Annotated in this window: 44 protein-coding genes (1 of these 44 running past the window's edge); 21 read left to right on the top strand and 23 right to left on the bottom strand. The window is 34.7% G+C overall.

Annotation, left to right across the window (positions count from 1 at the left end; translation table 11 throughout):
* The 5 genes from fahA to VB796_RS00200 form a co-directional block, all read right to left on the bottom strand.
* Positions 1-616, bottom strand: partial view of a fumarylacetoacetase gene (gene fahA / locus VB796_RS00220; protein ID WP_323344493.1) — the beginning only. The gene continues 641 nt to the left of window position 1, outside the view; the window shows 616 of its 1,257 coding nt (coding positions 1-616); it begins with the start codon at positions 614-616; its stop codon lies off the left edge, out of view.
* A gap of 44 nt (positions 617-660) precedes the next feature.
* Positions 661-1,107 (bottom strand): MarR family winged helix-turn-helix transcriptional regulator, encoded by a 447-nt coding sequence (locus VB796_RS00215; protein WP_323344492.1) that lies wholly within the window; start codon positions 1,105-1,107, stop codon positions 661-663.
* Between the two features lie 116 nt (positions 1,108-1,223).
* The gene (hppD, locus tag VB796_RS00210) at positions 1,224-2,363 is read right to left on the bottom strand and encodes a 4-hydroxyphenylpyruvate dioxygenase (protein WP_323344491.1); all 1,140 of its coding nucleotides are present in this window, start codon (positions 2,361-2,363) and stop codon (positions 1,224-1,226) included.
* On the bottom strand, positions 2,350-3,144 hold the full coding sequence (gene phhA / locus VB796_RS00205) for a phenylalanine 4-monooxygenase (RefSeq protein ID WP_323344786.1): 795 nt from the start codon (positions 3,142-3,144) through the stop codon (positions 2,350-2,352). Before phhA ends, hppD begins: the two co-directional genes overlap by 14 nt.
* A 29-nt stretch (positions 3,145-3,173) precedes the next feature.
* Positions 3,174-4,328, bottom strand: coding sequence for a homogentisate 1,2-dioxygenase (locus VB796_RS00200; protein WP_323344490.1), 1,155 nt, complete (start codon positions 4,326-4,328; stop codon positions 3,174-3,176).
* A 200-nt stretch (positions 4,329-4,528) separates the two neighbouring features.
* Here VB796_RS00200 and VB796_RS00195 point away from each other — a divergent pair, with 200 nt between their 5' ends.
* A complete protein-coding gene (locus VB796_RS00195) occupies positions 4,529-5,044 on the top strand; it encodes a hypothetical protein (RefSeq protein WP_323344489.1) in 516 nt (171 codons plus the stop codon).
* A gap of 42 nt (positions 5,045-5,086) precedes the next feature.
* On the opposite strand, the gene VB796_RS00190 is transcribed toward VB796_RS00195, so the two are convergent.
* Positions 5,087-5,935, bottom strand: coding sequence for an alpha/beta hydrolase (locus VB796_RS00190; protein WP_323344488.1), 849 nt, complete (start codon positions 5,933-5,935; stop codon positions 5,087-5,089).
* Positions 5,936-6,157: 222 nt separating this feature from the next.
* Between VB796_RS00190 and VB796_RS00185 the strand changes: the two genes are divergently transcribed.
* The 10 genes from VB796_RS00185 (at position 6,158) to VB796_RS00140 (ending at position 21,924) form a co-directional block, all read left to right on the top strand.
* Positions 6,158-9,304: a TonB-dependent receptor gene (locus VB796_RS00185; protein WP_323344487.1), complete on the top strand. Its 3,147-nt coding sequence runs from the start codon at positions 6,158-6,160 to the stop codon at positions 9,302-9,304.
* A 103-nt stretch (positions 9,305-9,407) separates the two neighbouring features.
* Positions 9,408-10,970: a RagB/SusD family nutrient uptake outer membrane protein gene (locus tag VB796_RS00180; protein ID WP_323344486.1), complete on the top strand. Its 1,563-nt coding sequence runs from the start codon at positions 9,408-9,410 to the stop codon at positions 10,968-10,970.
* 147 nt (positions 10,971-11,117) lie between these two features.
* Positions 11,118-11,708, top strand: a complete 591-nt coding sequence (locus tag VB796_RS00175; RefSeq protein WP_323344485.1) for a TetR/AcrR family transcriptional regulator — start codon at positions 11,118-11,120, stop codon at positions 11,706-11,708.
* 99 nt (positions 11,709-11,807) lie between these two features.
* Entirely contained in the window at positions 11,808-13,157 is a 1,350-nt protein-coding gene (locus VB796_RS00170; protein WP_323344484.1) for an alpha-amylase family glycosyl hydrolase, read from the top strand.
* A 293-nt stretch (positions 13,158-13,450) separates the two neighbouring features.
* Positions 13,451-14,137, top strand: coding sequence for a response regulator transcription factor (locus VB796_RS00165; RefSeq protein WP_323344483.1), 687 nt, complete (start codon positions 13,451-13,453; stop codon positions 14,135-14,137).
* Between the two features lie 102 nt (positions 14,138-14,239).
* Positions 14,240-15,076, top strand: a complete 837-nt coding sequence (locus VB796_RS00160) for a UDP-2,3-diacylglucosamine diphosphatase (protein WP_323344482.1) — start codon at positions 14,240-14,242, stop codon at positions 15,074-15,076.
* 144 nt (positions 15,077-15,220) lie between these two features.
* Positions 15,221-16,387, top strand: coding sequence for a glycosyltransferase family protein (locus tag VB796_RS00155; protein ID WP_323344481.1), 1,167 nt, complete (start codon positions 15,221-15,223; stop codon positions 16,385-16,387).
* A 120-nt stretch (positions 16,388-16,507) separates the two neighbouring features.
* Complete coding sequence (locus tag VB796_RS00150; RefSeq protein WP_323344480.1) at positions 16,508-17,899, top strand: GH1 family beta-glucosidase; 1,392 nt, start codon at positions 16,508-16,510, stop codon at positions 17,897-17,899.
* 92 nt (positions 17,900-17,991) lie between these two features.
* Positions 17,992-18,708: an SDR family oxidoreductase gene (locus VB796_RS00145; RefSeq protein WP_323344479.1), complete on the top strand. Its 717-nt coding sequence runs from the start codon at positions 17,992-17,994 to the stop codon at positions 18,706-18,708.
* Between the two features lie 147 nt (positions 18,709-18,855).
* On the top strand, positions 18,856-21,924 hold the full coding sequence (locus VB796_RS00140; RefSeq protein WP_323344478.1) for a lantibiotic dehydratase: 3,069 nt from the start codon (positions 18,856-18,858) through the stop codon (positions 21,922-21,924).
* Between the two features lie 306 nt (positions 21,925-22,230).
* On the opposite strand, the gene VB796_RS00135 is transcribed toward VB796_RS00140, so the two are convergent.
* Complete coding sequence (locus VB796_RS00135; RefSeq protein ID WP_323344477.1) at positions 22,231-23,517, bottom strand: MFS transporter; 1,287 nt, start codon at positions 23,515-23,517, stop codon at positions 22,231-22,233.
* A complete protein-coding gene (locus tag VB796_RS00130) occupies positions 23,514-24,449 on the bottom strand; it encodes a hydrogen peroxide-inducible genes activator (RefSeq protein WP_323344476.1) in 936 nt (311 codons plus the stop codon). The genes VB796_RS00135 and VB796_RS00130 overlap by 4 nt, the downstream gene beginning before the upstream one ends.
* A gap of 191 nt (positions 24,450-24,640) precedes the next feature.
* On the opposite strand from VB796_RS00130, the gene VB796_RS00125 reads away from it, so the two are divergent.
* Both VB796_RS00125 and VB796_RS00120 read left to right on the top strand, forming a co-directional pair.
* Complete coding sequence (locus VB796_RS00125; RefSeq protein ID WP_323344475.1) at positions 24,641-25,183, top strand: peroxiredoxin; 543 nt, start codon at positions 24,641-24,643, stop codon at positions 25,181-25,183.
* Between the two features lie 99 nt (positions 25,184-25,282).
* Positions 25,283-25,867 carry a carboxymuconolactone decarboxylase family protein gene (locus VB796_RS00120; protein WP_323344474.1) on the top strand — a complete coding sequence of 195 codons (585 nt, stop codon included), beginning with the start codon at positions 25,283-25,285 and terminating at the stop codon, positions 25,865-25,867.
* Positions 25,868-26,021: 154 nt separating this feature from the next.
* Here VB796_RS00120 and VB796_RS00115 read toward each other — a convergent pair whose 3' ends face one another.
* From VB796_RS00115 to VB796_RS00050, 14 genes are all read right to left on the bottom strand, one after another.
* A complete protein-coding gene (locus VB796_RS00115; protein WP_323344473.1) occupies positions 26,022-27,047 on the bottom strand; it encodes a hypothetical protein in 1,026 nt (341 codons plus the stop codon).
* A 10-nt stretch (positions 27,048-27,057) separates the two neighbouring features.
* The gene (locus VB796_RS00110) at positions 27,058-28,461 is read right to left on the bottom strand and encodes an MBOAT family O-acyltransferase (protein ID WP_323344472.1); all 1,404 of its coding nucleotides are present in this window, start codon (positions 28,459-28,461) and stop codon (positions 27,058-27,060) included.
* Between the two features lies 1 nt (position 28,462).
* Entirely contained in the window at positions 28,463-31,102 is a 2,640-nt protein-coding gene (locus tag VB796_RS00105) for a hypothetical protein (RefSeq protein WP_323344471.1), read from the bottom strand.
* Between the two features lie 72 nt (positions 31,103-31,174).
* Positions 31,175-32,275 carry a UDP-galactopyranose mutase gene (gene glf, locus VB796_RS00100; protein WP_323344470.1) on the bottom strand — a complete coding sequence of 367 codons (1,101 nt, stop codon included), beginning with the start codon at positions 32,273-32,275 and terminating at the stop codon, positions 31,175-31,177.
* 180 nt (positions 32,276-32,455) lie between these two features.
* Positions 32,456-33,196, bottom strand: a complete 741-nt coding sequence (locus VB796_RS00095; RefSeq protein WP_323344469.1) for a glycosyltransferase family 2 protein — start codon at positions 33,194-33,196, stop codon at positions 32,456-32,458.
* A 103-nt stretch (positions 33,197-33,299) separates the two neighbouring features.
* A complete protein-coding gene (locus tag VB796_RS00090) occupies positions 33,300-34,412 on the bottom strand; it encodes an acyltransferase (RefSeq protein WP_323344468.1) in 1,113 nt (370 codons plus the stop codon).
* Positions 34,413-34,451: 39 nt separating this feature from the next.
* Entirely contained in the window at positions 34,452-36,110 is a 1,659-nt protein-coding gene (locus VB796_RS00085; protein WP_323344467.1) for a hypothetical protein, read from the bottom strand.
* A 48-nt stretch (positions 36,111-36,158) separates the two neighbouring features.
* Positions 36,159-37,067 (bottom strand): transketolase, encoded by a 909-nt coding sequence (locus VB796_RS00080; protein WP_323344466.1) that lies wholly within the window; start codon positions 37,065-37,067, stop codon positions 36,159-36,161.
* Positions 37,068-37,167: 100 nt separating this feature from the next.
* Positions 37,168-39,153, bottom strand: coding sequence for an NAD-dependent epimerase/dehydratase family protein (locus VB796_RS00075; RefSeq protein ID WP_323344465.1), 1,986 nt, complete (start codon positions 39,151-39,153; stop codon positions 37,168-37,170).
* A 75-nt stretch (positions 39,154-39,228) separates the two neighbouring features.
* Positions 39,229-40,053: a transketolase gene (locus tag VB796_RS00070; protein WP_323344464.1), complete on the bottom strand. Its 825-nt coding sequence runs from the start codon at positions 40,051-40,053 to the stop codon at positions 39,229-39,231.
* 123 nt (positions 40,054-40,176) lie between these two features.
* Positions 40,177-42,204: an OmpA family protein gene (locus VB796_RS00065; protein WP_323344463.1), complete on the bottom strand. Its 2,028-nt coding sequence runs from the start codon at positions 42,202-42,204 to the stop codon at positions 40,177-40,179.
* Positions 42,205-42,370: 166 nt separating this feature from the next.
* Positions 42,371-44,383, bottom strand: coding sequence for an OmpA family protein (locus VB796_RS00060; protein ID WP_323344462.1), 2,013 nt, complete (start codon positions 44,381-44,383; stop codon positions 42,371-42,373).
* 89 nt (positions 44,384-44,472) lie between these two features.
* Positions 44,473-44,883, bottom strand: a complete 411-nt coding sequence (locus tag VB796_RS00055; RefSeq protein WP_323344461.1) for a hypothetical protein — start codon at positions 44,881-44,883, stop codon at positions 44,473-44,475.
* A gap of 171 nt (positions 44,884-45,054) precedes the next feature.
* Positions 45,055-47,265, bottom strand: a complete 2,211-nt coding sequence (locus tag VB796_RS00050) for an alpha-galactosidase (protein ID WP_323344460.1) — start codon at positions 47,263-47,265, stop codon at positions 45,055-45,057.
* A gap of 184 nt (positions 47,266-47,449) precedes the next feature.
* Between VB796_RS00050 and VB796_RS00045 the strand changes: the two genes are divergently transcribed.
* From VB796_RS00045 to VB796_RS00020, 6 genes are all read left to right on the top strand, one after another.
* Complete coding sequence (locus VB796_RS00045; RefSeq protein ID WP_323344459.1) at positions 47,450-48,274, top strand: EboA domain-containing protein; 825 nt, start codon at positions 47,450-47,452, stop codon at positions 48,272-48,274.
* Positions 48,275-48,520: 246 nt separating this feature from the next.
* Positions 48,521-49,540: a TatD family hydrolase gene (locus tag VB796_RS00040; protein ID WP_323344458.1), complete on the top strand. Its 1,020-nt coding sequence runs from the start codon at positions 48,521-48,523 to the stop codon at positions 49,538-49,540.
* A gap of 11 nt (positions 49,541-49,551) precedes the next feature.
* A complete protein-coding gene (gene eboC, locus VB796_RS00035; protein ID WP_323344457.1) occupies positions 49,552-50,427 on the top strand; it encodes a UbiA-like protein EboC in 876 nt (291 codons plus the stop codon).
* Positions 50,428-50,539: 112 nt separating this feature from the next.
* Positions 50,540-51,682, top strand: a complete 1,143-nt coding sequence (locus tag VB796_RS00030) for a 3-dehydroquinate synthase (RefSeq protein WP_323344456.1) — start codon at positions 50,540-50,542, stop codon at positions 51,680-51,682.
* A 157-nt stretch (positions 51,683-51,839) separates the two neighbouring features.
* Positions 51,840-53,039: a metabolite traffic protein EboE gene (eboE, locus tag VB796_RS00025; protein WP_323344455.1), complete on the top strand. Its 1,200-nt coding sequence runs from the start codon at positions 51,840-51,842 to the stop codon at positions 53,037-53,039.
* A gap of 156 nt (positions 53,040-53,195) precedes the next feature.
* Positions 53,196-54,569 carry a nucleotide pyrophosphatase/phosphodiesterase family protein gene (locus VB796_RS00020; RefSeq protein ID WP_323344454.1) on the top strand — a complete coding sequence of 458 codons (1,374 nt, stop codon included), beginning with the start codon at positions 53,196-53,198 and terminating at the stop codon, positions 54,567-54,569.
* Here VB796_RS00020 and VB796_RS00015 read toward each other — a convergent pair.
* Positions 54,566-55,204: a DUF1275 family protein gene (locus VB796_RS00015; protein ID WP_323344453.1), complete on the bottom strand. Its 639-nt coding sequence runs from the start codon at positions 55,202-55,204 to the stop codon at positions 54,566-54,568. The two genes, VB796_RS00020 and VB796_RS00015, sit on opposite strands and share 4 nt — an antisense overlap.
* A gap of 230 nt (positions 55,205-55,434) precedes the next feature.
* On the opposite strand from VB796_RS00015, the gene VB796_RS00010 reads away from it, so the two are divergent.
* A complete protein-coding gene (locus VB796_RS00010; protein ID WP_323344452.1) occupies positions 55,435-55,737 on the top strand; it encodes a metalloregulator ArsR/SmtB family transcription factor in 303 nt (100 codons plus the stop codon).
* A gap of 50 nt (positions 55,738-55,787) precedes the next feature.
* Complete coding sequence (locus VB796_RS00005) at positions 55,788-57,206, top strand: MBL fold metallo-hydrolase (RefSeq protein WP_323344451.1); 1,419 nt, start codon at positions 55,788-55,790, stop codon at positions 57,204-57,206.
* Positions 57,207-57,671 lie beyond the last annotated feature (465 nt).

Raw genomic sequence — 57,671 nt, 5'->3', positions numbered from 1 at the left:
CTATTTCTAATTCAAAATCTAAGGCTTTAGTTGGGGTAAAAATTGGGGTTTGATTATCCTCCGATAAAATTTGTCCTTTTGGACGATGAAAATTTGTCCCAGAAACAAATATCGAAGAGGCTCTTCCGTGATAGGCAACAGGCAAATTTCGCCAATTGGGTAAAAGGGCATTTTGTGGGTCACGGAATAATTTACCTACGTTGGTGGCGTGTTCAATGCTCGAATAAAAATCGGTATAATCTCCAATTTGAATTGGCAAGTGCATTTTTACGTCCGATTGTTTTGCCAAACCATGTTCTAAAACAAGGTTTTTTTCTGTAAAATCGAGAGACAAAATATGCTGAATTTTTTGTCTGATTTCTTGATTTTTTCTCCTTCCCAAAGCCATTAAAGGGTTTAGATTTTGAGCAAAAAAAACGTGTTTGTCAAAATCTAAGTCGTGGAAAAAATCCATATTTTGGCAAAACTGTACATCTAAAATTTCATTACCGATGGCAATTCCTATTTTTTTAATGCTTTGATTATCAATTGAATAAACGCCAAAAGGAAGATTGTGAATTGAAAAATCAGAGTTTTTAGGTACGTTTATGTATGTGTCAATGATTTGAGTTTGCATATTTTAAAAAGCTAAAATAATGCAAACGATTCATTGCCAATATTTTAGCCTGTAATATTTGTATAAATTGAATCTAAAATTCTAACGAAGGTTTTATAATCATCATCGTTCAAATCTCCCCAACCCTTTCTCCGCACCTCAGCCACAATTGGATATGCTTCATGAAATTTGTTTCTACCCGCCTCAGTGAGTGTAATATTGAATTTACGACGGTCATTTTCCGCCATTTTACGTTCAGCCAATTGTTTTTTTACCAATAAATCAATAATTCTGGTAACTGTTGGGGCATCTTTTACGGTCATTTCTGCCAACTCATTTTGACTAACTCCGTTGGCTTCATGTCTGAAAATATGGTCTAAAAGTACCCATTGGTCAACCGTTAAATCAACATTGAGGTCATCTAATTTTTTTTGTAGGCTTTGACGAATTTTTTTAATCGTGGTATCAATTTTAAAAAAATAAGCTCGGTTATCAGCAGTATTTGGAGTCATAAGAAAAGGTAAGATTTATATAATTCGGTTTTGTAAATAATTGACTTAACAATAATTAGTTACCAAATTAATGAATTTAACCTTTAATTCCGAACTTCCAAACGCCAAATGTGGGTTTAAAGCGTTCCACGAAGGGCTTGTTCTCTTTCGATTGCCTCAAAAAGTGCTTTGAAATTTCCTTTTCCGAACGATTTTGCTCCTTTTCTTTGTATGATTTCAAAAAACAAAGTTGGTCTCGAAACGATTGGTTTTGTGAAAATTTGGAGTAAATATCCATCTTCGTCACGGTCAACCAAAACGCCCAAATTTCGCAATTCACTTAATTCTTCTTCAATTTTTCCTACTCTATCCAAAAGGGTATCATAATAAGAATCAGGCACTTGCAAAAACTCAATACCTCTTGATTTCATGGCTACAACCGTCGAAACAATATCATCAGTCGCTACTGCTATGTGTTGTACGCCTGAGCCACCGTAAAAATTGAGGTATTCTTCAATTTGAGATTTCTTCTTGCCTTCAGCAGGTTCATTAATTGGAAATTTGATTTTTCCATTCCCATTTGACATCACTTTTGACATTAAAGCGGTGTATTCCGTTGAAATATCTTTGTCGTCAAAACTAACTAATTGACTGAATCCCATTACGTTAGCGTAAAAATCTGTCCAACGATTCATTTCATTCCAACCTACATTTCCTACGCAATGGTCAATATATTTTAAACCAATTGATTCAGGCTGATAAGTTGGATTCCACGCTTTAAAATGGGGCAGAAATATTCCTTTGTAATCTTTACGTTCCACAAAAATATGGATGGTATCGCCGTAAGTTTTTATCGCCGCACGTTTTACACTGCCAAATTCGTCTTGTTCAGCAATCGGTTCAAAAACCATTTCTGCACCCCTTTTTATGGTTTCGTGGAATGCCTTTTCTGCATCATCAACCCAAAGAGCAATTGCCTTTACGCCATCTCCGTGCAAGTCGATATGTTTCCCAATTTCAGTTCCACCAACTAATGGTGTCGTCAGTACAATTCTGATTTTATCTTGTTTCAGTACATAACTTTCTTGTGTTTTTACACCTGTACTCAAGCCCGAATAGGCGAGCGGTTGAAAACCCAGGGCAGTTTGAAAAAAATGAGCTGATTGTCGGGCATTTCCTACATACAATTCTAAATAGTCCGTTCCATTGATGGGGAGAAAATCGCCAGTGTTGGAATTATTAGCATTTTCAAGTGTTTGATATTCAGATGTTTGCATATTGATAGTTGATTTTAGTGTCTTTTATTGGAAAACTTAAATATTTTGGAAAAAGCCCAAGTCTTTTCTCTAATTCGGCTTCAATTGCTTGAATGGAATCGAATAATTGTTGGTAAGAATCAATCACAAAATATTGTTCTTGATAATGTTCTTTGATGTAAGGCGTATCAAAAATCTGTTGAATATTGTACGGCAATCGTTTGGGTTTATCCGATGCTAAACAATAAATACTCTCGCCCGATGAGGATAAAATCCCTGCTCCGTAAATTTTAAGTTGCTCATTTTCAAGTATTAACCCGAATTCAATGGTGTACCAATATAACCGTGCGATATACTCAATGGCGGTTGAGTTATCGACAAATCGGAGGGCAATGCGGGCTAATTCTTCCAAAAAATGACAAACTGATTGGTTCGATAAAAGTGGAACATGACCAAAAATATCATGAAACATATCTGGTTCTTCCAAATAGTCAAGTTGTTGCCGTTTACGTAACCAAGTTGAGGCACAAAAACGTTGATTTTTCATTAATTCAAAAAAAGGTTTGTTCGGAATTAAACCCTCCACAACATGAATTTGCCAGCCCGTTTTTGCTTTCAGAATTGCATTGACTTTTTCATAATTTGGAATCTGATTTTCAGAGAAATCAACTTCGGCAATTCCATCCAAATATGCCTGACTTGCCATGGGTTGCAGTTGTTTTATTTGTCGGTTGAAAAGAATTTTCCAAACCTCAAAATCTTCTTCGGTATAGGCAGAATAGTCTTGTGACATCGTGTGAATTTTAGAAAAGGTTAAACATGAATTTCAAATCAAAGCCAAGATTTATAATATTTTCCATCGTCTAATTTTAGGGCTTCTTCGGTGAGCATCAACGGTTTAAAAGTGTCAATCATAACTGCCAACTCATGCGTTTCTGTCTTACCAATGCTTCGTTCCATAGCTCCAGGATGTGGCCCATGTGGAATACCCCCAGGATGTAAAGAAATGTGTCCTTGGGCAATATCATTTCTGCTCATAAAATCACCATCTACATAATATAAAACCTCATCCGAATCAATATTTGAATGATTATAAGGAGCAGGAATTGCTTTGGGATGATAGTCATACAAACGTGGGCAAAATGAACAAACCACAAAAGCACTGGTTTGGAATGTTTGGTGAACAGGAGGCGGTTGATGTACTCTTCCTGTGATAGGTTCAAAATTATGAATTGAAAATCCCCACGGAAAATTATAGCCGTCCCAACCTACCACATCAAAAGGATGTGAAGCGTAAACTACTGAATGTAAGGTGTTTTGCTTTTTTATTTTGATGAGAAAATCTCCTTTTTCGTCAAAACTTTCTAAATCTGTCGGTAATTTGTAATCTCTTTCACAAAATGGAGCGTGTTCTCCCATTTGCCCGAAGTGGTTTCGGTAGTTTTTGGGTGTATAAATTGGATGAAAGGATTCCACAAATAATATTCGATTGTCTTCCGTATCAAAGTCAATTTGATAAATCATTCCTCTCGGAATAATTAGATAATCTCCGTATTCAAAATCAATATTTCCTACAAGTGTTCTTAATTTTCCAGAGCCTCGATGTATAAACAGAAGCTCATCGGCATCGGCATTTTTATAAAAATAGTGTCTTAGCGATTTTGTGGGTGCTGCCAAACCAATGTGCAAATCATTATTTACCAAAAGTGTAGTTCTACTTTCCAAGAAATCTTCTTTTGGGGCTACATCAAATCCAATGAGTTTTCGTGATTGAACACTTTTGGAAACGGCTATTTTAGGGCTTACATCCTGACTTTCAAGTATTTCTTTTACTTGAGTTGGTCGTCTGTGGTGGTATAACAATGACGCCATACCGTCAAAGCCAATGGTGCCGAATAGTTCTTCGTAATACAATTCACCATTTGGTTTCTCAAATTGAGTATGTCTTTTGGGTGGAATATTTCCGAGTCGATGATAAATTGGCATGGTACATTTTATTTGCGAACAAATATATTTAGTATAACAACTATAGGCAAACTAATTGGTGTATTTTTTATTATTTTGAGATTATTTATTATTATTTCTACAAAAATATTTCAAAATGATTGTTACAATATGTCACTATTCCCGTCGTTATAGTGAGCAATTATATTAATTACTCATTTATTTAAACAAATCATTATTTCATGAAAAAGGCTATTATTGCTTCCTTAACGCTATTATTTGTACAAGTTGTTGCTATTGCACAAACTCCAGTTGTTCAAAATCCAGAGACTGAAGCTAAAACTGAAAAAAGAGGAGGGAGAAAAGAAGGTAAAAAAGACCGTAAAGAGGAAGGCGGAAAGAAAAAAGGTTCGGCAGAAGGCAGAGCGACTCAATATTCACAAGAATTGAAATCAAAATTGGCTTTATCTGATGACCAATATCAGAAGGTTTTGGCAGTAAATACTGAATGTATCAATCGTAAAGATGCTACAAAAGGCAATAAAGACAAAAATGCTAAAGACGAAATTAAAGCATATCGTCAAGCAGAATTTCAAAAAATCTTTACTCCTCAACAATTGACAAGCTACCAAAGTCTCAATAAAAAAGGACATGATGGCGATGACCACAAAAAAGGCGATAGAGATGGCAAAAGAGGTAAAGGAAAGGGAAGAGGAGAAGGAAAACCGAAGGATGAAGATTCTAAAGAAAATAAGTAAAATAGAAAGACGGGCTTTTGTTCCCGTCTTTTTTTTTGCAAATCAATAAACCTCTTTCAAAAATTCCAAAACTGCATTGGTAAAAGCATGGTTTGAATCGCCAGCCACCATGTGACCCGCCCCCGAGACATTAACACTACGAACGTGCGGTACTTCATCTAAAAATTCAGCCATCACTTTATCCGAAACTACGTCAGATATTCCTCCACGCACAATCATGGTTGGTACTTTTAAGTTTTTGGCGGCATTATACATTCTCGTTTCATTTTTGATTTGTTGGTCGGGTGTAATACTTTTCCAGAGTTCCAACATTTTCATATCCCAATGCCAATAATAGCGTCCATCTGCTCTCAAACGGAGATTTTTTTCTAATCTCGAATGGTCTTGTGGTTTTGGACGGTTTGGTAAATATGCCGCAACGGCTTCGGCTGCTTCATCAATAGAAGTAAATCCATGTTTATTGGAAGACATAAATGCGAAAATTCTTTCAATGCCTTTTTGTTCCGCTTTTGGGGCAATATCTACCAATACAATAACTGAGGCAATACTTTTGTCAGCCTCTCCCTCCGCAATCAAAGAGGTTAAACCTCCCATCGAAGCACCAACCAATGCAGGTGATTTACCTAATTGATGAATGATTGCCTTCAAGTCTTTTCCAAAATCTTCTATTCTGTATTCTCCATTTTCAGACCAACTACTATCTCCATGTCCACGAGCATCCAAAACGATGGAATAATAACCGTGTTCGGCAACAATTTTCGCTGAATCTCCCCAAGAATGTCGGGTTTGTCCGCCACCATGAAGAAAAAGCACAGGTTTGTTATTTAGGTCGCCATACGTGTCAGCGACAATAAAAAAGTTAGGATAAATTTCAAATTTGATTGTTTGCATAATGAGGTCATTTCGTCATAGAAATGATATTTTCTTAATGATAAATTGATAGTAAAGTAACACATAAAATTAGGGATACTATATCAAAAACCGCAATATTTCAGACAGATTAAAATTGAATAAGTTATGAAATGTATTGCATAATTTATGTAACTGAGGTAGGATACTTTTGTATTTTAATTAGAACTAATTCTTAAATCTTTTAACAAACCCAAATTTCTTATGAAATGTAAAATCTACTGGTATAAATCGAGGTATCTGTTTTTATCTCTTTTATTCTTTTCATTTATCACTTTTGGACAAAGCGGTTCAATTCCAATTACAGGAAAAGTAATTGATGAAAAAGGTGAGCTAATTGTAGGGGCAAACGTTGCCATTAAAGGTACTAATCAAGGGGGAAGTACCGACGGAAAAGGGAATTTCAAACTTACAGTTCCTAATAGTAATGCGATAATCGTGATTTCGTATGTTGGGTACGAAACGAAGGAGATTGTTGTTGGCAATAAGACTGTTTTTGACGTGACAATTTCATCAAAAAACGATATGTTGGATGAACTCGTGGTGATTGGTTATGGAACACAAAGGAAATCTGATTTGACAGGTTCAGTTGGAAGTGTAAAAGCAGACCAACTTTTAGAAAGACCAGCGGCTTCCTTAAATCAAAGTCTTTCGGGTAGAATGTCAGGCGTTCAAGTAAATACAAACTCTGGTCGTCCAGGAGGTAGAACAACCATTCGTGTACGTGGTTTTAGTTCGATTAACTCATCAAACAACCCACTTTATGTAATTGATGGCGTAATGTTGCCACAAGGAAATCAAAACCAATTTAGCTCAGCCATAGATTATTTAAACCCAAATGATATTGTTTCAGTGGAGGTTTTAAAAGATGCTTCGTCAACGGCTATTTATGGTGCAAGAGGTGCTAATGGAGTTATCTTGGTAACTACCAAAAAAGGAAAAGCCAATGATAGCCAAATTACGTATAGTACAGATTTCAGTGTGAATACTATTGGGCCAAACAGACCAGAAGTTTTGAATTCAAAACAGTATGTTGCGGTTGAAGATTTGGCTTGGGCAAATATGCAGAAATATGACCCTGTTGGTTGGAATGCAGGAAAATGGGCTTATCTCAATCCAAAATTACGCCGTACTGACCCACGTGTTTTTGATGCTTCTGGAAATCCATTATACGATACCGATTGGTTGAAGGAAACTACCCAAAACAGTTTAACTCAAAATCACCAATTGGGTTTTAACGGTGGAAACGAGAAAACACAGTATTCTTTTTCATTGGGATACAGAGACGACCAAGGTTTAATCAAAACATCATATTTGAAACGTTATTCAGGTAGATTTACGATTGACGACCAAATCAGAAAATGGTTGAAAGTAGGAGGAACACTTGCTTATAATAATCAAACCGAAAACGTAGCCGACGTTAATGATGCAGTGGCACGTCAAATTGTGGAAGATTTCCCTTTTTTACCTGTTAAATATGCTGATGGTTCTTATGCAAATAACCGTGATTTTCCTTATGCTGAAGGTACTTTTAGTTCGGTTCACCGCCTAAATGGACGTAGATACGTTTTGAATACACAAACAACAACGGGTTCCGTTTATTCAAATATTTCTTTAGCAAAAGGTTTAGAAATGAAAACTGTTTTGGGTGCTAACATCATCACGCAAGAAAATAATCAATCTCAAACAAGAACTTTGGCAATCGGTCAGCAAGGAACAGCGTCGGTTTCTAACCAAACACAAACATTTTGGTCATTAGAAAACTTCTTGACATACACCAAAGAAATCAATGAAAATAACACCATTACGGGTTTATTAGGGATTTCTTGGCAACAAACAGATTTCTTTAATATTGGTGGAAGTGTTCAAGGTTTTGCAACCGATTATTTTGGATATAATAATTTAGGAGCAGGTTCTACCCTTCCAAGTGTAGGTTCGGGTGCTTCTCGTTTTGCCTTTAATTCTTATTTCGGTAGAGTAAATTATAGCTTGAAAAATAAGTATTTAGCAACTTTTACAGGACGTGCGGATGGTTCTTCGAGATTTGGAGAAAATGATAAATTTGCCTTTTTCCCTTCTGGTGCTTTAGCTTGGAAAGTTTCGGAAGAAGATTTCTTGAGAGGAAACCCAGTGATTAGTAATTTGAAATTAAGAACAAGTTATGGTTTGACAGGTAACTCTGAAATTCCTTCGTACTCTTCTCTATCACTTCTTAGCTCAAATTATTCTACGGTAGTGAATGATACTCGTGTTTCTGGAACAGGTATTTCTCGTTTGGCAAACCCTGATTTGAAATGGGAAAAAACGGCACAAACTGATATTGGTTTTGAAGTTGGACTTTGGGGAGGACGTGTAAGCCTCGAAGCAGATTATTATTATAGATTGACGACCGATATGTTATTGGATGCTCCAGTTCCACAAACAAGTGGTTACGGAACGATTAGAAGAAACGTTGGTTCAATGGAAAATAAAGGTTTTGAATTTGCGATTAACTCGGTAAACATCAATTCGGGTAAATTGCGTTGGAATTCAAATTTCAATATTTCATTTAACCAAAATAAAGTGCTTTCATTGGCAACGCCTTCTGATATATTTAACGTTGGTGGACCAAACTTTACAAACCCTACCAATATTATCCGTATTGGTGAGCCAGTTGGTTCTTTTTGGGGACTTACTCGCTTAGGTGTTTGGGGAACTGCTGAAAGAGACGAAGCCGCTAAATTTACGAGTTACCGTAATGGTTTGACAATTCTTCCAGGTGACATCAAATACAAAGACGTAAACGGTGATTATGCAATTACCGATGCAGACCGTTCAATTATTGGAAATGGTAGTCCAAAATTCTGGGGTGCATTTACCAACACCTTGAAATACGGCAATTTTGACTTAACCTTAGAACTTCAATTTAGCTACGGAAACGATGTCATGATGATGAACCTACACGCCAGTGAAGACCGTCAAGCATTGGCAAATAGTTATACGTCAGTTTTAAATGCTTGGACTCCTCAAAATCAAAATACCATGATTGCCGAGATTAGAGACACAAGAGCAGGTTATGTAACAAACGTGGATAGTTGGTGGATTAAAGATGGTTCATTCTTGAGAGGTAAAAATTTATTGTTGGGTTATAACATTCCGAGTGAGATAACTAAAAAGATGAATTTGAACCGTTTAAGAGTGTATGCTTCTGCACAAAATTTCTTCTTGGCGGTGAAAGATAAAATTATTGGTGACCCAGAAGTTACGCCAACAAACCAAGGAGACGGAAACAGTGCTTTCTCGCAAGGTATGATGTGGCACAATTATCCAAAACCAACAACTTATATGCTTGGATTACAAGTAGCCTTTTAAATAACTGGTGATTGGAAAACTGTTAAAGTGTTTATTTCCAGTTTATTATATTTTGAAAATTGCCAGACAATTTGAAAACTACTTACTAAAATTTGAAATACAAATGAAATTAAAAAACATAAATAAAAATATAAAACTTGCTCTTCTAAGTGTATTTTTAGTTGGGCAATCTGGATGTTCTGATTTTTTGAAAGAACAAGCTCCATCAAATCTTACTCCCGATAACTTCTATACAATTCCAGACCATGCGGAGGCTGCTATTGCTTCGGTTTATGCAGATTTGAGATTTATGGGCGGAGGAGCAGGTATTTTCTCGTCAAACTGGCAACTTTTAGAAGCACTTACGGGTACTTCAACAACTGAAACTGCCCAAAATTCTGACTTAAACAATTTGTATGGTTTAGTTCATGACGGAAATACTGCCCATGTGGTTAATTATTGGAATGGTCTTTACAAGGTAATTGCTCAGGCAAACCAAGTGATTGAAAAAGTACCGCCAATCACACCAATGCCAGATGCTCAGAAAAAGAAGATTTTGGGTGAAGCCAAATTTTTACGTGCTTCTGCTTATTTTACGGCAGTTAGACTTTGGGGAGATATTCCATTGATTACGAAACCTCAGACGGCAAGTTCTGAAAACTTTTTGCCTTCAAAATCTTCTAAAGACGATGTTTACAAATTGATTCTCGAAGATTTGACAGAAGCTGAAAACGCTGGACTTCCTTGGATGGATGCAAGTGGTAGAGTTTGTTTGGCTGCCGTAAAAGCCCAAATGGCTCGTGTTTATTTAACAATGGCTGGTTTTCCGTTGAGTAAAGGGGCAAGTCATTATAAATTGGCAGCAGATAAAGCCCTTGAAGTGATAACTTATGCCAATAGTAATCCTTCGGTGATTAATCTTTTTCCAACGTACAGCGATGTTCACAAAGAAAATCAAAAGAATAAAATTGAACATTTATTCATGATTCAATATAATACTTTGGTAGCTGGAAATCCGATGGGAAATATGTTTCCAAATTTCAAACCCATTAATTATAATGGCCCAGGAGGAACAGGAAGTACCGTACCAACAACGTCTTTCTACAATTCTTACGAAGCTGGAGATTTGAGAACGAAAGACCAAGAAGGATACTTTTATACAACCTATTTCACCAACGGAAATGGTGCAGCGTTTAACTTGAATGCTCCGTATATTTTCAAGCATTTTAACCAAACTGCGAATGGAACTTTTGGCGTAGCGGGTACTCGTAATGATAACTTAAATGTGCCACAAATCAGATATGCGGAGGTTTTATTGACGTATGCTGAGGCTCAAAACGAAGTTTCTGGGCCAAATCAACAAGCGTATGATTCTTTCAAAAAAATTAGAGATAGAGCAAAATTAACAACCCCAAGTTTGAGTAGCTATTCGGCAACAACCTTTAGAGAAGCTGTTTGGAAAGAAAGATGGCATGAGCTATGTTATGAGCAAATTACTTGGTTTGACATGGTTAGACTTAAAAAAGTATTCAACGAAACCACCAAAGGATTTGATAATTTCGTTGGTCACATCAATCAAAGTTCTAAACAAGCTTTACAAGAAAAACACTTGCTTTTACCGTTTGGAAAGCAAGAAATGTTGAACAACCCTAATCTGAAACCTCAGAATCCAGGCTATGTAAATTAATAAATATTAGTGTTAACTATGACTGAATTACGAAAAGTCCATTCTTTTAGGGTGGACTTTTTTGTTTTGAAATTTCCAAGTTCTAATTTTTCGTTATTATAATCTTTAGTTTATAAATTGCGTTGAAATATTGACCCTTCACTGATTTTGGAAATAGACAATTCGCAACCCAATAACCGTGCATTTATTATTACAAGTGCATTAAACCTGTTTTCACAACGTGGTTATCACACTGTTTCAGTTCGTGAAATAACCGAAATGGCAAAAATATCTAAGCCTACTTTATATTATTATTTTGGTAGTAAAGAAGGTTTATTGAGAACAATTATTACTGAAAATTTTGAGCCATTCCTTATTCAACTTGCATTAGCCACCAATTATTCGGGTGATTTACCTTTTTCTTTGGATAAGGTTGTGGAGGCTTATTTCAATTTTGCACAAAACAATCCTGTATTTTACAGACTCTTACTCATTTTTGAAAACTCGCCAATTCAAGGTGAAGTGTATGAGGTGGTTTCTCCATTTTTAAATCGTCAATATCAATTATTAGAAAATTTATTTGAAAATGCCGTCGCCAATCATGGAAATATGGCAGGTCGAAAACTGCTTTATTCAATGGGTTTTCTAAGTTTAATTCACTCTGTAATATCCCGTTTCTATCAAGGAAATGACGAATTCCTCACTTCAGCATTAAAAAATGACATCATTCGTCAGTTTTCTTATGGTATTTATTCTTAGATTTTTCTGAAAAAAAACTGAGACAAGGTGTTATTTTTCTAAAATATTTCTACATTTGCATTTATATACCTATCGGTAGGTATATAAATTTACATTCAAATGCAAACGAATCTATCTTGGGCAAGTAAAGCCATTTTTTACCATATTTATCCCTTAGGCTTATGTGATGCCCCAACACATAACGACTTTCATGCTCAACCCGTAGAGAGACTGAATAAATTATATGATTGGATTCCTAATATCAAAAATTTGGGCTGTAATGCCGTGTATTTAGGCCCATTGTTTCAATCAAGTCAGCATGGATACGACGCTGCTGATTATTATCACGTCGATAAGCGTTTGGGAACAAATGAAACGCTTAAATATTTTAGTGAAGAACTACAAAAAAATGACATAAAATTGGTGCTTGATGGCGTATTTAACCATGTTGGTAGAGATTTTTGGGCTTTTAGAGATGTTCAAAATAATGGTCAAAATTCGAGCTATTTAGACTGGTTTTCTGGCATTAACTTTCATAAAAAAAGTCCTTTTGGAGATAATTTTAATTATGATTGTTGGAGTGGACATTACAATTTAGTAAAACTGAATCTTAGGAATGAGGAAGTAAAAAGTCATATTTTCGGAGCAGTTGCGATGTGGATGGACGAATTTGGGATAGAAGGATTGCGTCTGGACGTTGCGGAGGTAATGGATAAAGATTTTCTGGCAGAATTAACAAAGTTTTGTAAGCAAAAAAAACCAGATTTTTGGCTCATGGGCGAGATGATTCATGGAGATTATACCCAAATTGCCCATGAAAATATGTTGGATTCAACCACGAATTATGAAGCATACAAAGGATTATATTCAAGTCATAATGATGCCAATTACTTTGAAATTGCCCATACTTTCAGCCGTCAATTTAGCCAAAATGGAATTTATCAACATTTGCAATTGTACAATTTTGTGGATAATCATGATGTAACTCGCATAAATAGTATCCTAAAAAAGGAAGCACATTTATTTCCAATCTATGCCCTTTTGTACACGATGGTGGGCATTCCGTCTATTTATTATGGGAGTGAATTTGGACAAAAAGGAAAGAAAAAAGGTGCGGATGATAGCTATTTACGTCCATCTCTTGATGTGCCACAAAACCATCCGCCAATTTTTGATTTCATCAAAAAATTATCCGACATAAGGCTTTCAAATGTGGCTTTGCAAGTAGGAAAATACGAGCAGCTTTATTTAACAAATCAGCAATTTGCTTTTTTGAGATACACTGAAAATGATTTCAATATCATTGTGGTTAATTCTGGCGAGCATCAAACAAGTATCAGTATGAGCGTAAATTTGCCCGAAGGAACAATTATGCAGGATTTATTAGACCCACAAAATACCGTAGTTGTGCATAATCATAAAATAACAATAGAAAATATGCCAGCTTGTGGGGCAAGAATTTTTGCCTAAAATCGTTTGAATTTGGTAAGGAATAAGATTTCATAATTCCGTAAAGTCTTGTTAATCATGAATTTATATTGATTGGTTTAATTTGTAGAAATTTAAACAGCCATTATTATGAAAAATGTATCAAAAATCCTTACTACTTTTCAAAGAAACTTCACTTGGTTTATGACTTCAATGTTCGTTTCATAGTTGTTTTAGGCAAAAAATGATTTCACTTTTGAAGCATAATATTGTCTTAACAAAGAGTTAATATTGGAGCAGTATGTTTGAGATTAAATACTCAAACAAGCTATACTATGTTAGACTTTGCCCAAAAAATCCTATTGGTTGATGACGACCCCGATATTTTAGAATTACTCGAATACAATCTTAGTCGTGAGGGATTTCAAATTAAAGTTGCCGAAAATGGATTAAAAGGTGTTCAGACAGCTCAGGATTTTTTACCTGATATGATTTTGATGGACATTATGATGCCTGTCATGGACGGCATCGAAGCAGGCAGAATTATCAAACAAGACCCTATTTTAAAAAACGCCTACCTGATTTTCTTAACTGCTCGTTCAGAAGAATATTCAGAGGTGGCAGCTTTTGAAATTGGGGCAAACGACTACATCAATAAACCTGTGAAACCTCGTGCATTAATTAGTAGAATTAAAGCCGTTTTCCAACGAAGTGCAACCGAAAATGATACTGATGATAAAGTCATTTTAGAAGATTTAACTATCAACAGACAAAATTACACGATTGCCATTAAGGAAGATTCTTGGACACTTCCCAAAAAAGAATTTGACCTTCTGATGTTTTTTGTGAGTAACCCCAATCGTGTTTATACTCGTGACGAAATCTTGCTCAATGTTTGGGATAGAGGCATTCATGTTACCGAAAGAACGGTGGATGTTCATATTCGTAAAATCAGAGAAAAAATCGGGCAGGATTATATCAGAACCATTAAAGGTGTTGGTTATCTCTTTTCGAGAAACTAAATAACAATTCCTTAATATTCTGGAAATCATAAGGTTAAAGTAAATGTTGAAATTTGTTTAATCAATCCTTAAACAATGTTTTAGCATTTGCTAATGTCTTTTATGAAAACCGTCAAACAATACAAGACAATTATTATTTCAGATGTTCATTTAGGTTCAGAAGGCTCAAAAGCTAAAGAAGTAACCGCTTTTTTGAAATCAGTTACCTGTGAAACGCTGATTTTGAATGGAGATATTATAGACGGTTGGCAGCTAAAAAAAGGTGGCTCTTGGAAGAAAAAACATACTTCTTTCTTTCGTGTAGTTCTCAAAATGATTGAATATCAGCAGACAAAAGTTATTTATTTGAGAGGAAATCATGATGATTTTTTAGACCAAATTATTCCTTTTTCGCTTGGCAAATCATTTACCATTCAGCGTGATTATATTCTTTCGTCTGGCGAGAAAAGATTTTTGATAACACACGGAGATATTTTTGATTCGGTGACTTCCAACATGAAATGGTTGGCATATTTGGGCGATGTGGGTTACACCTTGCTTTTGTCGATGAATAAAATCTATAATCAATATCGTTCTTGGCGTGGATTGTCGTATTATTCTTTTTCTCAACGTATAAAGCAAAGAGTTAAAGAAGCAGTTAACTATGTGTCTGATTTTGAGGAGAAAATTACAGAACTTGCCAAAGCCTATCATTGTGAGGGAATCATCTGTGGACATATCCATAAGCCTGATATTAGGCAAGTTAACGATATTCTCTATATGAATTCTGGCGATTGGGTAGAATCAATGACGGCGTTGGTGGAAGACCACTCTAATAATTGGGAATTACTTTATTTCTTGCATGAAAGCAATATTCAAATGACGGAGGAAGAATCGGAAGAATTGGTTGATAGTGAGTCATTTAGTGTTGTCAATAAAGTGTTTATGGGAGTGGCTTAATACACTGTTTAATAAGTTATTTTAACTTCCCGAAACAACTCCGTCAGGGGTTTAACCCGCAATGGATATTGTTTCGAGAACTTCCCTTAAAAACTTATTGAACACCGTTTTTAACGCAAAAGAAAACTACTAATTTTTAAAAATATGAGCAAATTCTTATTTGTGGTACAAGGCGAAGGAAGAGGACATCTCACACAAGCTATTTCATTATTTGAAATTCTAACAAATGCTGGTCATCAAGTGGTTTCGGTGATGGTTGGAATGGACAACGAGCATAATTTACCAACATTTTTTCAAGAAAAAATTCCACTTAAAGTACAAACATTCCCTGCTCCAAGTTTAGTGTATGGTCAGACAAAAGCCGTGAAAGTTTGGGATACCATTCGTACACATTGCATGAAAGTTGGTAAATACCGCAAGAGTATCCAATTATTAGCTCAAAAAGTTGAAGAACATAAACCTGATGTGATTGTTAATTTTTACGATATGATTTGCGGTCTTTATGCCCAATTTTATCGTCCAAGCATTCCAGTTGTTTGTATCGGACACCAATATTTGCTATTACACAATGAATTTATTTCATTACCCAATAAGCAATTAGATAGATTTTTACTAAACCTCAATACTCGTCTTACCTCTCTTAATTCAACTCGTAAATTGGCTTTGTCGTTTGTAGAAATGCCCGACGATAAAGCCAACTTTATTGCCGTTACGCCACCTCTTTTGCGTGACGAAGTAAAAAGACTTACCCCAAAGTCTAAACCGTTTATTCTTGCCTACATAACACACCATAAGCTGAGTGAAGATATTATCAATTGGCATTCTAACCACCGAGACGTTCAAATTCATTGTTTTTGGAATAATAAAGAATTTGCAGATGAATGGCAATTCAGAGAAAATCTAACTTTTCATCAAGTAAATTCGGAGAAATTCTTGACCATGATGCAAGAATGCTCGGGCTTAGTTTGTACCGCAGGTTTTGAATCAGTTTGCGAAGCCATGTATCTCGGCAAACCGATTATGATGGTGCCTGTTCCTAATCACATCGAACAACAAATAAATGCTTTGGACGGTGAACGAGCAGGAGCAGGAATAGCGGATACGGTTTTTAATTTCAATAGATTTATTGAATATTTACCTGTACATGAAAATACAAGTGAAAATTTCAAAAACTGGCAAGGACAAACCTCTCAACTATTTTTACGCCATTTAGAAGAGGTTGCTCAAGAAAAAATGGAAGTTTATACTTTCAAAAAAGAATCCAATAATTTCGGAAAATATTTTCAAAGAGGTTTGAAATTTAGGTTTTAGGAGAACATTTTAAGATTTATCTCAAACCTCTCTGATGTTTTTAAAAGTTGAGCGTAAAATTTAATATTAACATCACAAAAAAAATATCTACATTTGCACCCCGAAAAAAAATACGTGTAAATGCAAGATAATCAAATAATTAGTTCTTTTACAGAATCCATAAATGAGTCGAATGAGTTTTCAAAAGAAGCTTTTGGCAACGAATTTATGTGGGGAGTGGCAATGGCATCATTCCAAAATGAAGGTGCGTGGAATAGTAATGGAAAAGGTGAATCCATTTGGGATAAATTTTCAAATAAAAAGCATAAAATCAAGGATAAACAAAACGCCAAAATAGCTTGTGACTTTTACAATCGTTTTGAAGAGGATATTCTCATCGCTAAATCACTCAATTTTAATGCTTTTCGATTTTCAATTTCTTGGACTCGCATTTTGCCCAATGGAATCGGTAGTGTTAATCAAGCAGGTTTAGAGTTTTATCACCAATTAATTGATTGTTGTTTAGAAAATGGGCTTGAACCTTGTGTGACGCTCTATCATTGGGATTTACCACAAATACTCGAAGACCGTGGAGGGTGGACAAATCGAGAGGTAATTGGCTGGTTTTCTGATTATTGCGAAGTAGTTACTCGTGAATTTGCCAGTAAAGTCAAATTTTGGATGGTGCTAAATGAGCCTGCGGGTTTTACGGGTTTGGGCTATATGACGGGCTATCATGCTCCAGGTAGAATGGGAATGGGAAATTTTTTGCCTGCCATACATCATGCTACGATGTGCCAAGCAGAAGGAGGAAGAATTATTCGTAGAAATGTACCCGATGCAGTAATTGGAACAACTTTTTCATGTTCATTTGTTGAACCATTAACCGATAAACCTGCCGATATAAAAGCCGCACAACGCACCGACGCACTCTTAAATCGCCTTTTTCTTGAGCCAACTTTGGGCATGGGTTATCCTGTTGAAGATTTGCCTTTTCTGAAGAAAATGACGAAAAAGTACGTTCAAGAAGGTGATTTAGCTAAACTTGCCTTTGATTTTGATTTTATCGGTTTACAAAATTATTTTAAAGTTGTTGTCAAAAACGCTTGGTGGATGCCTTATTTAGGAGCTACCGAAGTGAAACCTCAGCACAGAAATGTAACCGATTTGACCCATATCGGTTGGGAAATCTCACCTGATGGAATGTGTCAGATTTTAGAGCAAATGGCTCAATATGAAGGCATTAAGCAAATAATCATTACAGAAAATGGGGCAGCTTTTGAAGATGTTTTTCACGAAGACCAGATTCACGATGTTGACCGAATCCGTTTTTATGAATCTTATTTGCAACATATTCTAAAGGCAAAACAAAATGGCATAAAAGTAAACGGCTACATGGCTTGGACATTAACCGATAATTTTGAATGGACAGAAGGTTATACGCCACGTTTTGGTTTAGTCCACATTGACTTTGAAACCCAAAAGCGAACTTTAAAAAATTCGGCGAAATGGTTTAGAGCATTTTTAGATTGATAAATGAGCCAAGAGATTTTCTTGGCTTTTTTTATGTTGAAAGATTTCTGCTTACTTTTGAAGAAATCAAATTCATTCCAAATAAACAAAAAATGTCATTAAAAGATAAAACTGTATTAATCACGGGTGCAAGTAAAGGAATTGGCAGAACTTTAGCTTTAACCTTAGCTGAAAAAGGGGCAAATGTAAGTTTAGTTGCTCGTAGCGAAATAGAATTAATGAGCTTGAAATCTGAAATTGAGGTGATTGGCGGAAAAGCAGAAATTTTTGTGGGTTCAGTAGCTGACGAACATTTTGTTAAAAATACAATTTCAAAAACCGTTCAAGTTTTCGGACAAATTGATGCTTTGGTCAATAATGCAGGTTTTGGGGTTTTCAAACAAGCTACCGAAATTTCAACGGAAGATTGGGATTCGATATACGATACCAACGTGAAAGGGACTTTCTTATTCTGTCGTGAGGCTATTCCAAATATGAAATTAGCAGGAGCAGGGCATATTATCAATGTAGCTTCAGACGTTGCTAAGCGTGTTTTTGATGGTGGTTCATTATATTGTTCTTCCAAATACGCCCAAGACGCTTTCTCGATGGCACTCAGAAAAGAGGTTCGCAAAGATGGAATCAAGGTTTCAGTAGTGTACTCGGGTTTGGTAGATACATTTTTTCATAATCGTGCCGAAGGCGACCCGCACCAAGAGAAATATTTATCGTCACAAAATATGGCAGATGTCATAACCTACATTTTAGAAGCTCCTAAGCACGTCGTAATTGACGAATTGATGATTCACCCAATGAGTCAAGAATATTAATTAATTCTCGACAATCAGTTTGATTAAAAACGCTATCTAAAATCAGCTAATACAGATTTTTAATTATCTTCACACTTTGATGCTCCCAAATTGGACGCATCAAAGTGTCTCTATAATAATTAAACCTAAAGAATCAACCTTTTAGCTATGTTTCATGATAAACTCATTATCAGAACACCATCTCTGCCTTTTTCTGACACACTTTCGGAAACTTTCCTAAAACAATTTCTTGATAATCCTAAATTTGCGGAGGCGGTTTATTTAGCGTCGCCTGTACTTTTTCAAGAGGCAATAAATTGGAAAGAAGGAAAAATTACTGACCCCAAAAAGTTACAGAAAATCCCTTTATCTCTTGGTAAATATTACAGTAGAATGTGCAGTAGATGTACTCCTTTTGGACTTTTTGCAGGCTGTGGAGTGGTGGAGTGGGCAGATGAAACTTCGCTTAAAATAGCGAGCAATTCAGGCAGAAATACTCGTCTGGATATGCACTTTGCAGGAGCATTAGCCCAAAAATTATCAGAAATACCAGAAATAAAGTTTTCATTGAAATACAGTCAAAACTCAAGTATTTACCAAATTAGCGATGAAATCCGCTATGTGGAATATAAATATGTTAGCGGAAAAAGACATCATCAGATTAGTGCTATCACGTGGTCGGAGTATATTCAATTGGTATTAGATTTGTGCAAAAATGGTGCAACCATTCAATCCATGATTCCGCACTTAATTGATGACGAAATTTCTGAAGAAGAAGCAATCGGTTTTATCGAAGAATTGATAGAAACTCAACTTTTAGTTAATGAATTAGAACCAGCAATCACAGGGGATGATTTTACGAAACAAATTCGAAAAATATTAGCTCCACAAGGACAATTATCTGAATTGTTAGATAAAATTGACCTGCTTTTAGCTGAAATAGACACCAACGATTATAATCCAATAAGTGCCTATGAAAGAGTAATAGAAGTATTGAAATCTTTTGAAGTTCCTTATGAAGAAGGAAAACTTTTTCAGACAGATTCTGTAAAAATATTTACTCAAAAAGCCGTAAATAATGACGTTAAATTGGCATTAGAAGATGTACGAAATATATTGTCTAAAGTTGCTAATATTTCTGAAAATCAGACGATTGTAAAGTTTAGGAAAGATTATTTTGAACGTTATGAAACCAAAGAGTTACCTCTTTTATTTGCCTTAGACACTGAAACAGGAATTGGTTATGGAGATACTGGAAAAAATAGCAGTACGCCTATTGCCGACGGATTGAATTTACCAGAGAAAAAGAAAACGACCATTCAATTATCACACAACGATTTTCAACAAAAACTCTTTAAACGTTGGCTTGATGCAGTTCAACAGAACGAATATAAAGTGGCTTTGGAGGAGACGTTTTTTAAAGAATATGCTTCCAATAATACTAAACTTCCACCGTCTTCATCTGTGATGTTTAGACTTACTGGGGATGAAAATTTGCCCATATTTTTTGAAGGAATTAGTGGTTCAAGTGCCGTAAATTTGTTAGGGAGATTTGCCCATGCAGATAATTATATTCTTGAAATTATACAAGAAATTGCCCATGCTGAGCAGCAGAAAAACCCAGATGTTATTTTTGCTGAAATTGTTCATTTACCCGAAAATAGAATAGGGAATATTCTTTTGCACCCACCTTTTAGATCATACGAAATTCCTTATTTAGCGAAATCCTCTTTACCATTTGAAAACCAAATTACTTTAGACGATTTGTTCGTTTCGGTAGATTTACAGCAAGATAGAGTAATTCTACGTTCTAAGAAATTAGGAAAAGAAATTATTCCTCGATTGAGTAATGCCCATAATTTTTCACAAAATACCCTTCCGATTTATCATTTTTTGAGTGATTTACAAACACAAGGTTTGCAAAGAGGTTTAGATATTGGCTGGACTTCGCTTGTTCCCAATGCCAGTTTTATTCCTCGACTAACCTATAAAAATGTAGTGTTGACCTTGGCTACTTGGAAACTTAAAAAAGAAGATTTTGAATTATTAACTTCTTGTAAATCAGAGGATTTTGAGCAAAATCTGAATGGATTTATTTCCAAATGGAAACTTCCAACTCATTTTGTTTTAGCAGATTATGACAATGAATTATTGGTAAATATTAACAGTCCACTCAGTGTACAAATTTGGATTGATGCAATTAAAAAACGAGATAAAATTGAATTGAAGGAGTTTTTCTATCAAAACGAGAATAGTCCCGTACAAAATGAAGCAGGACAAGGTTTTACAAATCAATTTATTGCCGCTTGGATTAATGAAGATGTTGTGTACAAAAATACTAAGTCGTTGGAAAAGGATACAGAAAACGCTATTCAACGAAATTTTTCTTTAGGTTCAGAATGGTTGTATCTAAAGTTTTACTCAGGAATAAAAGTTGCGGATAAATTTTTGGTACAGGCTTTAAAACCTGTTTTAGACCATCTTGTAAGCGAAAATTTGATTGATAAGTGGTTTTTTATCAGATATGCTGACCCCGAGAAGCATATCCGTTTTAGGGTTCATTTGACAGATTTGTCTGTTTTGGGTAAAGTCTTTCAAATGATTAAAGACGTATTACAACCTTTTGAAAATGAGGGGATTATATGGAAAGTGCAAGCTGAAACTTATCAAAGAGAAATAGAACGATATGGTGAAAGTGTCATGGAATTAACCGAGACGCTTTTTTGTGAGGATAGTTACGCAATTCTACAAATGCTCGACCAAACGTGGGGAGACGAACGAGAACCAATTCGTTGGCAATGGACGCTCAAAGTAATTGACGCTTTTTTAACCGATTTTGATTTGACAATTGCTGAAAAGAAGGATTTATTAGAAAGAATGAAAAATAGCTTTGCCGTTGAATTTGATATGGATAAGTCACTCAAACACCAAATTGACCAGCGATTTAGAGATAATCGTCGGACTATTGAACGTATTTTAGATAATTCTTTGAATGAATCTCATGAATTTGCTCCATTATTTGAGTCAATTGCCCATAAAAGTCGGCAAACTAAAAGTAGTATAGAGCAGATAAAAAAGCGGATAACGGGAGGAGTTTTGTTTAAATATTTAAGCGATATTATTCACATGACTGTCAATAGAGCTATTTCAGATAGTCAACGCCAACACGAATTGGTGATGTATGATTTCTTGTTTAGGTATTATCAAACCGAAATGGCGAAAAGTAAAAAGGCTTAATTGTCTGATTTTGAACAAAATTTATTTATCAAAATACCAACCAAAATTATTAAATAAAGCTATCCTAAAACATCCAAAATAGAAGTGAGTAATTTATTTTGGTGATTGTTAAGATTCAAATTACGCAATCAAATACAGATAAAATTGATGCTACAAAATACCTTAAATCCGTTCAGAGGTGGATAAATTTGTAGCATCAATTTCTTTCTGCGATATCGAAACTGTTTATACTTTCGCTATCAATGTAAATTGTCAATTATTTCAAAGTAATGTCAAAATTTGCTTCGACAAATTTAAACAGCTTCATTAATAGACTTTCTTTGACGGAATTTGCGAAAGTATGATAAAGCCAATCGCAAAAATTGCCGTTAGGAATAACAAACTCATTCTCATGCTTCCTGTTAATTGATTGACAAGTCCAAACATGAATGTACCAATTACGGTAGAAAGGCGGTCGCAAACGTCATAAAAGCTGAAATAAGAAGCGGTATCATGTGTATTTTCGGGCAACATTTTTGCGTACGTTGAGCGTGAAAGCGATTGAATTCCACCCATGACAAAACCAATTCCTGTTGCCAAAATATAGAATTCATTGCGAGAATACACAAAATATCCTGCAATACAAATCACAATCCAGATGATAACGATGTATGAAAGGGATTTCGTATTACCTACTTTTTCGGAGATTTTAGAGAAAATATAAGCTCCAGGAATCGCCACTAATTGAATCAGTAAAATGGTGATTATCAAGGCATCAGAAGGTAAATTTAATTCTTGTCCGCCAAACAATGCTCCCAAATACATAACGGTTTGGGCTGCCATATTGTAAAAGAAAAATGCAGATAAGAATTTTTTGGTTGTTTTTAGCTTCTGTAATTCTCCAAAAACTTTCTTTAATTCCTTAAAGCCATTGAAAATCCAATTGCCCGTTTGTTTTTGTGCATTTTGAGTTTCTGGTAAATAATGAAAGGGAATTTGAGCAAAAACAATCCACCAAATACCAACCGTTAAAAATGAAATTCTTGAGGCTTCTCCGCCCGTAATTCCACCATACCATTCTGGTTTTAAGACCATTGTCAAATTCTGAATTAACAAGATTACACTTCCAATGTACCCCATCGTAAAGCCTTTTGCTGAAAGTGAATCGTATTTGTCTTCGGTCGCAATTTCGGGCATATAAGAGTTGTAAAATACAATACTACCGCCCCAACCAACAATAGAAAATAGAAAGGCAAATGTGCCTAAATAATAATTTCCTTCTTTGAAAAAGTACAAAATCATACACGAAATTGCTCCTAAGAAACAATACATCCGCATGAAGACTTTTTTCTTGCCTGTATAATCCGAAATTGCCGAAACTAAAGGTACAGAAAATGCCAACAAAAGAAATCCCAAAGAAACCGCATACGAGTAGATAACCGTATTTTCGAGTTGAAAACCTAAGAAATCTAACGTTGTGCTTTTAGACGGCATCATTACCGCTGCAACGGGAAAATAAATTGGGAAAATAGCTGAAGTAATTGTTAAAGAATGGACTGAATTAGCCCAATCATACATGGTCCAAGCGGTTAGGACTTTAGGGTTGTTTTTCATAAACTCAATACGTTTGTATCTTTATTGTTTCTAACTTGTTCAGGTAAGGCTTCTAAAATGCTGGTTTTTAGGGTTTTGAGAATGCCAGATTTTGCAAAGTTTTTATGGGCTACTAAACTGATTTCTCGTTTTGGAGCAGGACTTTTAAACTTTCTAATCAAATTTAACCTTTCTTCGTCAAAATCCATGGTTGCCAATTCTGGTAAAATCGTAATTCCTTGATTTCTTTCTACCATTTTTCTGAGCGTTTCTAAACTTCCTGCCTGATACTCAAATTGATTTCTACCAATTGATTTTCGCTTCAATTCACAAAGATTTTCAATCTGCGACCTCAAACAATGTCCTTCTTCCAAAAGCCATAATTCTTTTGGGTTAATATCTTCTGAAATGGCGTATTTTTTCTTGTAAATGGCATTTTCTTTTGAGACATAAAGTACCAATTCTTCATAAAAAATGGGATGCTCCACAAGATTTGGTTGTTGTAAGGGAGTCGCAACTAAACCTAAATCTAAGTCATCATTTTTCAAGCCATGAATTATTCTGTCAGTTGTTAATTCCTTGATTTTTAGTTCAATTGAAGGATATTTTTTCAAATATTCCATCAAAAATAAGGGTAATAAATAAGGGGCAAGTGTCGGAATTATTCCCAAACGTATTTCTCCCGAAATTTCATGTTTCCCTGCATTTACAGTATCCTTTATTTTATAAAATTCAGAAATAGTTAGGCGTGCTTGTTGGAGAATTTCCAAGCCTATTTGTGTCGTTACAACAGGTTGGCGACTGCGGTCAAATACTTTGATACCAAGTTCGTCTTCCAATTTTTGGATTTGCATACTGAGCGTCGGTTGAGTAACGCAACAACTATCCGCAGCTTGAACGAAATTTCGATGTTTTTCAACTGCCAAAATGTATTCTAATTGAGTTATTGTCATACTTATAGATTATAGTGATACAAATATCGAAATTATCAATTTGTTTTACTACATCATTTTGATGCAAATTTGTAGAACAGAAGAAAATAATACTTTTTTAAGGATAAACTTAGTCAGTTTGTTCAGAATGAAGTTTTAAATAGTATTATTCTTATTTTTATTTTAATTTAATCCTTTAATTTATTAAAACCATGTTATCATTAGGTTCAATTTTCCCAACTTTTAAAAAAACAGCCGTAGTATCTCTTGAAAAAGGGAAAGAATTCCACGATATTACTTCTGAAGACCATAAAAATGCAGATAAGTGGATGGTAATGTTCTGGTGGCCGAAAGATTTTACTTTCGTTTGTCCTACTGAAATTGCCGCTTTTAATGCAAAATACGATGATTTTTCTGACCGTGATGCAGTTCTTGTAGGTGCTTCAACTGACTCTGAATTTGTTCACTTGGCTTGGAGAAACAATCATGATGATTTACGTGGTTTAAAATTCCCAATGTTAGCTGATACTTCAAAGTCATTAGCTGAAGAATTAGGAATTTTAGAAGCAAATGAGAAAATTGCTTACCGTGTAACTTATATCGTTGACCCACAAGGTGTTATCCGTTGGGTATGTGCTAACGATTTATCAGTTGGTCGTAACGTTGACGAAGTATTAAGAGTTTTAGATGCTTTACAAACTGACGAACTTTGCCCATGCAACTGGAAACAAGGAGAAGAAACGCTTAACGCATAGTTTAAATTATTTTAGCGTTGTAAAATATGTTCTTAACAGGTTTTGTTGACGAACAATTTTACAACGCTTCTTTTTTGTATTTCATAATCATTAATAATTATGTTTGGAACAGTAAGTGAAACTAAGAAAAACCTTTTGGCAGAAATAAATCTTCCTGCTGAATTTGAAAGCGTTTTCTTGAATCGTCTCAATGCAGCAGACCACCGTTATATCAAAGACTTAAAAATTAATCTTTCAAACTCATTAAAAGCTCAGACTTTAAATGAAAAAGAGGCGGTTTTGATTGCTCTTTCAATTGCGATTAATGAAAAAGCAACGGATTTAATTGCTTCACTTGAAGAATCTGCGAAAGCGAAAGGAGTAGAGGAGAAGGAATTATTAGAAGTAGCTTCTTGTGTGTCGTTAATGAATGCAAATAATATTTTGTATCGTTTCCGTCACTTCATGAACAAAGACAGCTATACAAATATTCCTGCTGGCATTCGTATGTCAATTATGATGTCGCCAGTTTTAGGAAAAGAGTTTTTTGAGTTATTAAGTTTAGTAATCTCAGCAATAAATGGTTGCGAATTATGTGTTACTTCGCACGAAGCATCTGTAAAACAACACGGAGCAACTGAACAACGCATTTTTGATGCTGTTCGTTTGGGAGCGGTGGTGAAAAGTGTAATTACTTTATTGTAGTTAAGTATTTGGAATAAATTATTTGACATTTGGTAGTGGCGTATAGCATACGCCAATGTTATGGCAATGTTGGCGTATGCTATACGCCACTACCAAATGAACGAAGTCAATTTTAATAATTTATTCTTAATATTTAATAGCAAAAAAAGCCAACTTATTCAGTTGGCTTTTTTAATATTTTATTGACTTTCTCCAGCCAAATATCTCTTCCTGCACAACTCCAGTGCGTATCACTTTTCAAGTAAATTTTATCGGGTGATTTTCTGAAATCAGCATAAGTATCAATAATGGGCGTTTGTACTCGCTTATCTGATTGAATTCGCTCTATTAAGCGGTTATAATTTCCTAAATCTGGAGACAAAATACTTATTTTATTGGGAATAACCGAAAGGTAAACTTCATCAAAACCTGCCTTTAAATAAGCATTTCGAGTCTCATTAATATTCAGTACAAACCTATCAATTTCTTCCTGACTAATGGGATAAAATGCTGAATATTCATTAGTTGAATCTGCTTCTTCAAAATAAAATAAACTTTTTTCATTTTTAGATAGCACAACTTTATGCTCAATTCTGCCGAAAACATGGTGATTCAATGTTGCTTTTAACTCTCTAAATTTCAAGAAAAAATCATAATTGAAAAGAGTATGTTCTAAACGCTCCTCAATGCCTTTGGGAAATATATATTTCAGCCATTCTGTTGAATTATCTCGGAGCGTTTGTTTCCATGATTTCTGAGGTTGAACTCCCTTACTTATTGTTCTTTCTGTTTTGAAATTCTCTGCTTTTTGTGAAAAATGTTCTTTGAAAGTCCGTTCAACTGTTTCTAAAATAAGAATGTTTTTTTTGTTTGTATCTAATTGAATATCTGCCTGTTTTGCCCAATGTATATAAGAATAATTTGTTACATCAAAATCGTTTTGGCTTACTCTTTCTGCTTCTGTAAAACTATCACCGATGATAAATAAATGTACATTTTGTTTAGCAATATCCTTTTTCAGCGTTGGGCATTTTGTGGCTTTTTCTTTGAAATCGGGTAAGTAGGAAAGACGGTATAAATCGCCATAACGATAGTCGTCAGGAAATAGTCCAGTAGATTTATAAATCAGTGGAGAATATGCTTGTAGCCATAAAAAAATAGCTATGAAAAGGATACAATATTTTAAAATTTTTGAAGACATTCAGTTAAAATCAAAATTGGAAATAAATGAATTGGTTGGTTTCAAATACACCAAAGAAATAAATTATTACAATAAACAGTACCGATAAACCGAAAAATTTCGCTGAGTTTCTGGTGTCAATATGGAAGAATTTATATTCTTTCCAAAGTAAGAATATAATTAAGCCAATTGAAAACCACATTTCAACGTTGTTCAATGGTGTTTTAAAACTTTGTGATAATGATAAAGTGCCTATTTTTTTCAATATTACCAAAGCGTCATGTGTTCCTTTGGCTCTGAAGAAAACCCACGCTAACATTACTAATAAAAAAGTTGAAATTAGGTTTATGCTTTTGCCTAAAAGGTTTTTGGGTAAGGATAGTTTAGGTAAATATTTATCTCGTAATATGGCTAAAATTAGATAAAAACCGTGCAATGAACCCCAAATTACAAATGTCCATGCTGCTCCATGCCACAAACCACTCACCATAAAAACGAAAAACTGATTGAAATATCTTCGCCATTCTGAAACACGATTTCCTCCTAAAGGAATATATAAATAGTCTCTAAACCAAGTAGATAGTGAAATATGCCAACGTCGCCAAAATTCAGAAATTGATGTGGAGAAATAAGGCGTTCTAAAGTTTTCCATCAAATCAAACCCCATTACTCGGGCAGAACCGAGAGCTATATCCGAATATCCAGAAAAATCACAATAAATCTGAAAAGTATAGAAAAACGTTGCCATAAAAAGTGTTAATCCAGTTTGTTCACTTGGGTTTTTGTAGGCAAAATCCACAAACATAGCCAAGCGGTCTGCAATCACAACTTTTTTAAATAAGCCCCAAGCCATCATCATTAAACCACTTTTTACTTTCTCCCAATCGTATTGATATGTTTCATGGAATTGGTGTAAGACATTCTGTGGGCGTTCAATTGGTCCAGCTACCAATTGCGGATAAAACATTACGTACAAAGCATAAATTCCAAAGTGTCGTTCTGCTTTTTGATTGCCACGATAGACTTCAAACGTGTAGCTCATCGCTTGAAAAGTATGAAATGACAAACCGATAGGAAGTACAAAATCGAAAATGGGCAATGGATTTTTTACTTGTAAAAAGCCAAATATATGATTTACGTTATCAAACAGGAAATGGTAATATTTGAAGAAAGCTAAAATTCCAACATTAGAAATAATACTGAGAATTAAGAGTAATTTTCTTTGTTTCCCTGCTGTATTTTCAAGCCAAATACCTGCAAAATAATCTATTATTATCGTAAAAAATAGGATAATAATATAAACAGGTTGAAAAATCATATAAAAATAACAACTTGCAAAAAGGAGTAGTTTCCAACGACCTGACCATCCCAACGACCAGTATCCAAGCGTTACAATAATAAAAAATATAAAAAAATGGAGAGAATTAAAGAGCATATTAACGTATTTTTACCGACCAAGTTTCGATGCTACTTGGGGTAGTAATATTCATCATTATTTTTTTGTAAGAATCTGAATAAGAGATATTTGGAGGAAACTCTGATACAATTGGTAATGTTCCAACGCTTTCGCCATTTTCATTGTAAAAACGATAATTTTCATACCCATTCGTTATAGCAAAGTATTTTCCAGCCGTTCCTAAATTATAGTATTTAAGTTCTTTTTTTCCATAATTTGAGTCCTTAATTGTAAACAATTCTTTTTCATTTTTATCCATTACCACAACCGTTTTGCCGTCCGTTCGCATCAAAACCCAGTCCTTATTTCTTGTATCAGATGTGAATATAAATTTTACTTCATTATCTGGACGAAACATTTGTCTTTTTTCAAGAATTTTTCCTTCAAGACTAATTTTGTAAAGTTCACCCTTCTCGCTTAATAATCTTATTCCTAAATTATTATTTCCACCTTCCAAAATTGGGGCAGCATTGAAACTATTATTTAATTTTACAGGAAATCCCTGAGCTAAAACCCCTTTGGCATTTTGTAAGTATAAGTTGCCCGTTTTTTCCAAAATTACTGAATACTCCATTCCTTTAATCATAAGACTGGGAATAGGTAAAATAACTCGACTTCGTGATGTTTTATGAAAAGGAGTGAGGACTAAAGTTTCTTTATTTATTTTGAAAGATTCGCCACTGTCATTCACTAAAGTAAGATTCTCATTTTTGTCAGCTTCATTTTCAAAAACATTAAATGATTCAAAGTTTACTTTTTGCGGATTCTTACTTGATTTTACGGTAAAACCATGTTCTTTCCGACTTAACATATATGTTTTTGTAGCCGTCAATATCAATAATTGTTGTGAATTTCCTTTTGTAGTATTTACATTTTTAGCCTGACCAATTATTTTATCTGATAACGGATAACTCCAAATATTCTTACCATTTTCAAAAAGACTCAATTTATTATCTTTTCCTTGTACTAATATTTCTGAATTTTTGTTGGCAGGATTGATTAAATATACGGGTTCTTTTTGTGCAGAAATGGCTATTCCACTCAATTTTACCCATTTGTTGGCAAATTTTTGAGTTGTTTTGCTTGGTTCAATATTTTTCAATAGTACGATTCTACTTTCGGTAGAATTCTGTTGTAAAATTTCAGCTTGTACATTTAAAAGTGTTTTTTCCTGACTCACTAATTTCGCTGACCACTTGTTATTTAAAATTTTACCAATGCCTTTTATTGCTTTTTCGTTTTCGGCAACGAAAGTAAGATTGGCAGGGATACAATTTTTTAAAATGGTTTTGTTCTTCGCAGAATTACTCCACACATCACCTTTTCCAATACTTTGCAGATAATCTTGCATCATTCCCAAGTTACTCGCAATAATTACAAAATTGCCATATTCTGCAAAATAGCTTTCTTCAAAACCAACATACAAACCACCTAAAAGCATACTTGGAAATTCTCTAATGCCGATTGAAGTAATTAAAAAGCTACCATATTGTACACTAAAAACATCCTCTTTCCTCTCGGCTGCTACATTTTTTGCTATCACTTTTAATAGCTTTTGTAGTTCTTTTTGCTTGATAATCAATACTTTATTATGAACGGATTGGTCATTGTTATCAAAACTGCATAATGTTAATTCATTTTCTATTTTGCTGTATAATTCGTTATAATCGAAATCAAATGCACTTGAAGCCTTGTCTCTTAGCTTACTTATTTTATCGTCGTTTTCAAGTTGCCCATCTATTTTTTTGAAAAGACTTTCAGGATTTGAATAACTTACATTTAAAATAAATGAACTTGAATTTGGTATCATGTTCAGGCATTGGATATTTGAAGGTTTTTGTCCCTCAAATAATTTTTCATTATTGGCAATACTGATAGCCTCTATGGTGTTTTTGGTAGGTTGAAGCCACTGATAAGTATTGGACAGTAAATTGGGGAAACTATTATTTTTATCCTCACTTGAAATATCTTGCAAAAAATCGTTGATAGATAAAGTGTTAAAATGGGTTTGCGTGAAAATAGAATCGCTTTCTATCATTTTTTTATTCAATGATAGGGTTGTAACCCACTTATTTTTTTTGTGCAAAATCGCTTCTTCCAATACTAAACTTGAAGCACTAAAAATTAGGAAATCATCTTGAATAATAAAGGCAAATATCGATTTTGCGTTTTCATCAATCACTTCAGAAATTTTAAAGCCTTGTGTATTGTGAGAAATAATTCTATTTCCGTTACTATTCTGTTTTAAATTATCTAATTTCTCGATAAAGTCTTCATTATCAGCATTTAAAGGTAAATAATTCACAAAAGCAAAATCATCTTTTCCTTCGGGAAGGATAGCAAAATATAGTGTTTTTTTTAGCAATAAAGAATGAATATCGTTATTACTAAGACCGATTTTCTTTAAAATTTGAAATTGTGAAGCTGCTTGAGAAAGAAGAGGAAGGCGAGGAATAATCTTGTTTTTAGCGGAAGATATTTCGTTTGTTTCTAATAAAATAAGCGTATTATCAGGAATAAAACTGGTAATTGCATTACTGTGCTGATTCTTTTTCTGATAAAAAACATAACCTCCGATTCCCAAAATAGCGATTGCTAATAAAAATAACTGTTTTTTCATGGTAAGGAGAGTTTTAAGATTTTGTAAAGCATTGTAGAATTTATATTGGCTCTACAATGCTTTACAAATAAATTATAGCACCGCTTTTGTTGTTGCCAATGCCGAACCAATTACTTGGTGCATATCATAATATTTATATTCGGCTAATCGTCCACCGAAGATAATGTTTTCTTCCTGGCGTGATAAATCACGATATTTTTTGAATAATTCTGTGTTTTTATCGTCATTCACAGGATAATAAGCTTCCATTCCTGCTGACCATTCACATGGATATTCTTTGGTTACTACAGTTTTTGCTTGTTTTCCAAACTCAAAATGTTTGTGTTCAATAATACGAGTATATGGAATGTGAGCCTCTGTATAATTTACCACTGCATTTCCTTGAAAATTCTCTTTATCTACTACTTCATGCTCAAATTTTAAGCTTCGATATTCTAATTTTCCAAATTGATAATCATAGAATTCATCAATATTTCCAGTAAAAACTATTTTCTCAGCCAAAGCCATTAAAGATTCTTTGTCCTTAAAAAAATCAACTTGGGTTCTTACTTCAATACCCGCTAACAAACCTTCAGTAAGTTTATTATAACCTCCAATCGGAATACCTTGATATTTATCGTTGAAATAATTGTTATCAAATGTAAACCTCAATGGTAATCTTTTAATGATGAAAGCTGGTAACTCAGTTGCTTTACGTCCCCATTGTTTCTCGGTATAACCTTTGATAAGTTTATGGTAGATATCAGTTCCAACTAAAGAAATAGCTTGTTCTTCCAGATTTTGAGGGTCGGTTATACCCGACGCTTCAACTTGTTCTTGGATTTTTGCTTGTGCTTCTTCGGGTGTTTTTACTTTCCACAACTGATAAAAAGTATTCATATTGAAAGGTAAATTGAATAATTCACCTTCAAAATTTGCTAAAGGAGAGTTGGTGTAGCGATTAAACTCAACAAATGAATTTACGTAGTCCCAAATACCTTTGTCATTGGTGTGAAATATGTGAGCTCCGTATTTGTGAACGTTAATACCCTCATTTTCTTCTGAAAAGATATTTCCTCCCGTGTGATTTCTACGGTCGATGACTAAACATTTCTTTCCTTTTTTATTGGCTTCGTGAGCGAAAACAGCACCAAATAAACCAGCACCCACGATGAGATAATCGTATTGTTTCATATTTGAGGTTTGTCTTAGGTATTAGGTATGAATTATCAGGTATTCGGCTGTTGATACAAAGTAATAGTTGGTGGTAGATATAAATATCAAAAGCCTAATATTCATCATTACAATAAACTACTAATTTCTCACACTTATTACCTTATACTTACTATCTCATACCTATGATGTGCCTAATATCTATTTCAAATTCTTGATTTTGTTATTTAATTCTAAACGGAAATTCAATAATTCTTTAAATGACTGCCAACAAACTTTTAAAAGTTTCATTTTCTGGATTGAAACTTCACCTGTGGCTCTTTCTTTGTGAACAATTGGAATATTAAACAATTCTTGTCCCGATTTTTTAGCCATAATCGCCAAGAAAATATTGGGTGCAAATGGCACAGGATTAGGTAATTGAGATAATAATTTCTTCAAAAATGTTCCTTTAATCAATCTAAAAGGAATATTAGAGTCCATGATGAATGTTCCATAAACAAAGAACATACTATAACGTAGGATTCTGGTTATCAATAATCTGAAAATATCGTCATGTCTGATTTGACGGTATCCCAAAATAAAGTCCGATTGTGTTCTTTTGTCCCAAAGTTTCTTAACATCTTCTGGAATAAATTGGTCGTCGGAATCCGTTTGGAAAATGTATTCAGCATCTAACTCCACCGCTTTTCTATAAGCATGGACAACCGCATTTCCATGACCACCATTTACCTGATGTACAACTTCAAGTTTAGGATATTGTGGTTTAAGAGAATCAAGAATTTTTCCCGTATTGTCTTTTGACCCGTCATTTACTACAATTAGTCGAGTATTTTCTCCTGCAAATTCAGTGTCTAATAAATCTGACCAAATTTTTACTACGTCTGCCATGCACTCTTGTTCATTGTAGGCGGGCATGACGATTGCTAATTTAATGCTCATTAAAAAGGGTTGTTGGAAGCTAAAAATAATTTTACAAAAATACCGAATAACGTTTATATTAACGAAATTCTCGAACAATCTTAACAGTGTTTTTATCTAATGGTCAATAAGTGAAGTATTTTTTCATATTATTGACAGGTTTTTCAATCAGATACCATGATAAAGTTGCTAAAAATACGGTGATGCCTAAAAAATACAATAATTCAAAGCTTAGGTTTTGACTAAGACTTGGCACAATGGACTGTATTTTATGCAAAACCTTCATCACTATACTTGTATTTGGGGTGTGATAAACGTTGTAAACAAAATTATGATATAGATATAAACCGTAACTAATTCGTCCTAAATAACTGCTGACAGGATTTTCAAGGATGAATTTCATAATTCCGTCGTAGCCCGTTACTGCTTTGGCAATTAAGAAGAAACAGAATAATGACCCTATAAATCTCTCTAAAACCAAATTGCCAAAATGATGAACTTGGTTTGAAGAAAGTTGATACTGACGCACAAAAAACATCAATGATATTAATAATATAAAACTGGCAATTAAGTATTTAGTGGTACTAATTTCTTTGAAAACGGTTTCCTTTTTGAAGGTGAAATAATAGGCTAAAAGTCCACCTAAACCAAAGCTATCTAAGCAAGTAGGCATTAAAACATATTGAACCATCCATTCATTACCATTAAGAAACAAGATTATTCTGATAATTACAGAAAGGATAATCATGGAAAATAATACTTTTAAATAATGTTTAGTTGGCAAAAAAAGTATCAAATATGGAAAAACAAGATAATATTGTTCTTCAACTGCCAATGACCACAAATGGTCAATTGTTCCCATCCAATGTTCTTTTGTGGCAATATAAATATTAGTTGTGTAGGTTAAACACCACCAAACCGTTTCTCGAACTGGCGGAACGTCCAGTGCATATAATACAAAAATCGTCAAAAAATAAATGGGGAAAATTCTGATGCTTCGACGAATGATAAACTGTTTTACCGAAAACCAATGACTACGCCCAACGGCATCGTCTTTCAGTTTACTTTGAATTAAAATTCGAGTAATCAAAAAACCACTTAGTACAAAGAACATTGTTACACCCAATACGCCCAAAGGAAGTACATTTCTTTCCGCTAACCAGTGGTCGATTAATACCAAACCAACCGCTAAAAAGCGAATTCCATCAAGTTGTGTAAAATATGTTTCTTGTTTCATTGTTAAAATTGCGGATGAGTCAACGAGTTTTATGTATTTCTACCAATTCGTCTTTACTTTTTGGTTATTTTTATTAACTATCAAGGAGTCGTTTAAATAATATGCTTTCATATTTTTCCCTTCTTGTACCACCAAACCTAAATAGTATTTATCATTCTCAAACTCATTGTAATTCAAATCACTTACAAAACCATTTTGCCAATATTTACCAGTTCTGATAAATGCAGGAACAGGGTAATTTGTCAATTGAGTCGGCATTAAATAAGTCTTGGTAGAAGACTGAACAATGATGTTGACGCTATTGGTCTTATTAACGTTGCTTATAAATGTTGAATTCTGAATAAAAACTCCGTTGGCGTTGACCGATTTTGTTATTTTCTCATGCCAAATTGGTGATATTTTTACTGACTTTTTAAATTGATTCAAATAATTGTCTAAGGGCAATCTTGGAGATTCATAAAGTTTTAAACCATTTTTATCAATTGGTACAGATGTATCCAATGCCCAATTATAAGAAAATGACATTAACTGATTTCTTAAATTTACAACTTCCTTGAAATTAATAAAATTGGTAATAAAATTGAATAGAATTGCAATTCCCACAATTGGAAAAGTTAACCAAGAGAATCGAGTCAGATTCAGTTTAGAAACAATGGATAAGTAAAGCGTGACAGTCAATAAAATGGAGTAAATTTTATATCTACTTGTCAATAAACCAATTTCGCCAAAACTAATGCGTGTATAGGTAACTACGATTCCTGTGCCAATTAAGAACATCAAAGTGCCTAAGATAAAAAGCTCAATTTGTGATAATTCACGTCGTTGATTAATCAGTTTACTATTGAAAATTAGATAAATAGCAATGATTCCACTAAGAATAAAAAGGAATGTTCCGAATAAAATGGTCAATTTAATTCTCCCTGATGAATACGGAAGTAAGTCGAATGCTGAACCCAAAAAGGAGAGGAAACCTAAAGCTATTTTTCCAATGCCAATTCCATTCATCGGTGGATTGCTCGGTGGCATTTGATAATGGAAAAAGTATAAAAATATAAGTATGGCAGAAATCAGTCCGAATATGATACTTTCTCTGAATCTTTTTTGTAAAAGCAATAAGACAATGCAAATTGGGAAAGCTGTGATGCCGTTTCCACTCGTGTAAGTAGCGAAGAAGGCAAATAAAATAGCTAAATAGAAATGACTTTTTTTAGCAGAACTTACTAAATAAATTAACCCTAAAATAAAAAAGACAACGCCAAAGTTTTGTATGGCTGCCATTCCCCAAAAAGTATTTTCCCAAAGTTGTAACTGAAAGAATATGAGTGGGATAGGAGCGAAGTAAGCAATTGGTAAATTCGTTTTTTTGAAGACTCTGAAGAAAATAAATAGAATCCCGATAAGAGTGAAATTACCTATCCACATGAGCCAGCGGTATTCAATTGTGCCGTGAAGATAGAAAACAATCAAGGTGAAAAAACGATCAAAAGCGATGCGGTGTTCGTTATGTTGTTTAAAGATTGACTGTATTTTGGCTACTAATCCATCAGCATTTTGAAATTCTACAATAAATGCTTTCAGTGCATGGTCATCCCATTTCGGAATATTGATGGCATATTCTGAAAGAAAGTAAAAATACAGGGCGATTGGTAATAGAATAATGATGCCCCAGATAATATTTTTTTGTGAAATATTCTTCAATGGATAAGGATTATGGTAAATGGTAACGCAAACTTTAGTCTGTGTTACTTATACGAAAAGTCTTAATTTTTCAGCGATATTTTTTGCATCTAAACCTGATTGAGTTTGATGGAAATTTTGGTCGCCATAAGTGCCATCTGGATAGCCTTCAGCACGGAGACTAATGAATTTTTTGAAGGAAATTCCATTTTCCATTAACTGAACTGAAAGCTGTTGTGCTAAACCGCCAATACTCACGTGTTCTTCTACAACTAACAGATTTTCAGTGGTTTGTAATAATTTAAAGCCTTCTGAATCAATACTTAATGGGACATTTTGAGCCGTTAAAAGATTGAATTTATTAGCAAATTCTTCTTGTCCTAAAACACTCACCACATTATTGGCAACTGGCCCTAACGCAACGATTGTGCCTTTCGGTTCGTTTGATTTTACGACCATTTTTAAACTGCCAAAGTTCCCTTCGTGAGCAGGTGTTTGCTTCCCTGCACCCAAACGCAAATAGGCAGGACGACCATCTGCAACTATCTGATTAACAAATGGTTCAACGTCATCTGCAAAAGCTGGAATCCAACATTTTACATTTTGAAGGCTACTCAAACCTGCAATATCCTCAATGGCATGGTGCGAACTTCCCATAATTCCGTAGCCATAACCACCGCCATTGCCAACGATAAAAACTGGTAAATTGTGTAAGCAAACATCATTACGAAACTGTTCCCAACAACGATAAACGACAAAAGGAGCAATGGAATAACAAAATACTTTAAAGCCTTTATATGCCATTCCTGCCGCCAAACCTACCATGTTTTGTTCGGCAACACCCGCATTAATGAAGCGATTCCCTAACTTTTCCTGTAAGTTTTCAAGTGCATTATAGCCTAAATCACCCGTGATAAAAACGATTTTTTCGTCCGCAAGGGCAATTTTTTCGATGGCATCTGAAAATTCTCTTCTCATATTTTTTATGGAGGAATGGACAATATAGAAATGAAGAAAAGACTAAGGGTGTTTAATTCCTCTTTCTATATTTACACATTCCTCTTTATTTCCTTTTCTTCTATTTTCTCTGTTCTTCTACTAATCTTTTAATTTCTTCTGAAGTGTTGTATCGCTTAATTCCTTTTCTAACTTTCGTTCTTATGAATTTTGGACGTTTTTTGGTTTCCTCAAAAATCTTGGCAATATATTCACCTAAGAAGCTGATACCTAACATATTAATTCCGCCGAAGAACATCACCAAAATAATAACTGTTGAAAGTCCTGATGGTGTTTCTGGATAGAAAAATAATTTTGCTAATACTTGCCAAACAATTCCTAAAATAGAGGCTAAAGTCAAAAAGAAACCAGTGTAAGACATGATTTCTAAGGGTACAAAGCTGAATGAAAATATTGCTTTTTTAGCCCACCAAATATTTTTACGCCAGTTGTTGGTAGAAACACCAAACATTCTTTCGGGACGAATATAATCTACTCCTGTTTGTTTAAAACCCACCCAAGCTCTTAATCCACGTAAAAATTGTTCAGTTTCTGGTAAATTAATTAACTCTTTCACCACTTTTCTGTCAATCATCGAGAAGTCGCCTGCATCTTTTGGAATATTGATGTATGACATATTCTTGAAGATTTTGTAAAAGGTTTTGTAGAAAAAGTGTAACCATGCAGGCATTTCACGCTGAACTCTAACTCCGTAAGTAACCTCATAGCCTTCCATCCATTTTTCGTAGAATTTAGGCATAACTTCTGGAGGGTCTTGCAAATCACCGTCCATTAAAACAACGGCATCACCCGTAGAAATTTCCATTCCTGATAAAAAACCTGCTTGTGAACCAAAATTTCTTGAATGGGTAATTCCAATAACATTGGGGTCTTTATTACAAATGGCTTCCAAAACTTCTTCGGTATTATCAGGCGAGCAGTCGTTTACGAAAATGATTTCATAGCGAACTTTCATTTCGTTAAATGTCTTCACCAAACGCTCGTACATGAACGGAATCGCTTCAGCATCTCTATAACAAGCAATAATAGCGGTAATAACAGGATTTAGATACGGGTTTTGAAATGCAGGCAATAATTTTCCTTCGTATTGAATACCTTCTTGCCAATCAAAATATTGTCTAAGTCCTTGATTTAGTGGCGTTTTTGCTTTCCATCCCAAATCCTTATTGGCTTCAGTTGGGTCACCAAACCATTCTGCTAAATCCCACGAACGGTTTTGCATACTTCCCCACGAAGGCTCTTCTTTTATGTCAAATTCTTTGCGACAAATTTCAACTAAATCACCAATTGTCGTTTTTACACCGCTCGCAATGTTATAAGATTTACCTCTGATTTCTGGAGACATTTTCAACGCAGAATCAATGAAAGCTTCCACACAATCGGACATATAAACAAAGTCACGACTAATTTCTGGAGAAACAAAGTTGGGAAGTTTGTGTTGTCTTACACTTTCAATCAATTTTGGAATTAATCTATCGGGTTCTTCCCAATCGCCGTAAATTGAATAAAGACGAAGGTTTACAGCATTTTTCTCATGAACTTTTGCGTAAAACTGAATCATATAAGCCGCTGAAACTTTTGACACTGAATAGTGACTGTTGGGTTCAAGCGTATCCGTTTCTTTAGGAGAAGTACAGTTAAAACCATATTCAGAACTACTCCCTGCGTGAATATACACCATATCCGAAGCGAGGTTTTCCAAAAGGTTTACTGTACCAATTACATTCGTTTCGTAAGTAAGAGGTATATTTTTTTGCTTAGAATAGGCACCATAAGCCGCTAAATTAAAAATGGTTTTAGGTTTATAAGTATTAAAAACCTCTTGAACCGAATAATTAGAGACAATATCACAGTGAACAATATTGGCAGCAGGAATATCAAGTAATTTCAATCGCCATGCTTTTTGGGCATCGTGCGTAAGGGCATAGCAATCTTTACGAATACTGAAAATATCTTTAAAAAGATTTGCACCTATAAAACCGCTTGCTCCGTAAACGAAGATTGGACCTTTGAGAGATAGGATTTTTTCTTTTACCGAATCGGTCATTTTTATTTATTGAAGATTTAAAACTTGAATATGGGCAATTTGATTTTGAACTTTATACAAAGACCTATTTATCGGTTAAACGTAATTATTATTAACGTCATTGATAGCGATTTCAAATTGCTCTGGTTTCATGGGTAAGTAGTGCCATTCCATACGATTTTCCATATATGAAACGCCTTTTCCTTTGATAGTATTGGCAAGCAATAATTTTGGTATCCCGTTCTTTTTAGCTTTAAAAAGGTCAATTTGATTATAAATTTCTTCGATATTGTGTCCATCGCATTCAACAACATCAAATCCGATTGCTTCCCATTTATTTTTATCGGCGGAAACCCCTAAAATTTCATCAGTATTACCGAAACCTTGTAATCCATTTTTGTCAATCATGACAATTAGGCTGTCCAATCCTTTGGCAACAGCGTAATGGGCGGCTTCCCAAGTTGTGCCTTCGTTTGTTTCTCCATCCGACATTAAAACGTAGGTGTATTCGCCATTTTCGAGGATTTTGTTCGCTTGTGCAATACCCGTTGCGATGGGTAAACCATGTCCTAAAGAACCAGTTGCAAATGGAATTCCAGCAATTTTGTTGGGAGCAGGGTGAGCAGGAAGGACAGTTCCGTTTTTATAAAATGTTTTTAGAGCTTCATCTGAAATCTCCCCTGATTCATTTAAGCAAGCGTATAAAGCTGCTGCTGCATGACCTTTAGAGAGTAGAAATACTTCATTTTCTTGTTTATGAGATAACAAAGAACCAATCATTAAATCAACACATGACAATGAACAGCCAATATGACCTGCATTGGCGGTAAAGTACATATCAAGAATTCTGAGGCGTAAGGTCTTTTGCAACTTTTTTAAGTCTGCAAAAGAATTGAGGGTATTGTTCTTTGAGGTTATCATTCAGAGATGGGTTCGTCTTCTTTTGAAATGTAAAAAAACGTAATTCGAGTACAAAAATAGCTGATTTTTATTAATGTAGCACGATTTAACCCGACTGAATCTGATTTGAAAATATTAAACGGTCTATTTTTTCGTAATTGTAAACTCAACACGACGGTTTAATCGACGACGTTCTTCGGTAGCATTGCTGGCAATTGGACGAGTTTGTCCCCAACCTTTGGTCGTCACTCTCTCAGAAGCTATACCCTTAGAAATCAGATAGTTTTTAACTTCTTCAACTCTTTCTTCTGATAATTTTAAGTTTAATTGAAAGTCGCCTTGATTATCGGTATGTCCTTCAAAAAGTATCTCCAAAGTTGGGAAATCATTCATGGCTTGAGCAATTCTATCCAAATCTTTTAAGGCAGGTGCTTGTAGGTGTGATTCGCCTTGTTCAAAGGTAAAACTGTTCAAAATGCCTTTATTTCCAACTTCCAAAGGCATCAAATAAAAGTCTTTTTTGATTTCTCGGTAAGATATTTCCTTTGATAAATCCACCAATTCGCTAATGGCTAAATAACCTTTTGCGTAAGGAACAAAATTATAAACCTCTTTGAGTGGAACCACGAAACTAAATGAACCTGTGGCTGGGTCGTATTTTTTAACTTCTGGTTTTAATTTATCATTTTGAGGAGTCATTGTCAGGACTGCCTCGACAGGTTTTTTATCCGTTGTGGTCAAAATATCTCCCGAAATAATAGCGACAGGTTCTGGTTTGGCAGTTTTTGGCAATTCTAATTTGTAAATGTCTTCTTTTTTTGCTGCATTTATTGAGCAAATATATGCGTATTCGCCCGATGCGGGAAGTGTAAAATAACCGTCCCAATTGGGCGTATTTATGGCTGAACCAAGATTTTCAGGTTCTGTCCAATATTGCCAAGTATCGTCCAAACGTTGTGTTTTGAAAATGTCATTATCTCCATAACCTGGAAACCCACGAGTTGAAAAGTAAAGTGTTTTTCCATCTGCCGCAATAAATGGTGTCACTTCGTGTTCAACGGTGTTAATTTGTCTGCCCATGCTAATTGGTTCTGTCCAATTTGTACCATCCTTCTTGAATGAAACGTATAAATCTCTTTTACCAACCGTATTTTTTCGTTGAATCGACATAACCATCACCATTCCATCAGGTGATAAGGCATATTCTGCATTTGGACTTTGGTTGTAATAATTGTCAATTTTTATTTCTTCTGGATATGCCCAACCTCCACGTGTACGAAATGAGCGAGAAATTCCTGGTGATAATTTTCCGTCTTTATTATATTTGTTCATGAGTAAAATCTCACGTCCATCGGCAGAAACGGCAAAAACCGCATTTTTATCTTGGTTATTGATTGGATAGCCTATATTTTTTGATTTTATCCAATTGCCAGCTTTGTCCTGCACACTAAACCAAACATCTTGGTCTTTTTCTTTGCCAAACATACTCAAGTAGTTACGAGTATAGAAAAGCGTTTTCCCATCACTGGAAATCACAGGAGCAAATTCTTGATGTCTTGAATTAACTCCTTTTCCTAAATTCTCTCGGTAAACTTCCTTTGGGGCATCGGCTGCCACTCTAATAACCGCTTTGATGGGTTCAGTAGAATCTGAAATACCAATGGCATCAATTTGATTAGGCCCTTTAATTTTTTCAGTATTAAGAATCAATTTAATAGCTGAAATGCTGTACGAAGTCATTTCTGGAAGAATAATATTAAGCATTTTACCTTTATCCTTCACTTCATTAATTTGATTTTCGGGGGCTTGATAAAGTATATGAACTGTACTTTTGGAATCAATCGCTAAAATTTTATTAATACAACCTTGTCCAAAATTCTCAGCAACGGCAACTTGTCGGATAGGCATGAGTGTGTCAAAACCAACGGTGATATATTCCACACTTGGACTATCAGGTTGTGAGGGTTGCCAAGCGGCGGTACTTTCAGTAATATTGGGGAGAACATTAGGTTTTCCTAATGCTTGAATGGCTTTGTATTCTGTTGTTTGAAATGGTATAACTCTTTCTGAAGAAAATTCTAATACTTTACTTGCCCAACAAACTTTTTGGGAAAATGTTGGAATAATAACAAGCTGAAAGAAGAACAAAAAGGCGGCGGATTTTTTGAACATTGATAACATGGAAATAAGGTTAATTTCTCAATTACAAAAATGATACCGTTTTACGAAAAGAATGTTAATTGGTATTTAGGCATTTGATGAGAGATTGTTAAGAATACGCTATAATTTGCTCTATTTCTGTCTCTTGAACTTTCGTGGTTTTACCAAAAATCAGTGATTAATTCTTGACAATTGTTACTTCAACACGTCTATTTAATCTTCTTTTTTCCTCTGAATTGTTACTTGAAATTGGTCTGGTAGAGCCATACCCTTGTGTCTGTACTCTTTTAATATTGATACCACCTGCTGCTAAATATTTTCTTACTTCTTCAACTCTTTGCTTGGATAATTGTAAGTTTTCGTTCCAGTCGCCTTGATTATCTGTATGTCCTTCCAACATGATTTCCATCGTTGGATTTTCTTCCATCACTTTAATGATTCTGTCTAATTCTGGGAATGAATTATCTAAAATTTCCGCCTTACTTTGAGCAAAAAATACACTATTGAGCGTCATTTTCTGTCCTGCTTCAATCGGAAGCAAATAAATATTCTTTTTGACTTCTTTAAAACTATTGTCTTTTGAGAAATCTAAAGGCTCAGAAACTGCCATAAACCCTTTTTTAGATGCAGAAATGGTATAACTCTGTTTTGAAGGAAGCATCATTTTATAGTCGCCCGTAAGTGGGTCATAAGTTACACAAACAGTATCTTTGTCGGTCAAGGACTGAACATTAATTCGGGCAGAAATTGGTTTTTTATCGACCATATTATAAACTCCACCAGTCACTTGAACTACCGCATTAGGTTTGATAGATTCTGGAACTCTTAATTTAAAAATATCTTCTTCGCCAATGGCGTTTTCTTGAGAACTAAAGAAGGCATAATCGCCAATGGCAGAGATTGAAAAGTATCCATCCCATTCAGGAGTATTGATTATCGAACCTAAGTTTTCGGGTTCAGACCAATTTAGCCAAGTGTCGTCTAATCTTCTGCTCAAGAAAATATCATTATTGCCATAACCGCTCAATCCCTTTGTAGAAAAATATAGCGTTTTGCCGTCCGCAGCCACAAAGGGCGTGCTTTCTTCTTCAGCTGTATTGATTTTTTTGCCTAAATTTTTAGGTTCAGACCACGTTCCATCGGCTTGTAAGAATGAAACATAAATATCTTTTCCGCCTTGAGTCTCACTAAACTGACCTGTCAGAATTAATATTCTTCCGTTTGGTGAAAAACTATATTCAGCGTATTCTGATTTATTCCTAAAATTTTTAATGTTGATTGGCTTTGGAAATGCCCAGCCTGTTGGTGTTTTGGTGGACATTGAAACACCTTTTGCCATTGAACCGTCTCTGAGATAAACATTATTTAAAAGAATCGTTTTTCCATCGGGAGAAATAGCACAAATTGCGTTATGTTCGGTATTATTGATGGGTTCGCCCATTGGTTTTGCCAAACCCCATTTGCCATCTTTTTGAATTTCAGAAAACCAAACGTCTTGATTTTTTCCTTGCCCCAAATTCTCAGGATGCTTCCAACGAGTATAATAAAGGGTTTTGCCATCAGGAGATATAACAGGGGCAATTTCTCGATAAGCGGAATTAACGTTTTCACCCAAATTTTCTTTGATAATTTCTGCGGGAAGATTTTTGGCTAAGTTGATGCCAGCTTTAATTGGCGTTTCAGATTGAGAAATGGCAATGGCATCAATTTGATTCCAACCTTTCACTCTGTTAGTATTTAAGACAATCTTGATACCTCTAACTCTAAATGGCGTAGGTTTTGATAAAATCAAATTTGCCATTCTGCCAACTTCCGTTGTAGGAGTATTTTTGTTTGTCCAAAGCGTTTTTAGATTATCAAATTCGTCAAATGCTTCAATTCTTATAATGCAACCTTGTCCAAAATTTTCGGCAATGGCAACTTGTTTGATGGGCATTAGGGTGTCAAAACCGACGATTAAAAATTCTTCTAATGGACTTTCTTGTGTCATGGGTTGCCATGCACATACACTTGCACCAAATTGTGGGAGTTTGTTTGGCTTTCCTAATGCTTGAAATGCTTTATTTTCTTTGGTAGTATTTGCGTCGGCGTATTCAGAAGAGAAGGCAATAACACGGCTTGCCCAGAAGGTTTTTTGAGCGGTTGTTTGTAAGGAAAAAAATAATATAAAAAGGGCTATGGTGAATCTCATATTGCAGGGTAATGCGTTTATTATAAGTGAGTTAGTGTTGCGTATTTACCCATAGACAGATTCCCATGAATACATAAACATTAACAAACTCAGAAAAACGAAATTTCTTCTAAAACCTTGTTAGGTTCTTTAACTTTCTTGATTTTTTCAAACTTGATTTTCTTGGCTTTCTGCTCTAATTTTAATCCTTTTTGAATCTGTAAATTATGGTCAAAAAACTCAATGGCACGTTGTACTTTATTTTTATTGATGGTCAAGAAATACGGACGACGACCATTTTTCTGAATTAAACGTGCATCTAATTTATAAATTGTTCCTTCTGGAAACTCTGAAATCATTTTTGCGGGACAACCGATTTTTAAATCGCAAGGAATCGTTTGTCCTTCGAGTGTTTTTAGTCTTGGGCGGTTTCTACGAGTGTCAAAATACACTTTGGCGTAAATATCCAAAAAGATTTTCTTTTCTAATTCGGGCATTTCAGAAACGAGCGAAAGTTGCATAATTTGATAAAGCGTTAAAGATTTTCGTAGGATTTATAAAATTAAAGATAAAATACTAATCTGTCAAATATTTAATCTGAACTATGATTTGTTTGATTCGCTGATTTTAAGATTGCCTTTTAAAAACCCTATTATCATTAAATCCCCAAAATCATAGTTCAGACAAGTATTCTATTTCACTTCATTCAATTCTAAAATCACACTACTTCTGCGTCCGCTCAATTCTGGATTAATACCAATATTCATCAAATAATCACCCGAATAAACTAAATCTGACTTTAAAGATGAAGTTGTTCCAGGAAATAAATTGATTTCTTTAACGCTGTATTTTTTATTGGGCGATAACCCTTTCAATTTGATTGGAGTTGGATTATAACCTGTGTCAAATCTGTTGGTAGTCAAGTAGTTGAACATGACTGCATGGTCTTGGTTTTCGTTGCTAAATACCAAAGAAGCAAAGGGCTTATCCCAAGGGTTTTGTAATCTGTATAGGTCGCCTTTCCAGATAACAGGATTAATTCTTTTATAATTTTCCAAAGCTTTTTGACTAAATTTAAGCTCTTTCTCCGTCAATTGACTTACCACAATATCATAACCCATTTTGCCCATCATTGCCACATCTGTTCTGTATTTTAAACCAACTTTACTCCAATCCGTTATGTGATTACAGTGAGCGATGGCAGGGTAGAAGTACGAGTTTTCCCACTGAATAAAAACTCTTTCCAAAGGGTCTGTATTATCGCTCAACCAAAATTCGGTAAAGTATTTTAAGGCTTCATAGTCAACTCGTCCGCCTCCGCCTGAGCAAAGCATCATTGGTACTTTTGGAAATTTGGCTCTGATTCTTTCCAAAACTTTGTATAAACCCTTCACATATTCAACGTATAAATGCGTTTGTGGCAAACCTTGTTTTAGTAAATACATGGAGTGAGCATTATAAGTTACTGCATTACAATCCCATTTGATGAAAGCCAAATCAGGATTTTTGGTAAATAAATTATCCAAAACGCCAAATACAAAATCTTGTACTTCTGGATTTGATAAATCAAGCGGTAATTGATTTCTGAAATAATGTTCTGGTCGCTCAGGTTCACGAATCACCCAATCTTTGTGTTGTTCGTACAATTCTGATTTTGGATTTACCATTTCTGGTTCAACCCAAATCCCGAATTTTATTCCTGCCTTGGTTGCTTCTTTCATTAAGTAGCCAATGCCATTTGGTAATTTTTTGCGGTTTTCTTGCCAATCGCCCAATCCTGCTACATCACCATTTCTTGGGTATTTGTTGGCAAACCAACCATCATCCAATAAAAATAAATCAACGCCTAATTTTTTACCATCTTTGAATAATCCCGTTAATTTTTGTTCGTCAAAATCAAAATAAGTGGCTTCCCAGTTATTCAAAAGTGTTAATCTTGAACCTTCGCCGTCTAAAATACGATATTTCCTTGCCCAATTATGCATATTTCTGCTGGCTTCACCTTTTCCATTTTCTGAAAACGTTGAAATAAATGACGGCGTTTTAAATTCTTGATTGGGAGCAAGGGAATATTCGGAAGCGTGTGGATTAATTCCTGCTAAAACTCGGAGATTATGGTACGAATCCATCTCAAAATCAATCTTGAAATTCCCCGACCAAGCTAACGTTCCCAACATCACTTTGCCCTCATCTTCAGTAGCTTGGCGGTCGAACGATAACATAAAAGTAGGCGGTTGGAATAAATTAGCTCTTGTTCCTAATTTTGAATCTAAGGTTTTAATTCCTGCGGTCAAAAGCGTTTCTTCAGGTTTCATTTCTTCGCCCCAACCTCCGTGATAGTGATGCAAAACGTAATTGTCAGCCGAGAAATACATATTTGCCGAAGCATATTTTTGCATCAAAATGTTCTTTTTTTCTTGGTGTTTTATCAAACTCCACTGCTCAATTACATTTTCTTTGGCATAAACTTTATAGCAAAGCGTTACTTCGACAGGATAAGCAGGGTCTTTCAGTAAAATATTCGTTTGCGTAACGTTATCATCAATTTTTACGGTTTGATGACTTACATATTTTAATTCTAAGGAGTTATTTCCGTCGGCATGAGTTATCTGAATCGCTGGCTCTACTAAACTCCAAGTTCCGCTTGGCGTGTATGGCGAATTGTAAATTCCTGCATTTGAGTCGTTGTAACGAAATTCTTGAGCAATGATAGCATTATCTGCCGTTTTGATTAATTTTTTGCCAAAATGAACAATTCCTAAACGATTATCCTTATCAGTTTGTAGGACTAAAGAATTCTTCGCAGTTTCGATGGGAATAGTAACCATTTGTTGGGCTTGTACTAAATAATTGGAACAAGTTGCGACAATTAATAAAATAAAGAGTTGGGGTTTTTTGAACATAGTTTTGATTTTGAGTGTCCTTGGATTTCCGAAATTACCAATTTTATTCTCAATCATTATCTGTTTTCAATAAATTCATTGATTCAAAATGACAAAATTGTTAATGAGAAAAGTCATTTAGTTTAATAAAGATAAATTGCGGTCTTGGCTTTATCTTTGAAGAAATATCAAGAATTAATGAATAATGGTAGCGACTTTAGATAAAATATTTGAAATTATACACGAAAATGCCATCGAAAAAGAACTTGTATGGCTTGAAGAGAAAACAATAAACGCAAAATCTGCCCAATTAGCTTTTGTGGCAACGCCAAGATTTATTGGCAAACGACCGATTAGTTTTGAGTTAGACAATAATCAAACAAAAAACTGGACATTAGACCGTTTAGTGAGGGTTTATTTGTTGCTAAAATTAGAAAATATCAATCCTGATGGTTTTGAAGAACAAATAAATACGCTTTTCGATACTGCTGAAATCAACGAATCTATTGCCCTTTATTCAGCATTGCCCTTGTTTCAGAATCCTGAAAAATGGCTTTTGAGAGCAACTGATGCTGTACGTTCAAATGTCGGAGATATTTTTGATTCAATTGCTTTTGGAAATGATTATCCTGTAAAATATTTCTCAGAATTAGCGTGGAATCAATTGGTTTTGAAGTGCATTTTTAATGAAAAACCAATACATCAAATTGTTGGCTTGCATTCAAGAGCTAATCAACATTTAGCGGATACATTATCGGATTTTGCTCACGAGCGTTGGGCGGCTGGTAGAAAAATTCCCGCTCAGGTTTGGCGTTTGGTAACCCATTTTTTAACGGACGCAATTATTAAGGATTTAGAAGTTTTATTTCTTTCAAATGACCTTCAAAACCAAATTGCGGCAACATTGGTATGTTCTGAAACCGATAATTCGGAAGCCGAAATTTTACTGAATAAATATCCATTATCCATAAATTCAGAAATGTTGACTTGGGAATATTTAGAAAATCAATCAGCCATTTGTTATGAGTAGTTTCAAATATTAACGCCGACAGGGTTCAACACTCTGTCGGCGTTGTAACTGAAAAATAACACTTCAAACTAACGAAATATACCACAAATAAGGTCATGAATCATTACAAAAAATATCATCTTTGACCTTTCATTAAAACGTGTTTGGTAGAAATCTACGGAGGTTTAAATAATCATGAAATGCTTTTTGTTGAAATGTTCGCTATTCGCAAATTGCTATTTCTTTTAAAATAAAATAATCATTACAATGTGTCTTAATAAAGATGAAATAAAGCAGAATCCTTCACATTTTGAGGAATCGCAAGCCAATATAATTTCTTCCAATACAGAATTTAGTAATTACAAGGATTTAATAGCGGGCATGAAGTTTTTTGACCCGCATATCCACATGACTTCCCGTACTACCGACGATTATCAGGCTTTGGCAGATGCTGGCGTTGTGGCAATTATTGAACCTGCGTTTTGGTTGGGTCAGCCCCGTACAGGTTTGGCTACTTTCAAAGACTATTACAGTAGTTTGGTGGGTTGGGAGCGTTTCCGTTCTTCGCAATTTGGTATCAAGCACTATTGCACCATCGGACTCAATTCTCGTGAAGCAAATAATGAAGCTTTGGCAGAACAGGTAATGGAAATTTTGCCTTTGTATTTGATGAAAGAAGGCGTTGTGGGTGTTGGCGAAATCGGTTTTGACGACCAAACGGCTGCTGAAGAAAAATACTACCGTTTGCAGTTAGAATTAGCCAAAGAAATGAATTTACCTGTGCAAGTTCACACGCCACATCGTGATAAAAAGAAAGGGACTGAACGTAGTATGGCGATTGCTTTGGAACACGGAATTGACCCTAAAATGGTTATTATCGACCATAACAATGAAGAAACCGTAAAGTCGGTGCTTGACCAAGGTTTTTATGCGGCATTTACAATTTACCCTTTTACTAAAATGGGCAATGAACGCATGGTAGAAGTGGTAAAACACTACGGTTCGGAAAGAATAATGATTAATTCAGCGGCAGATTGGGGCATTAGTGACCCTTTAGCAATTCCAAAAACAGCGGCTTTGATGAAAATTAAAGGTATTGCTGATGAAGATATTCGTTTGGTTACTTACCAAAATGCCATTGATGCTTTTGCTCAAAGTGGACAAATTAATGTAGCCGATTTTGAAGAATCTGTGGTGATTGACCAAACACAAAAATTTAACGGAAATACTATTTTAAGAGGAGGACAGCAACCAAGAATCGACAAAGATGCGATTGTGATTCGATAAGAAATTTAAAAATGAAATATTACTTACAACTGATGCGACCAGCCAATTTGATTACGGCTATTGCGGATATTATGGCAGGTCTTTCAATTGCAAAATTTGTGTTTTCGACTGATAGTTTATCCATACAAACGATACTTTTATTAAGTCTTTCAACAGTTGGGTTATATGGTGGAGGCGTTGTTTTTAATGATGTTTTTGATGCGGAATTAGATGCGGTGGAACGTCCAGAAAGAGCTATTCCGAGTGGGAAAGTTTCTAAACAAAATGCGACACTTTTGGGTAGTATTTTGTTAGTTTTAGGGATTTTTTGTGCTTTTTTAGTTAGTTTTGAAAGTATGATAATTGCCCTTATCATAGCTGTTTTAGCCTTAGTTTATGATAAAGTTGGAAAACATCATGCTTTTTTGGGCCCAATCAACATGGGTTTATGTCGGGGTGGAAATCTTCTTTTAGGTATGAGTGTAATGGTGTCATCATTACAAGATTGGTGGTGGATTGGGATTGTTCCTGTTTTATATATTGCTGCCATCACTATGATTAGTAGAGGAGAGGTTCACGGTGGAAGTAAATCAATTCTATATTTCGCAGGAATTTTATATGTGATTGTCAGTATTTCTCAAATCGCCTTGTCTTATCATTTTGGAAATGTTTTGATTGCTCTTCCTTTTGTGATTTTACACATATATCTCATTTTCAAACCTTTAATTACGGCAATTCAAAATCCTATTGGGCCTAATATAGGTAAAGCCGTAAAAGCTGGTGTGCTTGCCCTTATCGTGATGGATGCCGCTTGGGTGAGTGTATCAGGCAACTTTCCTGTGGCAATTGCGGTTTTGTTATTACTACCTTTGTCCGTAAAAATTGCAAAAATTTTTGCGGTAACTTAATATGTGTAGCACAGGAATCCTTCCTGTAAGCATTTTGTTCAATTCACAGGAAAAATTCCTGTGTTACCTAAATTGAACAACTAAACACTAATCCCTAATATAAAATTCAACAATGACTCAAATACAACAATCATTTCAAGTACCATTTACGTATAATGTAATTTTTACGGAAAATATGTTTTCACTTGAAAATGAGATTTTTATCAACTTTTTGAAAGATTTTGGAAGTACCACTTTCCGCAAAAAAATATTGTTTTTAATAGATGCAGGAGTAGCTAAAACTAACGCTTATTTGCCTGATGCCATTAAAAACTATTTCGCCAATCAAGAATCAATCACGTTAGTTTCAGAAATTTTAGTATTTGAAGGTGGCGAAAAAGTTAAAAATGACCCCCAAGTTTTAGATGCTATTTTACAAGCCATTGATAAACACCGTATTGACCGACATTCGTTTGTGGCTGCCATTGGTGGGGGAGCATTTTTAGATGTTACAGGTTATGCTTCTGCAATTGCTCATCGTGGCGTAAAACATATCCGAATTCCAAGTACGGTTTTGTCACAAAATGATTCAGGTGTTGGCGTGAAAAATGGTGTTAATTTCTTCGGGAAAAAGAACTTTCTTGGCACATTTGCTCCACCAATTGCGGTATTTAATGATGCAAATTTCTTGAGAACGTTAAGTGACAGAGATTGGCGTTCTGGTATTTCAGAAGCAATAAAGGTAGCTCTCATTAAAGATTTAGCTTTTTTTGAGTGGTTGGAAACGAATGCAGAGGCAATGGCAAAACGTGATGAAGCGGTTATGTTTCATCAAATTTTCAGAAGTGCCGAATTGCACGTTCAACATATTTCGAGCGGTGACCCCTTTGAATTAGGTTCTGCCCGACCGTTGGATTTTGGTCACTGGGCGGCTCATAAATTAGAATATTTAACCAATTTTGAGATTCGTCACGGAGAAGCCGTAGCTATCGGAATTGCTCTTGATTCTGTTTATTCGCATTTAAAAGGACAAATTTCTGCCGAAGAACTCGCTCGAATTATCACTTTATTGAAGACTTTAGGTTTTGATATTTATCATCCAGCTTTAGCCGAAAACGATAAAATAAATCTTTGGAAAGGGCTTCAAGAATTTCAAGAACATTTAGGTGGAGAATTGACGATAACCCTTTTATCCGCCCTTGGAAAAGGCGTAGAAGTTCACGAAATCGACTTTGAATTAATGAAACAGTCGGTTGATGTTTTGAAAATTTCGTAGTTTAGGGAAATTTTAAGATTAAAAGTATCATTCGACGCTGAACTTCCCGAAAGTTTTAAAACTTTCGGGAAGTTTGCCCAAGTCAATTATGGTACGTTTTTTTGAAAATATCCCTTGAAATAATATTATAAACCCTCGGAAGGGTTCATTATAAACCATGCAAACTCCTTTTGGACATTTAACGTATTGTAGCAACATTCATACTGGTGAAGACTGGCAAAATCATTTTGCCGTTTTGCAAGAAAATATCCCAAGTATCAAGGCGAAAGTTTCCCCTGATGCTCCAATGGGCATTGGTTTGAGGTTGGCAAATTTGGCAAGTATTGATTTATTTGACCCAAGAAATCTACAAATTTTACAATCTTGGCTGAAGGAAAATGACTGTTACATTTTCACGATGAATGGGTTTCCTTACGGTGGATTTCATGATGTGGTTGTGAAAGACCAAGTTCATGCTCCAGATTGGACGAGCGATGAGCGTGTAGCCTATACCATCAGAATGTTTCATTTGTTGTCGAAATTACTACCAAATCATTTGACAGAAGGTGGAATTTCCACTTCTCCATTGTCGTATCGTTTTTGGTGGAAAAATGAAACTGTTTTGACTGAGGCAATTGAGAAAGCTACGAAAAATATGCTTACAGTTGTGGATGAATTGCTTTTGATTTCAAAAGACACAGGCAAAATTCTTCATCTTGATATTGAGCCAGAACCCGATGGAATCTTAGAAAATTCGATGGAATTTATTGATTGGTATCAAAATACCTTGATTCCAATGGCTATTGAACATTTTGCTCAAAAGTCCATTTCAGCAGAAAAAGCTATTGATATTATTCGTACGCACATTCAATTATGCTATGATATTTGTCATTTTGGCGTGAGTTATGAAGAACCACAACCTGCCATTGACCAATTGAATGCCTTAGGTATAAAAGTTGGAAAAATACAAATTAGCTCGGCGATTAAAGTTGATTTTACAAGTGATGCAGCGGCAAAATTACAAGCAATTGCTCAATACGACGAACCAACGTATTTGCATCAGGTAGTGGCACTTCGTACAGATGGGAAATTTGACAAATTCCCAGATTTAAAACAAGCCATTGATGGTTTTGAAGATGGAAAATATAACCAATGGCGAGTACATTTTCATGTGCCTTTGTTCTTGGAAACTTATGGATTATTGAGTTCAACGCAATCGGAAATTATCAAAACCTTAGCCATTCAAAAAACAAAGCCTTTTACCAATCATTTAGAAATAGAAACTTATACTTGGGGTGTTTTACCTTCTGAAGTACAAGTGCCTTTAAATGAGTCAATTATTCGTGAAATTGCTTGGGTACAGCGTATTTTAAAGTAACCCAGACTTTAGTCTGGAACGTAATAAAGTTAACATACAGATAAATCAATTATTCGTGAAATCGCTTGGGTACAGAGTATTTTAAAGTAACCCAAACTTTAGTCTGAAATACGATTTAACTTACAGACTAAAGTCTGTGTTACACTCATCAACATCATGCAAAAAACAGTAGTAATAGATATTGTCGGGCTAAGCACCAGTGTCATTGGTGAACATACGCCTTTTATAAAAAAATACCTCGAAGAACATCATTTAACGCATATCAAGCCCGTTTTTCCTGCCGTTACCACAACTGCTCAAAGTTGTTATGTAACGGGTAAAAACGCTGATACTCACGGAATTGTGGGTAATGGTTGGTATGACCGTGATGAAAGTGAAGTAAAATTTTGGAAGCAATCTAATAAATTGGTAAAAGCCGAAAAAATTTGGGAAGCTGGCAAAAAACAGAATTCAAAATTTACGTGTTCCAAAATGTTTTGGTGGTATAATATGTATTCTTCGGCTGATTTTAGCGTAACGCCACGTCCACAATATCACGCTGATGGTGTAAAAGCACCTGATTGTTATTCGTATCCACCCGAATTAAGGGATAAATTACAAGCTGAATTAGGTACTTTTCCACTGTTTAGTTTTTGGGGACCCAATGCTAATATAAAATCATCAAAATGGATTGCTGATGCTTCTATTTGGGTTGACAAAGTCGAAGACCCAACGTTGTCGCTTATTTATTTACCTCATTTAGATTACTGTTTACAGAAATTTGGCGTAGATTTTTTAAAAATCAGTAAGGAATTAGGTGAAGTTGATAAATTGGTTGAGGATTTAGTAACGTACTACAAAAGTAAAAATGCCAAGATAATTTTATTGTCGGAATACGGAATCAATAACGTAAATCGTCCTATTCATATTAATAGAATTTTGCGTGAAAATGGGTTGATTTCTGTCCGTGTTGAAAAAGGATTGGAGCTTTTAGATGCAGGGATTTCAAAAGCATTTGCAACCGCCGACCATCAAATTGCCCATGTTTATTTCAATGATTTGTCTGAAAAAGAGCGAGTTAAAGCTATTTTAGAAAATACTGAAGGGATTGCGTTGGTCTTAGATGAAGACGGTAAGAAAGAATATAATCTCAATCATGAACGTTCAGGCGATTTAGTGGTTATGGCAGAAGCAGATTCTTGGTTTACGTATTATTATTGGTTTGACGATGCAAAAGCACCTGATTATGCGAGGTTGGTGGACATTCACAGAAAACCAGGTTACGACCCCGTTGAGATGTTTATGAATCCTAAAAATCCATTGATTAAACTGCGTGCAGGATACAAATTAGCTCGTAAGTTGTTAGGTTTTAGATATTTAATGGACGTTATTCCATTGGATGCAACTTTGATAAAAGGCTCGCACGGAGGAACTTTAGCATCAAGAGAATATTATCCAATACTAATTTCGGATGAAAAAATAGGGGAGAGCGATATTCAAGCGACAGATGTTTATGAGGTAATTTGGAAGTCTGTTTTTGGTAAAAATTAAATTTTTTGCTTGATTATCAAATAAGAAACAACCGAGTAAAAAATAACAGGAATCCATAAAATATAAACGGTTGTAAAATAATAAGCCGTTATCCCTCCCAAAACAAATCCCAAAATATTTAAGGTTTTAGTAATGAAAGAAGACATAATCGTCTTCTTTATTGCTTTTGTGGCATCCGAAAAGAAATATTTAGCAAAATCTAATCCCGAAGCCATCACTACTCCAGTTATCTGCGAAGGTCTAATTTCATTTTTACTATGATTTGCCCCGAATGAATTTTGTACACTTGTTGCTAAAAAAAACATCGAAATCGGAATTGTACCTAAGTTTATGGTGAGGAGCATTATACACAAATTTGTCAGTGTTGGTATTGCTTTTAAAATTGGGTTGCCTTTTTTATTTCCTATGATAAAACACGTAGAAGAAAATACAGAGCCTAACCAATAAATGGAAATGTATGATGAAATTCTCAAAGCATCATGCCACGTTGCCATTTCAATTTGCTGAACTAAACCACTGTAATGTCCTGTAACATTTGTTAAAACAACTCCGCACAATTTAAGTCCCAATATATTAATAATACCAGGTACAAATGAAAAAAATAAAGCTGCAAAATATGTTTGTTTGGTAGTCATGAATTCTGAAAATCTTTATAATACTCCTCTTAATTTTTAGAAATACAAATATATGATAATATTTTCATATAAAAATTATTTTCTTTAAAGTGCCTTAATTTAATCCCCAGAGCCATTTTTGAAATTTTTATGTCTTGTTTTTTTAATTTCATGGAACTTGACATATAACTGTTTAGTTATATATGAAAATATTGTCATATATTTGTTTAATTATTTAAAACAACCTAAAAATGGCTACCACAGAAATTAGTCAAGAACGCTTAAACAAGGCGGCTTATATTTTAAAAGCAGTCGCTCATCCAGTTCGACTTGCCATTCTTGAGTTATTAAATCTCAACGAAAAAATGGGCGTATTGGAGATTTGTAACGCTTTAAATTGTGAACAATCTTTAATGTCTCATCACTTAATAAATTTAAAATTGAAAGGGATTTTAGGTTCAACCAGAGATGGATTAAATGTTTATTACTGGTTAAAAGAAAAAGAAGTAATCAAATTGATAAAATGTATTGAAGATTGTAATTGCACGATGTAAGCATAAAAATCAAAGAGTCTAAAATATTAAATCATTAACAAAAATATACGATGGTAATCGAACAAATTTATACAGGTTGTTTAGCTCAAGGAGCGTATTATATTGAATCAGAAGGGGAGAGTGTTATTATTGATCCACTGCGTGAAGTGCAACCGTATTTGGACAAAGCTGAACGACAAGGCTCTAAAATTAAATATATTTTTGAAACGCACTTCCACGCTGATTTTGTATCTGGTCACGTTGAATTATCAAAGAAAACGGATGCTCCAATTGTTTTTGGACCGACCGCAAAACCAAGTTTCGAGGCAATTATTGCTACGGACGGACAAGTTTTGGAAGTAGGGAAAATAAAAATTAAAGTTTTGCATACACCAGGGCATACAATGGAATCTTCGTGTTTTTTATTAATTGATGAAGATGGAAAAGATTATGCTTTGTTCTCAGGCGATACGCTTTTTATTGGAGATGTTGGTCGCCCAGATTTAGCACAAAAATCTGATTTGACCATTTATGATTTAGCAGGTTATTTATTTGATTCACTTCGTAATAAAGTTATGACACTCGCCAATGACGTATTGGTTTATCCTGCACATGGTGCTGGTTCGGCTTGTGGAAAAAATATGAGTAAGGAAACTTATGATACTTTGGGAAATCAGAAAATGTTTAATTACGCTCTAAGAGCCAATATGACTCGTGAGGAATTTATAAAAGAAGTAACCGACGGCTTAGAATTAGTACCTCCTCCGTATTATTTCCCACAAAATGTAATGATGAATAAATCGGGAGCGAAAGACTTATCAATTATCATGAATGCCGCTCAACCGTTATCAGTTGATGCCTTTGAAGCCGCTGCTAATGAAACTGGTGCTTTGATTATTGATACCCGAAAAGCGGATTTTTTCAAAGAAGGATTTGTTCCAAATTCAATCAATATTGGTGTTTCTGGAGATTTTGCACCTTGGGTTGGAACTTTGGTGACGGATATCAAACAACCGCTTTTATTAATTGTTGAAGATGACAATTTGAACGAAGCTATTACTCGTTTATCAAGAGTTGGTTATGATAATATTATTGGATATTTGGATGGTGGTTTTGCCACTTGGCAAGCATCTGGAAAGGAAACAGACACTATTCAATCAATTTCTGCGGAGGAATTTGCTGAAAAATTTAAAAAAGCGGAAGGTAAATTAGTCGTAAAAGATGTCCGTAAACCAACCGAATATATGGCGGAACACATTGAAGAATCTATGAATATTCCATTGGCAAATTTGAGTAAAAATATGGTTGAATTTTCAAAAACTGATACCAATTATATTCACTGTGCGGGTGGTTATCGTTCGATGATTGCGTGTTCAATTTTGAAAGCAAGAGGATTTGATAATATTGTTGATATCACGGGCGGTTTTGCTCAAATTGCCAAAACTGATATTCCCAAAACCGATTTTGTTTGTCAATCTAAAATGAAATAGAGAATAGTGGATAGAGAATAGAGAATAGAGGATAGTGAATAGAGAATAGAGGATAGTGAATAGAGAATAGAGGATAGAGAATAGTGGATAGAGAATAGTGGATAGAGAATAGTGAATAGAGTATAGTGAATAGAGAATAGTGGATAGTGGATAGTGGATAGTGGATAGTGAATAGTGAATTGGGTCTTTTCATCAAACTATGTCAATTTCTACTTTTGGTTTCAAAAATGCTTATTTCAAGGCAATAAGACCACTTTTAAAAATACTTGACACAGTTGAATGAAAATACTCAGTGAATTATACCCCAATACCCAATTAACCAATAGCCAATTAACCAATTACCCAATGTCCCGTCCTGAAATAAGTTGACCAAATTTTGAACTTAAAACGTATCAAAAGATGGACAAAACCAAGAACACTGGGCAAAAATTTATTCGCTATTTCAGCGAAGAATTCAAACGGCAG

Source organism: Arcicella sp. LKC2W, from assembly GCF_034931005.1.
Taxonomy (GTDB): domain Bacteria; phylum Bacteroidota; class Bacteroidia; order Cytophagales; family Spirosomataceae; genus Arcicella.
The sequence above is the reverse complement of the archived record's forward strand: the minus strand, read 5'-3'. Positions and strand labels throughout refer to the sequence as shown.

Bases quoted from the DNA above. Each gene is read 5' to 3' on its own strand.
- VB796_RS00170 (WP_323344484.1), top strand. From the start codon at position 11,808: ATGCAAACGAATCTATCTTGGGCAAGTAAAGCCATTTTTTACCATATT.
- VB796_RS00015 (WP_323344453.1), bottom strand. From the start codon at position 55,204: ATGACTACCAAACAAACATATTTTGCAGCTTTATTTTTTTCATTTGTA.
- VB796_RS00055 (WP_323344461.1), bottom strand. From the start codon at position 44,883: ATGCAACTTTCGCTCGTTTCTGAAATGCCCGAATTAGAAAAGAAAATC.
- VB796_RS00090 (WP_323344468.1), bottom strand. From the start codon at position 34,412: ATGAAACAAGAAACATATTTTACACAACTTGATGGAATTCGCTTTTTA.
- VB796_RS00125 (WP_323344475.1), top strand. From the start codon at position 24,641: ATGTTATCATTAGGTTCAATTTTCCCAACTTTTAAAAAAACAGCCGTA.
- eboE (WP_323344455.1), top strand. From the start codon at position 51,840: ATGCAAACTCCTTTTGGACATTTAACGTATTGTAGCAACATTCATACT.
- hppD (WP_323344491.1), bottom strand. From the start codon at position 2,363: ATGCAAACATCTGAATATCAAACACTTGAAAATGCTAATAATTCCAAC.
- VB796_RS00030 (WP_323344456.1), top strand. From the start codon at position 50,540: ATGACTCAAATACAACAATCATTTCAAGTACCATTTACGTATAATGTA.
- VB796_RS00165 (WP_323344483.1), top strand. From the start codon at position 13,451: ATGTTAGACTTTGCCCAAAAAATCCTATTGGTTGATGACGACCCCGAT.
- VB796_RS00200 (WP_323344490.1), bottom strand. From the start codon at position 4,328: ATGCCAATTTATCATCGACTCGGAAATATTCCACCCAAAAGACATACT.
- VB796_RS00160 (WP_323344482.1), top strand. From the start codon at position 14,240: ATGAAAACCGTCAAACAATACAAGACAATTATTATTTCAGATGTTCAT.
- VB796_RS00095 (WP_323344469.1), bottom strand. From the start codon at position 33,196: ATGAGCATTAAATTAGCAATCGTCATGCCCGCCTACAATGAACAAGAG.
- VB796_RS00105 (WP_323344471.1), bottom strand. From the start codon at position 31,102: ATGAAAAAACAGTTATTTTTATTAGCAATCGCTATTTTGGGAATCGGA.
- glf (WP_323344470.1), bottom strand. From the start codon at position 32,275: ATGAAACAATACGATTATCTCATCGTGGGTGCTGGTTTATTTGGTGCT.
- VB796_RS00180 (WP_323344486.1), top strand. From the start codon at position 9,408: ATGAAATTAAAAAACATAAATAAAAATATAAAACTTGCTCTTCTAAGT.
- VB796_RS00155 (WP_323344481.1), top strand. From the start codon at position 15,221: ATGAGCAAATTCTTATTTGTGGTACAAGGCGAAGGAAGAGGACATCTC.
- VB796_RS00080 (WP_323344466.1), bottom strand. From the start codon at position 37,067: ATGAGAAGAGAATTTTCAGATGCCATCGAAAAAATTGCCCTTGCGGAC.
- VB796_RS00185 (WP_323344487.1), top strand. From the start codon at position 6,158: ATGAAATGTAAAATCTACTGGTATAAATCGAGGTATCTGTTTTTATCT.
- VB796_RS00050 (WP_323344460.1), bottom strand. From the start codon at position 47,265: ATGTTCAAAAAACCCCAACTCTTTATTTTATTAATTGTCGCAACTTGT.
- VB796_RS00065 (WP_323344463.1), bottom strand. From the start codon at position 42,204: ATGTTCAAAAAATCCGCCGCCTTTTTGTTCTTCTTTCAGCTTGTTATT.
- VB796_RS00130 (WP_323344476.1), bottom strand. From the start codon at position 24,449: ATGACAATAACTCAATTAGAATACATTTTGGCAGTTGAAAAACATCGA.
- VB796_RS00140 (WP_323344478.1), top strand. From the start codon at position 18,856: ATGTTTCATGATAAACTCATTATCAGAACACCATCTCTGCCTTTTTCT.
- VB796_RS00190 (WP_323344488.1), bottom strand. From the start codon at position 5,935: ATGCAAACAATCAAATTTGAAATTTATCCTAACTTTTTTATTGTCGCT.
- VB796_RS00040 (WP_323344458.1), top strand. From the start codon at position 48,521: ATGTGTCTTAATAAAGATGAAATAAAGCAGAATCCTTCACATTTTGAG.
- VB796_RS00195 (WP_323344489.1), top strand. From the start codon at position 4,529: ATGAAAAAGGCTATTATTGCTTCCTTAACGCTATTATTTGTACAAGTT.
- VB796_RS00005 (WP_323344451.1), top strand. From the start codon at position 55,788: ATGGTAATCGAACAAATTTATACAGGTTGTTTAGCTCAAGGAGCGTAT.
- VB796_RS00020 (WP_323344454.1), top strand. From the start codon at position 53,196: ATGCAAAAAACAGTAGTAATAGATATTGTCGGGCTAAGCACCAGTGTC.
- VB796_RS00070 (WP_323344464.1), bottom strand. From the start codon at position 40,053: ATGATAACCTCAAAGAACAATACCCTCAATTCTTTTGCAGACTTAAAA.
- VB796_RS00150 (WP_323344480.1), top strand. From the start codon at position 16,508: ATGCAAGATAATCAAATAATTAGTTCTTTTACAGAATCCATAAATGAG.
- VB796_RS00045 (WP_323344459.1), top strand. From the start codon at position 47,450: ATGGTAGCGACTTTAGATAAAATATTTGAAATTATACACGAAAATGCC.
- VB796_RS00145 (WP_323344479.1), top strand. From the start codon at position 17,992: ATGTCATTAAAAGATAAAACTGTATTAATCACGGGTGCAAGTAAAGGA.
- VB796_RS00215 (WP_323344492.1), bottom strand. From the start codon at position 1,107: ATGACTCCAAATACTGCTGATAACCGAGCTTATTTTTTTAAAATTGAT.
- VB796_RS00075 (WP_323344465.1), bottom strand. From the start codon at position 39,153: ATGACCGATTCGGTAAAAGAAAAAATCCTATCTCTCAAAGGTCCAATC.
- VB796_RS00135 (WP_323344477.1), bottom strand. From the start codon at position 23,517: ATGAAAAACAACCCTAAAGTCCTAACCGCTTGGACCATGTATGATTGG.
- VB796_RS00010 (WP_323344452.1), top strand. From the start codon at position 55,435: ATGGCTACCACAGAAATTAGTCAAGAACGCTTAAACAAGGCGGCTTAT.
- VB796_RS00110 (WP_323344472.1), bottom strand. From the start codon at position 28,461: ATGCTCTTTAATTCTCTCCATTTTTTTATATTTTTTATTATTGTAACG.
- VB796_RS00120 (WP_323344474.1), top strand. From the start codon at position 25,283: ATGTTTGGAACAGTAAGTGAAACTAAGAAAAACCTTTTGGCAGAAATA.
- VB796_RS00115 (WP_323344473.1), bottom strand. From the start codon at position 27,047: ATGTCTTCAAAAATTTTAAAATATTGTATCCTTTTCATAGCTATTTTT.
- VB796_RS00060 (WP_323344462.1), bottom strand. From the start codon at position 44,383: ATGAGATTCACCATAGCCCTTTTTATATTATTTTTTTCCTTACAAACA.
- eboC (WP_323344457.1), top strand. From the start codon at position 49,552: ATGAAATATTACTTACAACTGATGCGACCAGCCAATTTGATTACGGCT.